This is a genomic window from Sphingomonas bisphenolicum (assembly GCF_024349785.1).
GTDB lineage: Bacteria > Pseudomonadota > Alphaproteobacteria > Sphingomonadales > Sphingomonadaceae > Sphingobium > Sphingobium bisphenolicum.
In genome coordinates, this window is the sequence record NZ_AP018817.1 from 3,515,978 (window position 1) to 3,572,296 (window position 56,319).

Annotated in this window: 56 protein-coding genes, 1 pseudogene and 1 riboswitch (2 of these 58 only partly in view); of the genes and pseudogenes, 17 read left to right on the forward strand and 40 right to left on the reverse strand. The window is 66.5% G+C overall.

Going from position 1 to position 56,319, the window contains the following annotated elements:
• Together SBA_RS17490 and SBA_RS17495 are read left to right on the forward strand one after the other, a co-directional pair.
• On the forward strand, window positions 1–886 hold the 3' end of the coding sequence (locus SBA_RS17490) for a patatin-like protein (RefSeq protein ID WP_261936782.1). It extends 1,448 nt beyond the left edge of the window; the window shows 886 of its 2,334 coding nt (coding positions 1,449–2,334); the start codon falls outside the window, past its left edge; the stop codon is at window positions 884–886.
• Window positions 887–915: 29 nt separating this feature from the next.
• Entirely contained in the window at window positions 916–1,395 is a 480-nt protein-coding gene (locus SBA_RS17495; RefSeq protein ID WP_261936783.1) for a hypothetical protein, read from the forward strand.
• 4 nt (window positions 1,396–1,399) lie between these two features.
• Here the strand turns inward: SBA_RS17495 and SBA_RS17500 are convergent, their stop codons facing one another.
• Window positions 1,400–1,690, reverse strand: coding sequence for a 4a-hydroxytetrahydrobiopterin dehydratase (locus tag SBA_RS17500; protein ID WP_224548439.1), 291 nt, complete (start codon window positions 1,688–1,690; stop codon window positions 1,400–1,402).
• A 57-nt stretch (window positions 1,691–1,747) separates the two neighbouring features.
• Here SBA_RS17500 and SBA_RS17505 point away from each other — a divergent pair, with 57 nt between their 5' ends.
• The 6 genes from SBA_RS17505 (at window position 1,748) to SBA_RS17530 (ending at window position 5,797) form a co-directional block, all read left to right on the forward strand.
• On the forward strand, window positions 1,748–2,155 hold the full coding sequence (locus tag SBA_RS17505; protein ID WP_066604047.1) for a metallopeptidase family protein: 408 nt from the start codon (window positions 1,748–1,750) through the stop codon (window positions 2,153–2,155).
• Window positions 2,152–2,751, forward strand: coding sequence for a heme ABC exporter ATP-binding protein CcmA (gene ccmA, locus SBA_RS17510; RefSeq protein WP_261935333.1), 600 nt, complete (start codon window positions 2,152–2,154; stop codon window positions 2,749–2,751). The genes SBA_RS17505 and ccmA overlap by 4 nt, the downstream gene beginning before the upstream one ends.
• Window positions 2,748–3,395 (forward strand): heme exporter protein CcmB, encoded by a 648-nt coding sequence (locus SBA_RS17515; protein ID WP_261935334.1) that lies wholly within the window; start codon window positions 2,748–2,750, stop codon window positions 3,393–3,395. Before ccmA ends, SBA_RS17515 begins: the two co-directional genes overlap by 4 nt.
• 148 nt (window positions 3,396–3,543) lie before the next feature.
• Window positions 3,544–3,747, forward strand: coding sequence for a hypothetical protein (locus SBA_RS17520; protein WP_261935335.1), 204 nt, complete (start codon window positions 3,544–3,546; stop codon window positions 3,745–3,747).
• Window positions 3,748–3,874: 127 nt separating this feature from the next.
• Window positions 3,875–4,768: a DMT family transporter gene (locus tag SBA_RS17525; RefSeq protein ID WP_261935336.1), complete on the forward strand. Its 894-nt coding sequence runs from the start codon at window positions 3,875–3,877 to the stop codon at window positions 4,766–4,768.
• 81 nt (window positions 4,769–4,849) lie between these two features.
• Window positions 4,850–5,797, forward strand: coding sequence for a cupin-like domain-containing protein (locus tag SBA_RS17530; protein ID WP_224548430.1), 948 nt, complete (start codon window positions 4,850–4,852; stop codon window positions 5,795–5,797).
• A 25-nt stretch (window positions 5,798–5,822) separates the two neighbouring features.
• Here the strand turns inward: SBA_RS17530 and SBA_RS17535 are convergent, their stop codons facing one another.
• The gene (locus SBA_RS17535) at window positions 5,823–6,101 is read right to left on the reverse strand and encodes a chorismate mutase (protein ID WP_224548429.1); all 279 of its coding nucleotides are present in this window, start codon (window positions 6,099–6,101) and stop codon (window positions 5,823–5,825) included.
• Window positions 6,102–6,205: 104 nt separating this feature from the next.
• Between SBA_RS17535 and SBA_RS17540 the strand changes: the two genes are divergently transcribed.
• Window positions 6,206–7,234 (forward strand): polyprenyl synthetase family protein, encoded by a 1,029-nt coding sequence (locus SBA_RS17540; RefSeq protein WP_261935337.1) that lies wholly within the window; start codon window positions 6,206–6,208, stop codon window positions 7,232–7,234.
• Between the two features lie 134 nt (window positions 7,235–7,368).
• Complete coding sequence (locus SBA_RS17545) at window positions 7,369–8,148, forward strand: TSUP family transporter (RefSeq protein ID WP_224548427.1); 780 nt, start codon at window positions 7,369–7,371, stop codon at window positions 8,146–8,148.
• A 47-nt stretch (window positions 8,149–8,195) separates the two neighbouring features.
• Here the strand turns inward: SBA_RS17545 and SBA_RS17550 are convergent, their stop codons facing one another.
• Window positions 8,196–9,806, reverse strand: a complete 1,611-nt coding sequence (locus tag SBA_RS17550) for an ATP-binding protein (RefSeq protein WP_261935338.1) — start codon at window positions 9,804–9,806, stop codon at window positions 8,196–8,198.
• A 161-nt stretch (window positions 9,807–9,967) separates the two neighbouring features.
• On the opposite strand from SBA_RS17550, the gene hrpB reads away from it, so the two are divergent.
• From hrpB to SBA_RS17575, 5 genes are all read left to right on the forward strand, one after another.
• On the forward strand, window positions 9,968–12,433 hold the full coding sequence (hrpB, locus tag SBA_RS17555) for an ATP-dependent helicase HrpB (protein ID WP_261935339.1): 2,466 nt from the start codon (window positions 9,968–9,970) through the stop codon (window positions 12,431–12,433).
• Window positions 12,434–12,488: 55 nt separating this feature from the next.
• Complete coding sequence (locus tag SBA_RS17560) at window positions 12,489–12,767, forward strand: ETC complex I subunit (protein WP_261935340.1); 279 nt, start codon at window positions 12,489–12,491, stop codon at window positions 12,765–12,767.
• Between the two features lie 215 nt (window positions 12,768–12,982).
• Window positions 12,983–13,228, forward strand: coding sequence for an acyl carrier protein (locus tag SBA_RS17565; protein WP_261935341.1), 246 nt, complete (start codon window positions 12,983–12,985; stop codon window positions 13,226–13,228).
• A 134-nt stretch (window positions 13,229–13,362) separates the two neighbouring features.
• Complete coding sequence (gene spt, locus SBA_RS17570; protein ID WP_261935342.1) at window positions 13,363–14,625, forward strand: serine palmitoyltransferase; 1,263 nt, start codon at window positions 13,363–13,365, stop codon at window positions 14,623–14,625.
• Window positions 14,626–14,749: 124 nt separating this feature from the next.
• Window positions 14,750–16,783, forward strand: coding sequence for an ATP-binding protein (locus SBA_RS17575; RefSeq protein ID WP_261935343.1), 2,034 nt, complete (start codon window positions 14,750–14,752; stop codon window positions 16,781–16,783).
• On the opposite strand, the gene SBA_RS17580 is transcribed toward SBA_RS17575, so the two are convergent.
• The 28 genes from SBA_RS17580 to SBA_RS17715 all read right to left on the reverse strand — a co-directional run bounded on the left by SBA_RS17580 (window position 16,740) and on the right by SBA_RS17715 (window position 48,329).
• Window positions 16,740–17,618 (reverse strand): hypothetical protein, encoded by an 879-nt coding sequence (locus SBA_RS17580; protein WP_261935344.1) that lies wholly within the window; start codon window positions 17,616–17,618, stop codon window positions 16,740–16,742. The two genes, SBA_RS17575 and SBA_RS17580, sit on opposite strands and share 44 nt — an antisense overlap.
• 30 nt (window positions 17,619–17,648) lie before the next feature.
• Window positions 17,649–18,296, reverse strand: coding sequence for a class I SAM-dependent methyltransferase (locus SBA_RS17585; RefSeq protein WP_261935345.1), 648 nt, complete (start codon window positions 18,294–18,296; stop codon window positions 17,649–17,651).
• Window positions 18,293–19,867 (reverse strand): aminomethyl-transferring glycine dehydrogenase subunit GcvPB, encoded by a 1,575-nt coding sequence (gcvPB, locus tag SBA_RS17590; protein WP_261935346.1) that lies wholly within the window; start codon window positions 19,865–19,867, stop codon window positions 18,293–18,295. Before gcvPB ends, SBA_RS17585 begins: the two co-directional genes overlap by 4 nt.
• Window positions 19,864–21,222, reverse strand: coding sequence for an aminomethyl-transferring glycine dehydrogenase subunit GcvPA (gcvPA, locus tag SBA_RS17595; RefSeq protein ID WP_261935347.1), 1,359 nt, complete (start codon window positions 21,220–21,222; stop codon window positions 19,864–19,866). Before gcvPA ends, gcvPB begins: the two co-directional genes overlap by 4 nt.
• 207 nt (window positions 21,223–21,429) lie before the next feature.
• Complete coding sequence (gene gcvH / locus SBA_RS17600; protein ID WP_224548416.1) at window positions 21,430–21,801, reverse strand: glycine cleavage system protein GcvH; 372 nt, start codon at window positions 21,799–21,801, stop codon at window positions 21,430–21,432.
• Between the two features lie 26 nt (window positions 21,802–21,827).
• Complete coding sequence (gene gcvT, locus SBA_RS17605) at window positions 21,828–22,979, reverse strand: glycine cleavage system aminomethyltransferase GcvT (RefSeq protein ID WP_261935348.1); 1,152 nt, start codon at window positions 22,977–22,979, stop codon at window positions 21,828–21,830.
• A 178-nt stretch (window positions 22,980–23,157) separates the two neighbouring features.
• Window positions 23,158–23,257: riboswitch (glycine riboswitch) on the reverse strand.
• Between the two features lie 53 nt (window positions 23,258–23,310).
• Window positions 23,311–24,471 carry a deoxyguanosinetriphosphate triphosphohydrolase gene (locus tag SBA_RS17610; protein WP_261935349.1) on the reverse strand — a complete coding sequence of 387 codons (1,161 nt, stop codon included), beginning with the start codon at window positions 24,469–24,471 and terminating at the stop codon, window positions 23,311–23,313.
• A gap of 54 nt (window positions 24,472–24,525) precedes the next feature.
• The gene (locus SBA_RS17615; RefSeq protein ID WP_261935350.1) at window positions 24,526–26,520 is read right to left on the reverse strand and encodes a tetratricopeptide repeat protein; all 1,995 of its coding nucleotides are present in this window, start codon (window positions 26,518–26,520) and stop codon (window positions 24,526–24,528) included.
• 137 nt (window positions 26,521–26,657) lie between these two features.
• Complete coding sequence (gene ftsZ, locus SBA_RS17620) at window positions 26,658–28,103, reverse strand: cell division protein FtsZ (RefSeq protein ID WP_224548412.1); 1,446 nt, start codon at window positions 28,101–28,103, stop codon at window positions 26,658–26,660.
• 107 nt (window positions 28,104–28,210) lie between these two features.
• Window positions 28,211–29,494: a cell division protein FtsA gene (gene ftsA / locus SBA_RS17625; protein WP_224548410.1), complete on the reverse strand. Its 1,284-nt coding sequence runs from the start codon at window positions 29,492–29,494 to the stop codon at window positions 28,211–28,213.
• Window positions 29,495–29,499: 5 nt separating this feature from the next.
• On the reverse strand, window positions 29,500–30,456 hold the full coding sequence (locus SBA_RS17630; protein ID WP_224548408.1) for a cell division protein FtsQ/DivIB: 957 nt from the start codon (window positions 30,454–30,456) through the stop codon (window positions 29,500–29,502).
• Entirely contained in the window at window positions 30,449–31,414 is a 966-nt protein-coding gene (locus SBA_RS17635) for a D-alanine--D-alanine ligase (protein ID WP_261935351.1), read from the reverse strand. The genes SBA_RS17630 and SBA_RS17635 overlap by 8 nt, the downstream gene beginning before the upstream one ends.
• The gene (gene murB, locus SBA_RS17640) at window positions 31,411–32,325 is read right to left on the reverse strand and encodes a UDP-N-acetylmuramate dehydrogenase (protein ID WP_390902353.1); all 915 of its coding nucleotides are present in this window, start codon (window positions 32,323–32,325) and stop codon (window positions 31,411–31,413) included. The genes SBA_RS17635 and murB overlap by 4 nt, the downstream gene beginning before the upstream one ends.
• Complete coding sequence (locus tag SBA_RS17645) at window positions 32,307–32,504, reverse strand: hypothetical protein (RefSeq protein WP_261935353.1); 198 nt, start codon at window positions 32,502–32,504, stop codon at window positions 32,307–32,309. The genes murB and SBA_RS17645 overlap by 19 nt, the downstream gene beginning before the upstream one ends.
• Complete coding sequence (gene murC, locus SBA_RS17650; protein ID WP_261935354.1) at window positions 32,504–33,931, reverse strand: UDP-N-acetylmuramate--L-alanine ligase; 1,428 nt, start codon at window positions 33,929–33,931, stop codon at window positions 32,504–32,506. Before murC ends, SBA_RS17645 begins: the two co-directional genes overlap by 1 nt.
• A 64-nt stretch (window positions 33,932–33,995) precedes the next feature.
• A complete protein-coding gene (murG, locus tag SBA_RS17655; protein WP_261935355.1) occupies window positions 33,996–35,177 on the reverse strand; it encodes an undecaprenyldiphospho-muramoylpentapeptide beta-N-acetylglucosaminyltransferase in 1,182 nt (393 codons plus the stop codon).
• Window positions 35,174–36,376, reverse strand: coding sequence for an FtsW/RodA/SpoVE family cell cycle protein (locus tag SBA_RS17660; RefSeq protein ID WP_224548396.1), 1,203 nt, complete (start codon window positions 36,374–36,376; stop codon window positions 35,174–35,176). The genes murG and SBA_RS17660 overlap by 4 nt, the downstream gene beginning before the upstream one ends.
• Window positions 36,377–36,425: 49 nt before the next feature.
• The gene (gene murD, locus SBA_RS17665) at window positions 36,426–37,751 is read right to left on the reverse strand and encodes a UDP-N-acetylmuramoyl-L-alanine--D-glutamate ligase (RefSeq protein WP_261935356.1); all 1,326 of its coding nucleotides are present in this window, start codon (window positions 37,749–37,751) and stop codon (window positions 36,426–36,428) included.
• 4 nt (window positions 37,752–37,755) lie between these two features.
• Window positions 37,756–38,829: a phospho-N-acetylmuramoyl-pentapeptide-transferase gene (gene mraY / locus SBA_RS17670; RefSeq protein ID WP_224548392.1), complete on the reverse strand. Its 1,074-nt coding sequence runs from the start codon at window positions 38,827–38,829 to the stop codon at window positions 37,756–37,758.
• Entirely contained in the window at window positions 38,829–40,220 is a 1,392-nt protein-coding gene (locus SBA_RS17675) for a UDP-N-acetylmuramoyl-tripeptide--D-alanyl-D-alanine ligase (protein ID WP_261935357.1), read from the reverse strand. Before SBA_RS17675 ends, mraY begins: the two co-directional genes overlap by 1 nt.
• A gap of 43 nt (window positions 40,221–40,263) precedes the next feature.
• Complete coding sequence (locus SBA_RS17680; RefSeq protein ID WP_261936785.1) at window positions 40,264–41,718, reverse strand: UDP-N-acetylmuramoyl-L-alanyl-D-glutamate--2,6-diaminopimelate ligase; 1,455 nt, start codon at window positions 41,716–41,718, stop codon at window positions 40,264–40,266.
• Complete coding sequence (locus SBA_RS17685; RefSeq protein WP_224548388.1) at window positions 41,718–43,421, reverse strand: peptidoglycan D,D-transpeptidase FtsI family protein; 1,704 nt, start codon at window positions 43,419–43,421, stop codon at window positions 41,718–41,720. Before SBA_RS17685 ends, SBA_RS17680 begins: the two co-directional genes overlap by 1 nt.
• Window positions 43,421–44,071, reverse strand: coding sequence for a colicin transporter (locus SBA_RS17690; protein ID WP_261935358.1), 651 nt, complete (start codon window positions 44,069–44,071; stop codon window positions 43,421–43,423). The genes SBA_RS17685 and SBA_RS17690 overlap by 1 nt, the downstream gene beginning before the upstream one ends.
• Window positions 44,068–45,015, reverse strand: coding sequence for a 16S rRNA (cytosine(1402)-N(4))-methyltransferase RsmH (rsmH, locus tag SBA_RS17695; protein ID WP_224548386.1), 948 nt, complete (start codon window positions 45,013–45,015; stop codon window positions 44,068–44,070). The genes SBA_RS17690 and rsmH overlap by 4 nt, the downstream gene beginning before the upstream one ends.
• Window positions 45,012–45,509 (reverse strand): division/cell wall cluster transcriptional repressor MraZ, encoded by a 498-nt coding sequence (locus SBA_RS17700; RefSeq protein WP_224548385.1) that lies wholly within the window; start codon window positions 45,507–45,509, stop codon window positions 45,012–45,014. The genes rsmH and SBA_RS17700 overlap by 4 nt, the downstream gene beginning before the upstream one ends.
• Before the next feature lie 185 nt (window positions 45,510–45,694).
• Complete coding sequence (locus SBA_RS17705) at window positions 45,695–46,951, reverse strand: GldG family protein (protein WP_261935359.1); 1,257 nt, start codon at window positions 46,949–46,951, stop codon at window positions 45,695–45,697.
• Window positions 46,952–46,980: 29 nt separating this feature from the next.
• A complete protein-coding gene (locus tag SBA_RS17710) occupies window positions 46,981–47,292 on the reverse strand; it encodes a hypothetical protein (RefSeq protein ID WP_315975815.1) in 312 nt (103 codons plus the stop codon).
• Between the two features lie 41 nt (window positions 47,293–47,333).
• Window positions 47,334–48,329: a cysteine synthase A gene (locus tag SBA_RS17715; RefSeq protein WP_224548382.1), complete on the reverse strand. Its 996-nt coding sequence runs from the start codon at window positions 48,327–48,329 to the stop codon at window positions 47,334–47,336.
• 218 nt (window positions 48,330–48,547) lie between these two features.
• On the opposite strand from SBA_RS17715, the gene SBA_RS17720 reads away from it, so the two are divergent.
• Complete coding sequence (locus SBA_RS17720) at window positions 48,548–49,519, forward strand: cell wall hydrolase (RefSeq protein ID WP_261935360.1); 972 nt, start codon at window positions 48,548–48,550, stop codon at window positions 49,517–49,519.
• Window positions 49,520–49,883: 364 nt separating this feature from the next.
• On the forward strand, window positions 49,884–50,012 hold the full coding sequence (locus SBA_RS17725; RefSeq protein ID WP_056683165.1) for an entericidin A/B family lipoprotein: 129 nt from the start codon (window positions 49,884–49,886) through the stop codon (window positions 50,010–50,012).
• A gap of 252 nt (window positions 50,013–50,264) precedes the next feature.
• On the opposite strand, the gene tatC is transcribed toward SBA_RS17725, so the two are convergent.
• The 9 genes and pseudogenes from tatC to SBA_RS17770 form a co-directional block, all read right to left on the reverse strand.
• Window positions 50,265–51,044 (reverse strand): twin-arginine translocase subunit TatC, encoded by a 780-nt coding sequence (gene tatC / locus SBA_RS17730; protein WP_224548380.1) that lies wholly within the window; start codon window positions 51,042–51,044, stop codon window positions 50,265–50,267.
• Window positions 51,041–51,487 carry a Sec-independent protein translocase protein TatB gene (tatB, locus tag SBA_RS17735; protein ID WP_261935361.1) on the reverse strand — a complete coding sequence of 149 codons (447 nt, stop codon included), beginning with the start codon at window positions 51,485–51,487 and terminating at the stop codon, window positions 51,041–51,043. Before tatB ends, tatC begins: the two co-directional genes overlap by 4 nt.
• A gap of 27 nt (window positions 51,488–51,514) precedes the next feature.
• Window positions 51,515–51,766 (reverse strand): twin-arginine translocase TatA/TatE family subunit, encoded by a 252-nt coding sequence (locus SBA_RS17740; RefSeq protein ID WP_261935362.1) that lies wholly within the window; start codon window positions 51,764–51,766, stop codon window positions 51,515–51,517.
• Window positions 51,767–51,794: 28 nt separating this feature from the next.
• Window positions 51,795–52,388, reverse strand: a complete 594-nt coding sequence (scpB, locus tag SBA_RS17745; protein ID WP_224548376.1) for an SMC-Scp complex subunit ScpB — start codon at window positions 52,386–52,388, stop codon at window positions 51,795–51,797.
• Window positions 52,385–53,161, reverse strand: coding sequence for a segregation and condensation protein A (locus SBA_RS17750; RefSeq protein WP_261935363.1), 777 nt, complete (start codon window positions 53,159–53,161; stop codon window positions 52,385–52,387). The genes scpB and SBA_RS17750 overlap by 4 nt, the downstream gene beginning before the upstream one ends.
• 2 nt (window positions 53,162–53,163) lie before the next feature.
• A pseudogene (gene nagZ / locus SBA_RS17755) lies at window positions 53,164–54,176 on the reverse strand (beta-N-acetylhexosaminidase).
• A gap of 88 nt (window positions 54,177–54,264) precedes the next feature.
• Window positions 54,265–55,326, reverse strand: a complete 1,062-nt coding sequence (locus SBA_RS17760) for a Rieske 2Fe-2S domain-containing protein (RefSeq protein WP_261935364.1) — start codon at window positions 55,324–55,326, stop codon at window positions 54,265–54,267.
• 78 nt (window positions 55,327–55,404) lie between these two features.
• The gene (locus tag SBA_RS17765; RefSeq protein WP_261935365.1) at window positions 55,405–55,965 is read right to left on the reverse strand and encodes a TetR family transcriptional regulator; all 561 of its coding nucleotides are present in this window, start codon (window positions 55,963–55,965) and stop codon (window positions 55,405–55,407) included.
• 70 nt (window positions 55,966–56,035) lie between these two features.
• Window positions 56,036–56,319 carry the 3' portion of an SPOR domain-containing protein gene (locus SBA_RS17770; protein ID WP_261935366.1) on the reverse strand. The gene runs 439 nt beyond the window's last position, so only the last 284 of its 723 coding nucleotides appear in the window; its start codon lies off the right edge, out of view — the gene reads right to left on this strand; the stop codon is at window positions 56,036–56,038.

Below are 56,319 nucleotides of genomic sequence, written 5' to 3' on the forward strand. Positions count from 1 at the left end.
GCTGCTGTTCCGCCTGAGCGGCGAAGACAGCGCCATGATGCGCGAAAGCTATCGCCAGGCGATCTGGGCCGATATCCGCAAGGATGGCGCCGACCAGTTGAGCGCGGAGAGCGGTTCGGCCTCCGCCCCGGTCGCCTTCTTCCGCGCCCACGACCTGGCCTTTCGCATCCGCCGCCTGCGCTATCTGGCGCGGCGGTTGGCCGACACGCTGGAACTGGACGCGCAGGCCGACGATCCTGCGGTGCAGGGGATGCACGACGCCATCTATGGCGCGCTGACGCTCTATGCCGAATGCGAGGATAGCGACTTCCATGGCGCCGACGTCGCCGCGGCGGCCAAGGCGGTGTCGACCGATGCCGCCGCCGCGCTGGCGGCGGTGGCACAGGCGCGGGGGTTGAAGGCGCGGGACGAGGCGGCCGACCAGATGCTGGCGGACGCCTTCGCGGCGCTGCCCAAGACGGGGCGCCGGACGATGCTGCTCGCCTATCTGGGCTTTCCCTTCACCGATATCGCCACCCTACCGTTGCTCCAGGGTGACACTCTGGATGAATATGATCCGGTGAAAGTCGACCGGATTTCGCCGGAAGATTGTGGCGCGATACGCGGCGGTGGCGCGGCCGCCACACTCAAGGGCATTGAATTCAACAACTTCGGCGCGTTCTTTAGCAGGGTCTATCGCGAGAATGACTATCTGTGGGGCCGATTGCACGGCGCCGAGCGGCTTCTGGACATCGTGATTTCGGCAATGCCCGCAGCAAGCCGTCTTTCGCCCGACGCTCTGGCCGACTATAGGCGGGCCGCGTTTCTGGCGATCCTGGACGAAGAAGAGTCGCGGCTGCCCCATGTAGCCGATTTGATCGCCAGCTTGCGGGAGGAGATCGGGTGAGCGGGCGTTTGGGTCTGGTTCCTGTGGTGCTGATGCTGGCCCTGGCGGCCGGCTGTCGCGGCTCGTCCGCCGACAGTGCACAGGCCGACAATGGCGCTGCGCCGCCAGTCGCCACCGTCGCCACGATCGAGCCGGATCCCGCCCCGCTGCTGCCCGCGGCCGAACCGGTGGCGAAGCCGGTGAAGGCATCGCCGCTCGTGACGGTCCGCGCTCAGCCTGCGCCGCGCAACACGCTGGACCTGCCGCCGTCCGACGATGGCGGGTCGGCGCTGCCCTTCCCGCAGGAAGTCACGGCCTTCATGGTGGACCGCGACGGGTGCGACCATTTCCGCGGCGAAGAACCCTATGACGCCGAACGACGCGCCTATATCGCCGAAAATATCGCCGAATTGTGCAGCGGCACCGACGCGAAGCTGGCGATGCTGCGGCGGCGCTATGCAGGCGATCGATCTGTGACGGCGGCCTTGCGGGGCTATGAGGACCGGATCGAGGGCGTCTCCAACTATTGAATGCTCAATCCGCCAGCGCGTCGATCGCATGGGCGAGGTCGATGTCGCGTTGTGACAGGCCGCCCGCGTCATGGGTGGTGAGAAGAATGTCCACCCGGTTATAGACGTTCGACCATTCGGGATGATGATCCGCCTTTTCGGCCAGGATCGCGACCCGCGTCATGAAGCCGAAGGCGCCGACGAAATCGATGAAGGTGAAGCGGCGCGATATCCCTTCCGGCTCCGCCACGCTGGTCCATTGCGGCAGGTCAGCCAGCGCGACGGCGCGATCCTCTTCGCTCAGTTTGCCAATCATGTCCCTATCCTCATGAAATGCCTTGGGGCCTGAAATGCCTTAGGTTATGTGGCAGGCATGTCGCACCCCGGTCAACCGCTCCGCTTCGCCCCGACCCCCCAGGAGATCGAGACGCTCGCGCTGGAGGCGCTCAGCCGCCTGCCCGACCCGTTCAACGCGCATCTGTCCGATGTCGTGCTGTTCGTGGAGGAGTTCGCGCCAGCCGACATTTTGAAGGAGATGGAGATTGACGACCCTTTCGGCCTGACCGGTCTGTATAGCGGCCGTCCGGTGGGCCAGGAGGCGCAGACCGGGGACGTGCCCCCGACCGTCCATCTGTTCCGCCGCCCGCTGCTCGACGAATGGGTCGAAACCGGCGTGCCGCTCGACGCGCTCATCACCCATGTCGTGGTGCATGAGATCGGCCATCATTTCGGCCTGTCCGACATCGATATGCATGTGCTGGAGGATATGGTCGCCTCATGAGCGGGGCGGCGCTGCGCCTGCACGGGCTGGCCTGCCTGCGCGGGGGGCGGATGCTGTTCCGGGACGTGAACCTGGCGCTGGCGCCGGGCGGCGGGGCGCTGCTGACCGGCCCCAATGGCGTGGGCAAGTCCAGCCTGTTGCGAGTCATTGCCGGGCTGCTGCCGGCCTTTGCCGGCACGGTGGAGCGAACCGGCGGGATCGCGCTGACCGACGAGCGTCTGGCGCTGGACGCCGACCTGCCGCTGCGCCCAGCGCTCGATTTCTGGGCTAGGCTGGATCGGGCCGACGGCCACGCGGTGGCGGCGGCGCTGGACGCGATGGCGCTGACGGCGCTGGCCGAGGTGCCGGTGCGGATGCTGTCGACCGGGCAACGCAAGCGCGCGATGCTGGCGAGGGTGATCGCCAGCGGGGCCGCGATCTGGCTGCTCGACGAGCCGGGCAACGGGCTGGACACGGCGTCCACGGCGTTGCTGGGCGCGGCGGTGGCGACGCATCTGGCGGCAGGCGGGATCGTAGTCGCAGCCTCCCACCAGCCGCTGCCGATCGACGCGCCGGTGCTGATCGCGCTGGGCGACTATCAGGCGGAGCCGGCATGAGGCTGCTCTGGCTGCTCGCCGCGCGGGATTTGCGCCAGGCCTGGGCGTCGGCGGGGCTGTGGCTGCCGGTCGCGTTCCTGTTGCTGGTCGCCAGCCTCTACCCCTTTGCGGTCGGGCCGGATGCCGCGCTGCTGGGGCGCACCGGCGGCGGGATGCTGTGGATCGCAGCCCTGCTCGCCAGCCTGTTGCCGGTCGACCGGCTGGTCGCGCCGGACCGGGACAGCGGCGTGCTGGACCAGATCGCGCTGCGCGGCATCGGCGAGGAAATGGTGGTGATCGCCCGGCTGGCGGCGCATTGGCTGGGCTTCGGCCCGCCGCTGATGATCGCCACCCTGCCCGCCGCGGCGCTGCTGAAGCTGGACGGGGCGACGATCATGCAACTGGAGATCGGGCTGTTGATCGGCACGCCCGCGCTGGCGGCGCTGGGGCTGCTGGTGGCGACGCTGACCGCCGGGCTGCGATCGAGCGGCGCGCTCGCGGGATTGCTGGCGCTGCCGCTGGCGGTGCCGCTGCTGATCTTCGGCGCAGGGACGCTGGGCGACGACAGCGGCGCGGCGTTGAAGTTCCTGGGCGCGGCGTCGCTGCTTCTGGTCGCGATCACGCCCTTCGCCGGCGGGGCGGCGATCAGGGCCGGGCGGGAATAGGCATTTCGCGACGCGGCCTCCGTTCATTGACGAACGGCGGCGAATCTGGCAGTTTCCCTTACGGCAGCCGAGAAAACATCGGCGCCAGGAGAGGATGCCCATGAACCGAATTCAAACGAATTCCGGAAATCTTTTTCATGCGCTTTTGATGCGATGCCTGGCGGACCAGCATCAGCCCACCGACGAGGAGATCGACCTTGTCGCCGGCAAGATCTGGCATGAGAGCCGCGGATCGGCGACCGGCCAGCCCTGGCTGGATGTGGCGCGGGGCAGCGATGCGCACCGGCAGATGGTCGATGCGGCCATGATGGCGCTCACCCCTTGCGCGCGGGAGCCGGTCCCGCTGCGATAGCCGCGGCGACCTCCCTGCCGAGCGGCCCAATGCCCTCTCCTTTTGACCGGGACGCGGACACGCGCCGCCGTCCCCTCCTCCCTTCCGCCCGCTCGACATCCCCCTGCCCTTGCGCCAAAGGCGGCGGATGTTCGGTATCGTCGCATCCATTCTGTTCGTCCTGATCTGGTCCACCGGCTTCATCGTCGCGCGGGCGGTGGTGCCGCATGGGGCGCCAGAACTGATCCTGGCGGTGCGGCTGACCGCGACGACGCTGCTGCTGGGCGGGTGCGCGCTCTATGCGCGGCAGGCGTGGCCGCGGGGGCGACGGCTGGGATTGCACCTGGCGGCAGGGGCGATGCTGCATGGCCTGTACCTGACCGTAAGCTGGTGGGCCGTGAGCCGGGGGATGCCGGCCGGGATCATGTCGCTGCTGGGCGCGACCCAGCCGCTGATGGTCGCGGTGGCGAGCGTCGCACTTTTGGGCGAACGCTTGCCGGGGCGGAGTTGGGCGGGCCTCGCCATCGCGATCGGCGGGGTGGTGTGCGTGTTGTTGCCGGCACTGGAGCGCAGCGGCGCCGGCGCGATCGGTCTGGTGCCGGTGGTGGCGGGTGTGATCGCGGTCATCGCCATGACCGGCGGAACGCTGATCCAGCGCGGCGCGATCGCCGGTGATCCGATCCTGATGTCGGGCGCGGCACAGAATCTGGGCGGCGCGCTGGTGGCGATCGCCGCAACGCTGATCGTTGGGGAATGGCGCTGGGACAATGACCCGCTATTGTGGATCGGCCTTGGCTGGTCGGTGCTGGGGCTGTCGGCAGCGGGGCTGTCGCTGCTCGTGTGGCTGGTGCGGCATCAGGGGCCGACGCGCATGTCTATGCTGTTGCTGCTGGTGCCGCCGCTGGCCGCCATCGAGGCATGGCTGCTGTTCGGCGAGCGGCTGGGGCCGGTGCAGCTTGTCGGGTTCGCGCTGGCGCTGGGCGGCGTGCTGCTCGGGCGGTCGCAGGGAAAGAAGATGACTGGGGTGGTGGAGCCGGCTTGATCTGCACGGGCTTGGACTAGCCCGTCACCGAACCGTCATCTTCTGCAACATCGCTGTCATGATCGCGCGATAAGGGACGACATGAGCAAGCGCCCGCCTTCCCTCCCCGCCCAGGCCAATGACATGCGAATGCAGATGGCGCTGCGGCAGATCGATTTCGGCGCTGCGCCGCGCGCGGCAGCGGTGCCCGCGCCCAAGCCGCAGACGGCCGAAGATGCGCTAGCGCTCAAGCGGCGCGACTGGCTGCTGGCGGTGCAGGAGCGGCAGCGGGCGTTGTCGCCCTATGCTTCGGGTCTGCTGACCGCGGAAAATCTGTCGGGCGAGGATTTCCTGCACAGCTTCTACGCGCCGGGTCGGCCGGTGCTGATCAAGGGTGCGATGGCCGGATGGCCGGCGCTGGAGCGCTGGACGCCCGACTATCTGGCCGAGACGGTCGGCGACGCCGAGATCGAATATCAGGGCGGGCGATCACGTGCGCAGGATTATGAGCTGAAGAAGGATAGGCACCGCAAGCGCGCGCCCTTCCGCCAGTTCATCGCTCTGGCGCGGGCGGGTGGCAACGACGCCTATCTGACCGCGTCGAACAGCGCCGCCAATGCGCCGGCGCTGGCGCCGCTGGCGGCGGACCTGGGGCATCTCGACGCCTATCTGACGCGCGCGCCGGGGATGCTGTGGATCGGCGGCGAAGGCACGTTCACGCCGCTGCACTTCGACCTGACCAACAATCTGCTGGCACAGGTGACGGGGACCAAGCGCGTGATCCTGATCCCGCCGTCGCAAACGCAGCGGCTGGCGCACAAGTCGCATGTCTTCAGCGAGGTGCGCGACGTCACCGACCCTGCCCGGCTGGCGCTCCATCCGCAGGCGCGCGACGTGCTACGCTATGAGGTGCTGCTGACGCCGGGCGACCTGCTATTCGTGCCCATAGGCTGGTGGCATCAGGTGCGGTCGGAAAGCTTCGCGACCATGCTGACTTATACCGGCTTCCATTGGGAGAATGCCGGGCATGAGAGCTATCCGGCGGGGTGATGTCCATCGGCATTGCGAAGGGATTTCAGCCCTCGCGCAATTGCTCGTGGTGGCGGATCACCTCGTCGATGATGAAGCGCAGGAATTTTTCGGTGAAATCGGGGTCGAGCTTCGCGTCGAGCGCCAACTGGCGCAGGCGGGTGATCTGGCGCTCTTCCCGGCCGGGGTCGGCGGGGGGCAGGTCGTGAGTCGCCTTATATTCGCCCACGGCCTGCGTGACCTTGAACCGTTCGGCCAGCATGAACACCAGCGCCGCGTCGATATTGTCGATGCTTTCGCGATAGCGGTTCAAAGTCTCGTCCACTTGGGCCTCCGGTTCCAGATGGCGCGCTTTTTGCCGCATCCGGCGCGTCGCGCAAGCTATTCCCGCTTGCCTTTCACATTTTGCGCCGCCACATGAGCGCGGTCATGACAGCACCCGCCCCCGGTAACGTCCACCCGATCGGCCGCGCCACAGCCGCGCCTTCGCTCGCCCCCATCATGGCGCTCGTCGCCGACGGCATGAACCAGGTCAATGCCGTGATCCTGGACCGGATGCAGTCGCGCATCCCGCTGATCCCGGAACTGGCCGGCCACCTGATCGCGGGCGGCGGCAAGCGATTGCGGCCGATGCTGACCTTGGCCTGCGCCGATCTGGTCGGCTACGCCGGGTCGCGCCATTACAAATTGTCCGCCGCCGTGGAGTTCATCCACACCGCCACGCTGCTGCACGACGATGTGGTCGATGGATCGGGGCTGCGTCGCGGGCGCAAGACCGCCAACATCATCTGGGGCAACAGCGCCAGCGTGCTGGTGGGCGACTTCCTCTTCTCCCGCTCGTTCGAGCTGATGGTCGAGGCGGAGTCGCTCAAGGTCTTGAAGATTCTGGCCAATGCGTCGGCGGTGATCGCGGAGGGCGAGGTCAACCAATTGACCGCGCAGCGCAAGATCGACACCAGCGAAGAACAATATCTCGACATCATCGGCGCCAAGACCGCCGCTTTGTTCGCCGCCGCCTGCCGCATTTCTGCCGTGGTCGCCGACCGTGACGAGGCGGAGGAGCAGGCGCTGGACGTCTATGGCCGCAATCTGGGCATCGCCTTCCAGTTGATCGACGATGCGATCGATTATGAATCGGACGGCGCGACCATGGGCAAGGATGCGGGCGACGATTTCCGCGACGGCAAGGTGACCCTGCCGGTCATCCTGGCCTATGCGCGTGGGGATGAGGCGGATCGCGCTTTCTGGAAGGCGGCGATCGCGGGCCACAAGATCAGCGACGAAGACCTGGCCCATGCAACCGGCCTGCTCCGCCAGACCGGGGCGATCGCCGACACGCTGGCGCGCGCGCGCCATTATGGCCAGCGCGCGATCGACGCGCTGGGGCGGTTCGATGCCGGCAAGGCCAAGGCGGCCCTTACCGAAGCGGTCGAGTTCGCTATAGCGCGGGCCTATTGAGGAGACGGGCGGCGTCGCTCGTTTCCTAGCCCGTTCGGGCTGAGCCTGTCGCAGCCCATTTCTTTCATCCCAAAGAAGAGAAGCCCTTCGACAGGCTCAGGGCAAACGGGAACGATAACAAGGCCCGTCACTGCATGATCCTCTCCCCCGAAACCATCGCCTTCCTCATGGCCGCAGCAACGATGGCAGGCTGTATCGACGCGATGGCGGGCGGCGGCGGGCTCATCACCCTGCCCGCGCTGATGGCCGCCGGGATACCGCCGGTGCAGGCGGTGGCGACCAACAAGCTGCAAAGCTGTTTCGGCACGTTCGGCGCCTGTATCGCCTATGCCCGGCGCGGGCATATGGACCTCAAAACCTACAAGGCGCCGATCGCCGCCGCCTTTATCGGGTCGGTGGGCGGCGCATGGCTGTTGCAGCGGGTCGATCCGTCGATCCTGGCCGGGCTGATGCCTGCGCTGCTGATCGCGATGGCCGCCTATTTCACCTTCTCGCCCAAGCTGGGCGACGCCGATCGCCATGCGCGGGTCGGCATGGCGGGCCTGACGGGCCTTGTCGGCGTAGTCGGCTTCTATGACGGCTTTTTCGGGCCGGGCGCGGGCGCCTTCTACACCACCATATTGCTGGCGCTGGGCGGCCTGTCGATCCTGCGCGCCACGGCCCAGACCAAGGCGGCGAATTTCGCGAGCAATGTCGCCGGGCTGCTGACGATGCTGGCGGGCGGGCATGTGCTGTGGGTCGCGGGACTGGCCATGGCGGTCGGCAGCATCACCGGCGGCCAGATCGGGTCGCATCTGGCGATGCGCTTCGGGTCGCGGCTGATCAAGCCGCTGCTGATCGTCATGTCGCTGGCGCTGACCGCCAAGATGCTACTGGACCCGAAAAACCCGATCCATATCTATCTGTTCGGGTAACAGCCCTTGCGTCACCCGCTTCTCGACAGGCTCGAAGCGAACGGAAATTATTCTGCCTGCAAGAGCGTCGCCACACGACGGTGCAGTTCGTCCACGGCGAAGGGCTTGGTCAGCACTTCCATGCCATGTTCGATATGGCCGTGGTTCAGCACGGCGTTTTCGGCATAGCCGGTGACGAACAATATTCGCAAGTCGGGGCGCAGCATGCGGGCGGCGTCGGCGACCTGGCGGCCATTGAGGCCACCGGGCAGGCCGACATCGGTGATGAGCAGGTCGATCCGACCACGGGATTCCAGAATGCGCAGGCCCGACGGACCATCCGCCGCCTCCAGGCAATGATAGCCCAGGTCGCCGAGCGCATCGACGATCAGCATCCGCACCGACGGTTCGTCGTCGATCACCAGCACCGTCTCGCCCGCTTCCGCCTCGACCGCCGGTTCGGCGATGTCGGGCGCATCCACATCCTCCTCGCCGCGATGGCGGGGCAGGTAGATGCACACCATCGTGCCGTCGCCCGGTTCGGAATAGATGCGGACATGGCCGTTGCTCTGGCGCGCGAAGCCATAGACCATGGATAGGCCGAGGCCCGTGCCCTGCCCGATCGGCTTTGTGGTGAAGAACGGATCGAACACCCGATCCAAAATCGCCTTGTCGATGCCGGTCCCGGTATCGCTGGTGCAGACGGTGACATATTGGCCGGGCGTCAGGCCATGCTCGCGCGCGGTGCGATCGTCCAGCCAGCGATTGCCCGTCTCGATCGTGATCTTGCCGCCAACCGGCATCGCGTCGCGGGCGTTGATGCAGAGGTTGAGCAGCGCATTTTCAAGCTGGTTCGCGTCGACCAGGGCGGGCCACAGGCCGGAGGCGGCGATCGTCTGCACCTCGATCTGCGGACCGACGGTGCGCCGGACCAGTTCGGAAAAATCGCCGAGCAGCCGGTTGATGACGGTCGGTTTGGGGGTGAGCGTCTGGCGGCGGGAGAAGGCGAGCAGGCGATGTGTGAGCGCCGCGGCGCGGCGGGTCGCGCCCTGCCCGGCGGTCAGATATTTGTCGATATCCCCCGTGCGGCCCTGCGCCAGCCGGACGCCGATCATTTCGAACGCGCCGGAAATGCCGGCCAGAAGATTGTTGAAATCATGGGCGAGGCCGCCGGTCAGTTGCCCGACCGCCTCCATCTTTTGCGCCTGGCGCAGCGCGCTTTCCGCCTCTTCCCGCTCGGCCAGCGCCTGTTCGATCCGCAATTCCAGCGTTTCGTTGAGGTCGTGCAGCGCCTTTTGCGCCTTCACCTGTGCGCTGATGTCCTTGAACAGGACCGCGACCTGCCGGTTTTCGAACGGGCCGACCCGGAAGGAAGAGACGTCGAGATAATGGCCGGTCTTTTCCAGTTCGCGCTGAAAGCGGATCGGCTTGCCCGTCCGCAGGACGCCGCCATAAAGTTCGACCCAGCCATCGGCCTCGTCCGGCACCATTTCGCGCAGCTTCTGGCCCACCACATTGGGGATGCCGGCATTGCGTTCATAGGCGGGATTCGCCTCGACATGGATATAGTCGCTCAACGGACCATGGGGACCATCGAAAAATTCGATGATGCAGAAGCCGTCCTCCATCGTTTCGAACAGGATGCGATAGCGTTCCGCATCCCCGATCAGGCTGTCCATTGCGCTTGTCGTCCCTTCGTCTGCGCCGCGTCCATGTTCGCGGCAGACGAATATGGATCAATTCCTTTGGCCGCGGAACGTGCAGCAAGGCAACTGTTTCCATGGGCGCTTGCTTTTTGCGCGGCTTGCGATTTGCCGCAATCGGGGCGAGAGGAGGCGCGATGAGCGACCTGCCGATCCACGCTGTCCTGCCCGACCTGCTCGCCGCCTTGCGGACGGGCAGCAATGCGGTGCTGGTGGCGCCGCCGGGCGCGGGCAAGACGACGGCGGTCGCGCCGGCGCTGCTGGGCGAGCCATGGTGCACGGGCCAGGTGCTGCTGCTCTCGCCGCGCCGACTGGCCGCGCGGGCGGCGGCGGAGCGCATCGCCGAGATGATGGGCGAGCAGCCAGGCGGCACGGTCGGCTATGCGACGCGGATGGACAGCAAAGTGTCGGCGCGGACGCGCCTGCTGGTGCTGACCGAGGGTATCTTCGTGCGGCGGATACAGGACGACCCGGAACTGGCGGGCGTGTCGGCGGTGTTGTTCGACGAAGTGCATGAGCGCAGCCTGGACAGCGATTTTGGACTGGCATTGGCGCTGGATGCACAAAGCGCGTTGCGGCCCGACCTGCGGGTCGTGCCGATGTCCGCGACGCTGGACGGCGCGCGCTTTGCGAGCCTGCTTGCCAATGCCGAACGATCCGCGCCGGTGATCGAGAGCGAGGGCCGCATCCAGCCACTGGACCTGCGTCATATCGGACGCGCGGCGGAAAAGAAGATCGAGGATGAAATGGCGGCGGCGATCCGCCGGGCATTGGCAGAGGAGGCCGAGGGCGACCTGCTCGCCTTCCTGCCCGGCGTGCGCGAGATCGAGCGGACGGCGGAGCGGATAGAGGGCATCGCCGAGGTGCATATGCTGCATGGGTCGCTCGATCCCGGCGCGCAGCGGGCAGCGATAAGGCGCTCCCGCTCAGGCGCGCGAAAGGTCATTCTTGCAACCAGCATTGCGGAAACCAGCCTGACGATCGACGGTGTGCGGATCGTGGTGGACTCTGGCCTCGCGCGGCGGCCGCGATACGACCGGGCGGCCGGGGTGACGCGGCTGGTAACGGAACGGGCCAGTCAGGCGTCGGCGACCCAACGCGCCGGTCGCGCGGCGCGGCAGCGGCCCGGCGTCGCCTATCGCCTGTGGGAAGCGGCGGCGAGCGCGGGGATGCCGCCCTTCGACCCGCCCGAGATATTGGAAAGCGACCTGTCCAGCCTGCTGCTCGATTGCGCGCTGTGGGGGGTCAGCGATCCGGGAGCCTTGCGATGGCTCGACCCGCCGCCCGCCGCAGCGGTGGAAGAAGCCCGCAGGCGGCTGACCGTGCTGGAGGCGCTGGACGAGGACGGACGCACCACGCCGCATGGCAAGGCGCTGGCGACGCTGCCGCTGTCCCCGCGCATCGCCCATATGCTGGTGCGCGCGGGCGAGATGGGGCTGGCGGATGTCGCGGCCGAAGTCGCCGTGCTGCTAGGCGAGCGCGGCGTGGGCGGGCAGGACACCGACCTGACCCTGCGGCGACAGCGCTGGCGGCGCGAAAGCGGCAAGCGGGCCGACGCAGCGCGGGGCTTGGCGCGGCGGTGGGCGCGGCTGGTGCAGCGCGCGCCGGGCAATGGCGACGGCGACCATGCGGTCGGCCTGTGCCTCGCCCTCGCCTTCCCCGATCGCGTCGCCAAGCGCCGCTCCGCCGACGGCGCGGACTGGGCGAGCGTGGGCGGGCGCGGATTTCGGCTTGATCCCCTGTCGCCGCTGGCGCGCGAGGCGTGGCTGGCGGTGGGCGAGGTGCAGGGCAGCGCGGCGGGCGCGCGCATCCTGTCCGCCGCGCCGATCGGCGAGAGCGAGGTGATCGCCCTGTTCGGCGCGCGGATAGCCGAGCATCGCACGGTCAGGTTCCGCCCGGCCAATGGCGGGATCGAGGCGTTGCGCGAGCGACGGCTGGGCGCGGTGCGGCTGTCGTCGGGTTCCGACGACCGGCCCGACCCGGATGCCGTGGTCGCGGCGCTGGTCGATGGCGTGCGGCAGGGCGGGATCGACCTCCTCCCCTGGTCGGAAGCGGCGCAATCGCTGCGGATGCGGGCTGGCTTTGCCGGGGTAGAGGCAATGTCCGATACCGCTTTGATCGCGACACTGGACGATTGGTTGCCGGCGCTCCTGACGGGCAAGCGGAGATTGTCAGACATCGATCGCTCGCAGCTATCTGGCGTGCTGGAGGGGCTGATCGGCTGGGACGGCAAGAGCCAGCTCGACCGGCTCGCCCCGCCCGATTTCCGCTCGCCCGCCGGCAGTAGCCATGCGATCGACTATGCCGCCGAGGGCGGGCCGCGGGTGGAGTTGCGGGTGCAGGCGCTGTTCGGGCTGGCCGAGCATCCGACGGTGGGCAGCCAGCGCATTCCGCTGGTCCTGTCGCTCACATCGCCTGCCGGACGGCCGATCCAGACGACGCGCGACCTGCCCGGCTTCTGGGCGGGCAACTGGCGCGACGTCGCCAAGGAAATGCGCGGCCGCTATCCACGTCATCCCTGGCCCGACGACCCGGCCGGAGCCAGCGCCACATTGCGCACCAAAAATGCCGACGCCAGAGGACATGCCTCCCGGAAGTCTTGACTTGGGCGCGGCCGCTGGTGCAACGCAGCATGACGTATTACCGGAGTCTTTCGCGATGAGCGCGCGCATTTACCAGATCCAGAAGAACGCCCTCCAGTCCGGCAAGGCGCTGACCCATAAATGGGTGCTGGAATATGCGCCCGCCGAAGCCAAGCAGGCCGATCCGCTGACCGGCTGGGCCGGTTCGGGCGACACCAAGCAGCAATTGAAGCTGAGCTTCCCCTCGCAGGAGGCCGCGATCGCCTATGCAGACAAGCAGGGCGTCGCCTATACCGTCATCGCAACGCCGCCCAAGACGCTGAAATTGCAGGCCTACGCCGACAATTTCCGGTAGGCGCCCGCTTTCGCTGCTTCATATTCGGGCGCGATGCTGCCCGATTGACGCCTTATTCGCTTGCCAAAGAGCGGATCAGAGCCTCATCCGATTGCATCGGATAATGCTCTGATTATTTTTGCTTACCGCATTTTGCGAGTCGTCGGCTGTTCCAGCCGACTTCAAAATGCTTTGGGCGGCAAATGCCGCGCTTTGACGGAAAGATTTTCACGATAATGACGGATCGCAACGCAATTTTCGACAGCATCGCGACACAGATCGCGCCCTTCAACAAGAAGGGCGTCGACCTGACCGAAGCCACCACCTTTGCCGGCGACCTGGAATGGGACAGCCTGACGGTGATGGATTTCGTCGCGGCGATCGAGGATGAGTTCGACATCATCATCACCATGAACATGCAGGCCGAGATCGAAACCGTCGGCCAGTTGGTGGACGCGGTCGCCAAGTTGAAGACCGCCTGACTTTGAAACGCCGTTCGTCCTGAGTGGCCGCAACGCGGCGTATCGAAGGACCGGAACCGGGCGCGAGGTGCTTCGATATGGGCCTTCGACACGCTCAGTCCCTACTCAGCACGAACGGGTTGAGGGATTCTGATATGACCGACGCTGCCGCCACCGCGAACGATGCGCATACCCCGGCCGAAACGCCCGCTCCGCGCGACCTGTTTTCCAAATTCGACGCCCTGATCGCCGAGCGCGAGGCGCTGCTGGCGACGGGCGTGCGCGATCCCTTCGCCATCGTGATGGACGAGGTGAAGTCGCCGACCCAGGCCGTCATCAAGGGCAAGGACACGATCCTGCTCGGCACCTATAATTATATGGGCATGACGTTCGACCCGGACGTGGTCGCGGCCGGCAAGAAGGCGCTGGACGAATTCGGCGCCGGCACCACCGGCAGCCGCGTGCTGAACGGCACCTATCAGGGCCATGCCGAAGTCGAGACGGCGCTGCGCGAATTTTATGGCACCAGCGGCGCGATGGTCTTTTCGACCGGATACCAGGCCAATCTGGGCGTGATTTCGACGCTGGCGGGCAAGGGCGACTATGTCATCCTGGACGCCGACAGCCATGCGTCCATCTATGACGGTTGTTTCCTGGGCGACGCGGAGATCGTCCGCTTTCGCCACAACAGCGTCGAGGATCTGGGCAAACGCCTGGCCCGCCTGCCCGCCGACGCACTGAAGCTGGTGGTGCTGGAAGGCGTCTATTCGATGCTGGGCGACGTCGCCCCCCTGCCCGAGATGGTGGCGGCCGTGCGCCAGCATCCCAACTGCATGATCCTGGTGGACGAAGCCCATGGCATGGGCTTTTTTGGCAAACATGGCCGGGGCGTCTATGAGGAACAGGGCGTCGAGGCCGATGTCGATTTCGTCGTCGGCACCTTCTCCAAATCGGTCGGCACGGTCGGCGGCTTCTGCGTCTCCAACCATCCCAAGTTCGAGATTTTGCGCCTCGTCTGCCGCCCCTATGTCTTCACCGCCTCGCTGCCGCCCAGCGTCGTGGCGACCGCGGCGACGAGCATACGCAAGCTGATGCATGCGAGCGACAAGCGCGCCCATCTGTGGAAGAACAGCCAGCGGCTGCACAAGGGGCTGACCGACCTCGGCTTCACCCTGGGCACCAAGACGCCGCAGTCGGCGATCATCGCCGTGATCCTGACCGACCAGACCCAGGCGGTCGCGATGTGGCAGACGCTGCTGGAACTGGGCCTCTACGTCAACATGGCACGCCCGCCCGCGACCCCGGCCGGCACCTTCCTGCTGCGTTGCTCGCTGTGCGCCGAACATAGCGACGAACAGGTCGAACAGATCATCGGCATGTTCAAAGCCGCAGGCAAAGCGACCGGAGCGATCGGCTGATCGCCGGCAGTCGCGGCGCCAAAGCGCCCGATCGAGGCGTTTGCACGACGGAATGACGTCATTTTACGGAACTTTTTACCCGCGATATTTCGCGGTTAATGTTGTTCGTCTAGTGTAACGGTCCATGGCCGACAGCGACCATCAGTTTGAACGGGATCCGGAAGGGTGGGCCAGAAGCTGGCGCGCGCTGACGCGGCGCGTCCTGCCGCTGCTACTGGCCGCCTTGCTGATCGGATCGCTGGGCGCGCTGCTCTACAGCGCCAGCAACGCGTCGCAGGACCATGCGCAGGCGCTTGCCGAACAGCAGAGCAGCTTCGAGGTAATCGCGCTGGCGCGCGGTTTCGAGGCGCGCATGGCCCGCGCCGAAGTGACGCTGGCGCGCTATGTCATCAGCCTCGATCCCGACACAGGACGGCTGTTTCAGGATCAGTGGCGCGGCGCCGCCAGCCAGTTGAAGGCGCTGACCTACGCCACGCGCCGGTCGGGCTGGCAGCATGGCAATGTCGAAGCGCTGCATTATGCCTTCATCCAACGCGGCAAGACGCTGAGCGAGATCGGCCTGCGCACCACCTACGACCAGAAAATGGCGGCGCTGGGCCGCTTTCACCAGGCCGGAAAGAGCCAGGATCTGCGCCGTATCACCGCCCTGCTCGACCTGGTCATCAAGGCGGAGAATGACCGGCTGCGCGAACGCAGCCTGGCGGTGACTCTGGCGGGCGACCGCAGCGAATGGGTGGGCAAGACGTCGCGGCTGGTCGGGCTGGCGATGCTGGTGTGCATATTGTTCGGCGTCTGGTTCGCCAACACGGCCTTTCGCGAACGACGGACGGCGCGGCGGCTGGCGGAGGCGGAAACAGAGCGGGCCGACCGGCTGGAGGCGGCGGTCGCAGCGCGCACGGCCGAGCTGTCCGACGCTTATGACCAGTTGAAGCGGGAATCGGCGGAGCGGGCCGCGGCCGAACATGATCTGCGCCAGATGCAGAAGATGGACGCGGTGGGCCAGTTGACCGGCGGCATCGCCCATGATTTCAACAATATGCTGGCGGTCGTGGTCGGCGGACTGGAACTGGCCAAGCGCAAGTTCCGGCTGAAGCCCGAAGAGGCCAGCCGGCATCTGGACAATGCGATGGAGGGCGCCAATCGCGCGTCCGCGCTGACGCGCCGGTTGCTGGCCTTCGCCCGATCCGAACCCTTGCTGCCCAGCGCGGTCGATCCCGATGCGCTGTTGTCGGGCATGGCCGACCTGATCGACCGCACCATCGGTGACCAGATCACCGTCCGCTTCGCCCAGGGGGCGAGCGACTGGCGCATTTTCGTCGACCAGCATCAGATGGAAAATGCGATCCTGAACCTGTGCGTCAACGCGCGCGATGCCATGGATGGACGCGGGCAACTGACGCTGGCGACCGGCCAGACGGCGCTGGCGGCGGGCGAGATCGGCGAATGCGCGGCGGGCGACTATGTCACCGTGACCGTTATCGACGATGGATGCGGCATGACGCCCGATGTGCTGGCGCGCGTGTTCGAACCCTTCTTCACCACCAAGCCGGTGGGCAAGGGCACGGGCCTGGGCCTCAGCCAGATTTTCGGCTTCGTCCGCCAATGCCGCGGCGAGGTGCGCATCGAATCGGCGCCGGGCGAGGGTAGCAGCGTGCATCTCTACCTGCCGCGGTCCGTCGTGGAGGGCGAAGTCGCCAATGCCGAGGTCAGCTTCGCGCGCGCGCCGGTCGAACAGCCGCCGACCCGCATCCTGGTGGTGGAGGACGATCCGCGCGTACTGAACCAGACGATGGCGGCGCTTAGCGAGCTGGGCCACCTGCCGATCGCCTGCGACCATCCGGCCAAAGCGGCGAAATTGCTGGCCAATAATGGCGACGTCGGCCTGATCATCAGCGACGTGCTGATGCCCGACATGACCGGGCCGGAAATGGTGAAGGCGCTGCCGGCCCGTTTCCGCCACCTGCCCGTGCTGTTCGTCACGGGCTATGCCGGCGACGCCAATGACAGCGCCGATTTCGAGGGGCATCTGGTGCTGCGCAAGCCCTACACGCTGATGGCGCTGGGGCAGGCATTGGCGACGACGCTCGGCGGGCAAGCGCTTTACGGGCAATCCCTCAGCGAATCGCACCACCCCGGAACAGCCGCGGCAGCAGAGTGAGCGCGCCCAGCAGCGGCCAGCGCCGTTGCCAGGGTTTGATCGCGATCTGCGTACCGGCATGGCGATTGATCTTCCACGCCAGATAATCGATGCCGCCGGCATAGGTGAAGCTGGCCTTGGCCAGGCGGATCACGGACAGCCGTTTGCCGCGGCGCTGGAGACCGCGCCAGCGCGCGGGCGCGTCCGCCGGCGAGGACGGCAGGCCATCGGCCAGCGCGGCCTCCCCTACGCGGCGATAGCGTTCCGGATCGGCATCGACGATCGAGAGCGAGCGGCCCTTTTTCTCGGCACGCAGCTCCGCATTATAGGTGAGGGTGAAGCCGGTCCGCCACAAGACGAGCGCATCGCCCTGCCCCTCCGCCATCGGCCGCGCCAGCGCGAGCAGGGTCGGCGCAGCCTGCGCAACCGCGGCCACGGCCCGCTGGCGAGCGAGATCGTCGGCGGCCCAGAGCAGGCGCGAAGGCTGGGCGAAGCGCGCCCAGACCGAGACATTGTCGGCCTCCATGCCGTTCAACCGGGCGAAGTCGGCTTCGGACAGGACCGCATATTTGGCGATCAGGCCCTGATGCTCGAAGGGAAAGACATTGGGCGGGATCAGGCGATTGGCACGCGCCAGCCAGCTTTGGCCATAGGCGGCGGGATAGTCCGACACGATCAGGTAGAAATCGAGCATCAGCCCTTCGAGATTTTGCTCGCGCAGGCAGGAGCCGTAGAAAAGAACAGCGCGGGCGGCCTGCGGATATTTCGCCGCGAGCGCCCCCGCCATCGCCGCCGCGCGGGGATCGGCCGGGGCGCTCAGTTCCGCGGTGACGAGGGGAAGAAGCTGGCTGGGCATTGGACCGTTCAAAAAGGCTTTGACCCGTGTCTAGAGCCATCCCTTACGAAAGAGCAATGACAGGTTGTTCGCGGGCATGTCGACAAGGCGATCAAGGCCCAGGCCCTGCGCGTCCGCCGCCGCGACCACGTCCTCCACCGATCGCAGCCCCCAGCGCGGATCGCGGGCCTTGAGCGAGGCATCGAAGGCAAGGTTGCTGGGTGCGGTGTCGACGCCCGCGCGCGCATAGGGACCGTAGAGATAGAGGAAGCCGCCGGGCGACAGCGCCTCCCCTGCCCCCTTGAGCAATCCCAGCGTCGCTTGCCACGGGGCGATGTGGATCATGTTGATGCAGAGGATCGCATCGGCCTGGGCGTTCGGCCATTCGCCCGTCGCGTCCAGCCGGATCGGTGGACGGAGATTGGACAGGTCCGCTTCGGCGCGCCATGCGGCGATCGAGGCGAGCGCGGCGGGATCGGGATCGCTCGGCTGCCAGTCGAGCGAGGGGAAGGCGACAGCGAAGTGGACAGCATGTTCGCCGCTCCCGCTCGCCACCTCCAGCACCAGACCGGAGGACGGGAGCTGGTCGCGCAAGACCGCGACGATGGCGTCGCGGTTGCGCTCGGTCGCGGGCGCGTAGCGTTTATCCGCGACGGCGGGGCCGGAACCGGGTTCCCACGGCTCCGGCCTGTCGATCATTCGGCAGCGACCGCCAGCGCAGGGTCGGTCCAGGTGAGGACCGGCTTGCGCGCCGCGAGGGTTTCGTCGAGCCGCCGGCGCGGCGCGTGATAGGGCGCACCCTTGAGCGCTTCGTCCCCCGCCTTGGCGCGTTCGGCGAGGCTGCGCAGCGCCAGGATGAACTGGTCCAGCGCCGCCTTGCTTTCGGTTTCGGTCGGTTCGACCAGCATCGCGCCATGGACGACCAGCGGGAAATACATGGTCATCGGGTGGAAGCCTTCGTCGATCAGCCCCTTGGCGATGTCGAGCGTGGTGAAGCCCTCGGCCAGCCCCTTGTCGCTGAACAGCGCCTCATGCATGCAGGGGCCGCTGTCGCCGAAGGGGGCGTCCAGCACATCGTCCAGACTGCGCAATATATAGTTGGCGTTGAGGACGGCGTCCTCCGCCACCTGGCGCAGGCCGTCCGCGCCGTGGGACAGGATATAGGCCAGCGCGCGGGTGAACATGCCCATCTGCCCATGGAAGGCCGACATGCGGCCGAAGCTCTGCGGCATTTCCTCACCGACATTCTCCTCCTCGATCAGGTGGATCGAGCCGTCCGCCATGCGCGCGGTATAGGGGAGCGGGCCGAAGGGCGAGAGCGCTTCGGACAGGACGACCGGGCCGGACCCGGGGCCGCCGCCGCCATGGGGGGTGGAGAAGGTCTTGTGCAGGTTGATATGCATGGCGTCGACGCCCAGATCGCCGGGGCGGACCCGGCCGACGATGGCGTTGAAGTTCGCGCCGTCGCAATAGACGAAGGCTCCGGCGGCGTGGACCGCGTCGGAAATAGTCTTCATGTCGCGTTCGAACAGGCCGCAGGTGTTGGGATTGGTGATCATCACCGCTGCGACGTCGGGGCCGAGGCGGGCCTTGAGCGCTTCCAGGTCCACGCGGCCTTCGGGGGTCGCGGGGATGTCCTCCACCTTGTATCCGCAGAAGGCGGCGGTGGCGGGGTTGGTGCCGTGCGCGCTTTCGGGGACCAGCACGACCTGACGCGCATCACCGCGCGCTTCCAGCGCGGCGCGAATGCAGAGCAGGCCGCACAGTTCGCCATGGGCGCCCGCCTTGGGCGTCATGGCCACGCCGTGCATGCCGGTCAGCTTGATGAGCCATACTGCCAGTTCGTTGATGAGGCCCAGCGCGCCCTGCACGGTGGATTGGGGCGCGAGCGGGTGGAGGTCGGCGAAACCGGGCATCCGCGCGACCTTTTCATTGAGCCGCGGGTTGTGCTTCATGGTGCAGGAACCGAGCGGGAACAGGCCAAGGTCGATAGCGTAGTTCTGGCGCGACAGACGGGTGTAATGGCGCACCGTTTCCTGTTCCGACAGGCCCGGCAGGCCGATGGCGTCGGTGCGGGCGAGTTTGCCGAGGCGGCTGGCGACACTGGGTGCTGGCGCGAAATCGACGCCGGTCGTAGCGGTCGAGCCGATCTCGAAGATCAGCGCCTCTTCCAGCATCAGGGCGCGATTGCCGGTGGCGGTTGCGGGGGCCATATGGGCTTCCTTGACGGGTTCGGGCGCGGTGGGGCGACCTTCCTTGAGCATCGTCATGCCAGTTCCTCCTCCAGCGCTGCGGCAAGGCTTTCGATATCCTCCGCCGTGACGGTCTCCGTGACGGCGACGACAAGGCCGTTGCCGATCGCAGGCGTCTGCGGGAAGAGGCGGCCGAGCGAGACCCCGGCCAGCACGCCCTTGTCGGCCAGAGTGCGCACGACGTCGCGGGCGTCCTTCGACAGGATCAGGGTAAATTCGTTGAAGAAGCTGTCGTTGAGCAGCGTGACGCCCGGCACCTGGCTCAGGCGATCGGCGGCCTGCGCGGCCAGGCCATGATTCAGCGTTGCCAGTTCACGCAGGCCGCGTTCGCCCAGCAGGGTCATGTGGATGCTGAAGGCCAGCGCACAGAGACCCGAATTGGTGCAGATGTTCGACGTCGCCTTCTCGCGCCGGATATGCTGTTCGCGGGTGGAGAGGGTCAGCACGAAACCGCGCTTGCCCGCCGCGTCCACCGTCTCGCCACACAGGCGGCCGGGCATCTGGCGGACATATTTCTGCTTGCAGGCGAAGAGGCCGAGATAGGGGCCGCCGAACTGGAGGCCGACGCCGATCGACTGGCCTTCGCCCACGACGATGTCCGCGCCCATATGGCCCGGCGCCTTGATCGCCCCCAGGGCGACGGGTTCGGTGACCACCGCGACCAGCAGCGCACCGGCTGCATGGGCGGCCTCGGCAAGCGGGGCCAGGTCGGCGATGCGGCCGAGAATGTCCGGATATTGGACCACGACGCAGCTCGTATCCTTGTCGATACTCGCGATCAGCGCGTCGATGTCGGTCGCGGCGTCCAATGCCGGGGCTTCATGCGCCAATGCGTCGCCGGTGAATTTCGCCATCGTCCTGGCGACCGAGACATAATGAGGGTGCAGGCCGGACGACAGGATCGCCTTGCCGCGCTTGGTGATCCGGCGGGCCATGCCGATCGCTTCCCAGCAGGCGGTCGAGCCGTCATACATGGAAGCGTTGGCGACGTCGCAGCCCAGCAGGCGCGCGACCTGCGTCTGGAATTCGAACAGCACCTGCAACGTGCCCTGCGCGATTTCCGGCTGATAGGGCGTGTAGGCGGTCAGAAACTCGCCGCGCTGGATCAGATGATCGACGCTGGCGGGGACATGATGCCTGTACGCGCCAGCGCCCAGGAAGAAGGGCGCCTCCCCCGCCGACAGATTTTTCCGCGCCAGCGCCGCCATATGACGCTCGACCGCCAGTTCGCTGGCATGATCCGGAAGGCCGGCGATGGTGCCGGTCAGGCGGGCTTCAGCGGGCACGTCCACGAAGAGGTCGTCGATCGACGCCGCGCCGATGACGGACAGCATCTCCTGCCGGTCGGTGTCGGTAAGGGGTAGGTAGCGCATTCTGCTTCTCCCCCCTCCTTTTTAGGGAGGGGTAAGGGGTGGGTCCGCCGCGCCAGCGGCGGCTCTTTAGGATAGGATTGAGGCTCCCTACGGTCGCCACCCACCCCGTTTTGCAGGTGAACAGCGCCCCGCGCTGTTCAGGTCAAGCCGGGGGCTTGACCGACCTGAAACGCCCCTCCCTTGAAAGGGAGGGGCTTATGTTGTGGGTTAGAGGCTCGCCACGAACTTCTTGTACGCCGCTTCGGTCATCAGGCCTTCCAGTTCGCTGGTGTCGGCGATGCGCAGCTTGAAGAACCAGCCATCCTCTTCGGCGTCGCTGTTCACCAGCGCGGGTTCATCCTCCAGCGCGCTGTTGGATTCGACCACTTCGCCCGAGATCGGCGCATAGACGTCCGATGCGGCCTTGACCGATTCCACGACGGCGGCGTCGTCGCCCTTGTCGAAATTGGTGCCTTCGGCGGGCAGTTCGACGAATACGATGTCGCCCAACTGTTCCTGCGCATAGTCGGTGATGCCGACGGTGGCGATTTCGCCCTCGACATCGATCCATTCATGTTCGTCGGTGAAATAACGGCTCATGGATATACTCCCGTCGGTAAAGTGGATCAGGCCTTGCGGCGATAGTGATGCGGAACGAACGGCATCGGCGCAACCACCGCGGCGATGCGCTTGCCCCGTACTTCGATTTCCAGCGCCTCGCCGATCACGGCATGGGGCAGGCTGACCCAGCCCATGGCGATCGGTGCGCCCACGGACGGCGCGAAGCCGCCGGAGGTAACTTCGCCCACCAGCACGTCGCCAGCATAGATTTGCGCGCCTTCGCGGGCCGGCAGGCGGCCTTCGATGGTCAGGCCCACCCGCCTGGAGCCCGGCCCGTCGGCCAGTTCCTTCGTCACGCGGGCATGACCGATGAAACCGCCTTCTTCGCGGCGGCGCTTCGGAATGGCAAAGCCCAGGTCCGCGCCGATCGTGCTGACCGCAGGCGACAGGTCATGGCCGTAGAGCGGCAGGCCGGCTTCCAGCCGCAGCGAATCGCGCGCGCCCAGGCCGATCGGCTTCACCTGCGGCAGCGCGCACAGCGCATCAGCGAGCAGGATGACGTCGTCGGCGGGGACGCTGATCTCGAACCCGTCCTCGCCGGTATAGCCCGACCGGCTGATCCACAGCGGGATGCCGCGCCAGGTGAAGGGTCCGGACTGCATGAACAACAGGTCGGCGGTTTGCGGGATGAGCGTGGCGAGCGCCTCGCCCGCTTCCGGCCCCTGGAGCGCCAGCAGCGCCTGATCGGCCATGTGGTTCATCACCACGGCGTCGGGCAGATGTTCGATCATCCAGCCGATATCGTCATATTTTGTCGCGCCGTTGACGACCATGTAGATGGCCGCGCCGTCGAAAGCGCCATCCCCCAGGCGCGACACCATGAGATCGTCGAGGATGCCGCCCTCCTGATCGAGCAGCATCGAATAGCGCTGGCGAAAGGGCTTCAGCCCCTTGATATCGCTGGGCAACAGATATTCCAGCGCGTCATCGACGTTTTCGCCGGAAAAACTGAGCTGGCCCATATGGCTGACGTCGAACAGGCCGGCATGTTCGCGGGTCCAGGCATGTTCCGCCATGATGCCTTCATATTGGATCGGCATATGATAGCCGGCGAAGCCGACCATGCGCGCGCCACGGGCACGGTGCCAGGCATCGAGCGGCAGGGCCTCCAGCGGCAGTTCCTCTGCGATTGTGGCGATATCGTCATTGCCGGACATGAAGCGTCCTTTCCGTGCGGGGTTGATGGCGACCGATGCAAAGGCCCGGAGTCGGACCTGTCCTATCTGCCACCCCCTCTGTCACGGAACCTGAGAGCTTTGACCAGCGGCCTTGCGGCCACATGGCTTACCCCTTCGGTGGGACAGTCATGCGACTGTCCGCTTTCCAGAGTGCCTTGCGCGCGATGCGGTCCTTTGACCTGAGAGATTCCGGGGCGGTTGCTCCTTCGGTGACGGGGTGGCCTCCAAGGCTTCCCATGCTCTCCCGCATCATGCCCGACGAACGAATCCGCCGGAGACGTGTCCGCATTGCGTCAATCGCAGGGGCGCGTCAATCGGCCAGCGCCATCGCCCCATAGATTTCCGCATGGCGCTTTTCGGCGTAACGGTCGGTCATGCCGGCGATGAAGTCGGCGATGTGGCGGCTGCGGGTGGGTTCCTGCCCGACGCAGTCGTCACGCCATTCGGGCGGCATGAGCGCGGGATCGGCCTGATAGGCGCGGAACAGGTCGGTGACGATGACGCGCGCCCGGTCGGCGGCGGCGAGCTGTTCGGGATGATGATAGAGGGTGGCGTACATGAAACGCTTGAGGTCGCGCTCCTGCGCCGCAAGGTCCGGCGAGAAAGCGACCAGGGTGCGGCCGAGCGCGCGGACATCCTCGACCGTCTCCACGCCCGATGCGGCGATGTTGGCGCGGGTCGATTCGATCAGGTCGGTGGCCATCACACCGATCTGCTCGCGCACCAGCTCGCGCAGCAGCCGGTCCTCCGCCACGTCGGGATAGCGGGCGCGCACCCGGTCCCAGCAGCCGCGCACGAACGGCACTTCCATCAACTGGTCAAGCGTCAGCAACCCGGCGCGCAAACCATCGTCGATATCGTGATTGTCATAGGCGATGTCGTCGGAAATCGCCGCCAGTTGCGCCTCCAGCGAGGCATGGCTGGTCAGGTCGAGCGGGAAGAGCGCGTCCAGCTCCCGCATCGCCCAGCCGGGATGGACGATCGGGCCATTATGCTTGGCCAGCCCTTCCAGCATTTCCCAGCTCAGGTTGAGACCGGCAAAGCGCGGATAAGGGCTTTCCAGCAGCATCAGCGTGCGCAGCGTATGGGCGTTGTGGTCGAAGCCGCCATGATCGTCGAGCGCGACCTCCAGCGCATCTTCACCGGCATGACCAAAGGGCGGATGACCGATGTCGTGGGCGAGGCACAGCGCTTCGGTCAGATCCTCGTTCAGCCCCAAGGTGCGCGCGGTGGTGCGGCCGATCTGCGCAACCTCCAGACTGTGGGTCAGGCGGACGCGGAAATGATCGCCGTCGGGCGAGACGAACACCTGCGTCTTGTGCCGCAGGCGACGGAAGGCGATGGAATGGATGATGCGATCGCGGTCGCGCTGGAAGACGTCGCGCGGCCCGCGCATCTCGCCGCCCGCTTCGGGATGGAGGCGGCCCTGGCTGGCGGAGGGATGGCAGGCATAGGAGGCGAGGATCGTCATGCCCGCCCTCTTAGAGCCTTCTCCAGCCGGCCGAAACAGCCGACTGCAAAATGCTCATTCGGCCCCCAGCTTCTCCACGACCTCCCCCGCTTCGCTTTTCCAGGCGAAGGCATCGGCGCCGTCGGCCTTCAGATTGGCCTCCAGTTCCTTGGCGCGGGTGAAGCTGGCGAAGGGACCGACCAGCAGGCGATTGGTCCGCCCCCAGCCGGCGCTCCATCCGTCCTGGCGGGACAGGATCGTATATTTCTTGCGCAGCCCCTTCATGGTGAAGCCCAGCGCCGATTTGCTCTGCCCCACGCCGACCTGCAGCCAGTTGCGCGACGGATTGTCGGCCAGGCGCTTCTTCTCTTCGGCCTCCTTCTTCGCCTTGGCGTCGGCTTCCGCCTTGGCTTTGGCGAGGGCGTCCTTCTTCGCCTTGTCCGTGGCGGCCTTGGCCGCGGCCTGCCGCTCGGCGCGGCGGGCGGCCTGGATCGCGGCGATTTCCGTGAGGTCGACGGCGGCGACGGTCGGCTGGCGCTCGGCTTCGGGGACGTCGATCGCGCGAATGATGTCCGCCAGCGTGCGGGTGGCGACCGGATCGGGTTGCGGGACAGAAGGCGGCGGCACGGCCGTGAGCGGCTGGACGGTTGCGGCGGGCGATGTGGTGGCGGTTGCAGCGGCGGGCGGAGCTGAACCCGCAGGTTCAGGCGGCGGCGATGCCTGCGCCAGCGCGATCGCATTGAGCTGCGATCCCGCGTTGGAGGGCGGCGTGGCGGCCGGCGGCGCACGATCGATCGAATCGAAGCCGGGGGCGGGCGGCCCTTGCACCGCGCCATTGGGCGTAGCGGCGGCGGGCGATGCGGCCGCCTGACGCACGGGCGACGGTTCGGACGGCGTTTGCTCCGCCGACGCGGGTGCCGTGGACGACGGCAAGGGCTGGACCACCGGGGCCGGCAGCGGCGCGCTCGGTTGCTGCGCGGGCGGCGGGGTCGGCGTGGATCGCAGCGCAGACTGGACGGGCGCGGATTGGACCGGCGCGGATTGGGCCGGCTGGGGCTGGAGCGCTCTGGGCGGGATCGTCTGGGGCGGGGTCGTCCGGGCTTGGGCCAGTTGCGGCTGGGCGGGACGACGAGCGGCGGCCAGTCCCTCGGCGCGGGCGATACGGGCGGCCTCGCGCTGCTGGCGGCGCTGTTCGGACCGGCTGAGCGGTTTGGTCTTCGCCGGGCTGGCGGAGGCGACGGCGACCGGCGCGCTGGCGGCCACCGCGATGCCCGGTGCCGGCGGGGTCGGCGTGATCGCGGCGATGCTGGTGCCGATCTGGGCCGGGAAATGGCCGAAATGCACCGCCGCCGCCTTTTGCGCGGCGGTCAGATAAGGCATTTTCTGCATATAAGGAATGATTGCGGCGGCCAGTTGCGCCGGCATGGTCTGCTCCGCCACCTTCTTCGCATCGGCCTGCTTGTTGTTCATCGCCAGGATGAAGGCGCGATAGCGCCAGGCGGCCCGGTCGCTCTTGTAGAACAGGGGTTCGAGGATCTTGTCGGACGCGGCGACCTGCCCCGCTATGCCGAGCGAAGCGGCGTAGCGGCGCACCAGTTCATCATCGCCGGGGGTGCGCAGGAGCGCGGCCTGATAGTCCCGCTGCGCGCCCGCCTGATCGCCGGTCATGTCGCGCGCCAGGCCGCGGTCGGACAGGATCGTCGCATCGGGATAGCCCAGCCGCCCCGCCTGGTCGAACAGGCGCAGCGCCTCGACCGGGTTTTGCAGCTTGAGCATGACCCGTCCCAGCCCGGCCTTGATCCGGCCATTGCCGCTCTCGATCGCGTCGGCGCGGGCGAAGAAGCCGGCCGCCGCGCGCGGGTCATCCAGCGACAGCGCCGCCTCCCCCGCGCCGATCAGCGCGACGACGTCGCGCGGATTGGACGCCAGGCGCGCCAAATTGCTGTTGAGGTCGGCGGCGCCGAGCGGCCGAACCAGTTGCGATTGGTCCTGCTGGGCATGCGCGGGGGCCGCGAGCAGCAGCGCGCCCGGCAGCCAAAGACCGAGAATCCATGGAGAAGTGCGTGTCACATCCGCGCCTTAGCCGATCCCAGGATGAATGGGAAATTAGCCCAACGAAAAAGCGCGCCGGGTCGCCCCAGACGACCGACAGCGCGCTTTTCCTGTCGCGCACGGCCCAAGCCGTGCGTCCTTTTACCGACTGCGCCTTACTGGTTGTTCTGGCGGTTGAGGAAACGGGGGATATCGACGCCCGGCGCGACGTCGTCCGCGGCACCCGGCGCCTTGTCCGTGCCACGGGTCAGGCCCGCCATCCGCTCGAACAGCGTGCCGCCGGTGGCGACGCGCGGTGCGGGTGCGGCCGGCGCGGCCGCTTCGGCGCTGTCTGCGCCCAGGATCAGTTCATCCTCTTCCGGATCTTCGTCGGAAAAGACCGCGGCGGGCTTGGCCGGAGCGAACGGCGCCGGTGCAACCGTCGGCTGCGCGGGCGCAGGCGCGGCCGGCACGTCCAGTTCCAGTGTTTCGGGCTGCGGCGCAGGCGCAGGAGCAGGCGTCGGCGCAGGCGCTGCAACCGGCGCGGGCTGCTGCGCGACCGGCGCAGGCTTGGGTGCCGCCGACTGAGGCACGGCCACGGCGGGTCGGTTGGCGAAGCTGAACGGCTGGGTCAGCGGCGCGGCATGGTTGCCCACTTCATTGTCGATGCCGGTGGCGACCACCGACACGCGGATCTTGCCGTTCAGATTGTCGTTGAAGGCGCTGCCCCAGATGATGTTCGCGTCCGGGTCCACCAGTTCGCGGATATGGTTGGCGGCCTCGTCCACTTCCATCAGCCGCATGTCTTCGCCGCCGACGATCGAGACGATCACGCCCTTGGCGCCGCGCATCGACACGCCGTCGAGCAGCGGGTTGGCGATCGCCTTTTCCGCCGCCTGGAGCGCCCGGCCGTCGCCTTCGGCTTCGCCGGTGCCCATCATCGCCTTGCCCATTTCACCCATCACCGAACGCACGTCGGCGAAGTCGAGGTTGATGAGGCCGGGCATGACCATGAGGTCGGTGATGCCGCGCACGCCCTGCTGCAGCACTTCGTCCGCCATCTGGAACGCTTCCTTGAAGGTCGTGTTCGGGTTGGCGATCAGGAACAGATTCTGGTTCGGGATCACGATCAGCGTGTCGACATGCTTCTGCAGCTCGTCGATGCCCGAATCCGCCGACTTCATGCGGCGATTGCCTTCAAAGGTGAAGGGCTTGGTGACGACGCCGACGGTCAGGATGCCCTTGTCGCGGGCGGCCTTGGCGATGACGGGGGCCGCGCCGGTGCCGGTGCCGCCGCCCATGCCCGCGGCGATGAAGCACATATGCGCGCCTTCCAGCGCCTGCTCGACCGACGCGATCGTTTCTTCAGCGGCGGCCTTGCCGATTTCGGGGCGCGAACCGGCGCCCAGCCCTTCGGTGATTTGCGGGCCGAGCTGGATGCGGCGTTCGGCCGGCGAGGCGTTGAGCGCCTGCGCGTCGGTATTGGCCACGATGAAGTCCACGCCCTCGACATGGGCGGCGATCATGTTCGCGATGGCATTGCCGCCCGCGCCGCCGACACCGATCACCGCGATCCGCGGCTTCAGTTCGTCCACATGCGGTGGGCTGATTTCAATGCTCATAAATAGTGCTCCCTCAGCTTCCTCGTCAGGAAGCAACGCCGTCATTAAATGTTAACACCAGAAAATAGGGGAATTCACCACCTATTTTCGTCTTGGTCCAATTTCGTTCAATAGTTGGTCTTCATTGCGCGCATCATGCGTTGCCACCAGAGCGGCGCTCCCAGACGATGCACCGTTTGCGGCGCGGGCGCCATCGTGCGGAGATCAACCGGGTTGGAAGCGCCGTAAAGCGCGAGTCCCGCCAATGTCGCGAAGGCGGGCCCACTATGCGCTTCGGGCATCGCAGACAAGCCCCTGGGTCGCCCGATCCGCACGGCGCGGCCCAGCGCGCCCTGCGCATAATCGGCAATGCCCTTCATTTCCGCGCCGCCGCCGGTCAGCACCACCTGCCGCCCGGTGGAGTTAAAGCCCATGCCGGCCAGCGCTGCATTCACTTCGGTCATGATCTGGTTCAGCCGTTCGCAAATGACCCCGACCAGCGCGGCGCGGGTGATCTTGCCCCCTTCGGCGTTCGGCCCGGCCGCCTGCCCCGGCACCGCCATTTCGCCATGGGGCGGCGCGATCTCTATCATCTCGCGGAAATCGCGCGGGTTCTGCATCGCCGAGCCGTAGAAGCATTTGATCCGCTCCGCCTGGCTGCGGCGGATGCCGAAGGCGGAGGCGATATCGTCGGTAATGTCCGATGCGCCGAACGGGATCGAATGCAGGCCGACCAGCATTCCCCCCGCATAGAGCGAGACGTTGGTGACCCCGGCCCCGATCTCCACCAGCGCGACGCCCAGGTCGCGCTCCTCTTCCGACAGGCAGGCCAGGCCCGTGGCGATCGGCGCGGCGACGATCGAATTGACGTTGAGATAGGCGCCGCGCACGCACAGGTCGAGATTGGCGAGCGGCGCGCCGTCGGCCAGCACGACATGGATGTCGACGCCCAGCAGGTCCGCGTGCATGCCCAGCGGCTTTTTCACCGGCACCTTGCCGTTGATGGTGAAGCAGGTCGGCTGGGCATGGAGGACGATGCGGCCGTCGGGGTCGATGCCCTGCTGGCCGGTGGTCAGGAGATCGTCGATATCGGGCTGTTCGATGCGATAGCCGCCCATGTCGCGTTCGACCGTGACGACGTCGCTGACCAGGCTGCCGCCCGAGAAGCTGACCCAGACATCCTCGATATTGGTGCCGGCGACACGTTCGGCCTGCTCCACCGTTTCGCGCACGGCCAGTTCGGTGCGCTCCATATCGGCGATAAAGCCGCGCCGCACGCCGCGGCTTTCGCGCTGCCCGGTGCCCAGGATCGCCAGCTCGCCCGTGTCGGTGCGCCCCGCAATCAAAGCGGACACCTTCCACGATCCGATGTCGATCGCGGTGATAAGCTTCTCGACCTTGGGCTGCGCCATGGGCCTTAGCCTTCCTCGCCCGGCGTCGCGGCGGCGACGTCCTTCGTCCCGTCGTCCACCGGCTTTTCCTCCACCTTGCCCTGCGGCAGGCGCAGGACGAAACGGTCGGGATCACGCATGTCGAACTTGACGATGCCGCGACCCAGCAGGCGATTGACGCCGTCCATCCTTGCGAAATTCACCAAGGCGCCCGCTGAATCCTTGTCGCCCTCCGGCAGGGAGAGCGTCTCACCCGACTGAAAGCGCAGATCCCAGCGGCGGTTCCCGACCCAGGTCGCGCCGGCCAGCATCGGCTTGAGCGCCGGGGCGTTTTCCATCAGCCGGTTAAGGCCCGCCGTCTGGCGATTGGCGTTGGGGCCGACGACCAGCGGCAGGTCGGGCATCGCGCTGGCGGACACCGACTGCAACACCACGCCCGACACGTCGATCAGGTGCAACTGGCCATTATGCTGCCACACCGCGACAGGATCACGCTCGACGATGTCGACCACCAGCGTATCGGGCAGGCGGCGGGAAATGCGCGCATCCTTGACCCAGCCGAGCTTGAGCATCTCGCTGCGCACCCTGGGCAGGTCGAGCGAGAGCATGGAGCGATCCACCTGCCCCAGGGCGATATTATAGACCGGCAGTTCATCCATCCGTTCGACGCCGCGCACTTCGACCTTGTCGACCTCGAAGCCGGCGCGCGCCGCGATGTCTGCCGCCTGCTGCCGGGCCATGCCGGGCAGGCCCATGAAGATGGCGATGGCGATGACGATGGCGCCGAAGATGCCGACGATGGCCCAGCTCGCCATGCGTTGCAGCGTGGCTTCGCTGACCGGCAGCATCTCGACCAGCCGGTCGAGGCTGCTCTGGCGCTTCAGGGCGCGGCCGCGACCGCCCCCGGACTTGCCGGCGTTCACCCTGCCCTTCGCGCTGCTCAGCCGCGCGGTGCCGCCGCGCCTGATCCGTGCCTCAGCCATCACCATTTCCTGCCTTGTCTGGCCCTTGGGCGCGGTTCAGCGCCTCCTCGACAATAGTCTCCACCAGCGTGGCATAGTCAATGCCCAGCTTTGCCGCCTGTTCGGGGACGAGGCTGAGCGGGGTCATGCCCGGCTGGGTATTGACCTCCAGCAGGAAAAGCCCTTCGATCCCCTGCGTGTCGTCCCAGCGGAAATCGGCGCGCGATGCGCCCTTGCAGCCCAGCAACTGGTGGGCGCGCAGCGCGATCGCCTTGCAGGCCTCGGTAATCTCCGGCGGCAGGTCGGCGGGGCAGACATGTTCGGTCATGCCGTCGGTATATTTGGCGTCGAAATCGTAGAATCCGCTCTTGGGACGCAATTCGGTGACGAGCAGTGCCTCATCGCCCAGAACCGCCGTGGTGAGTTCGCGGCCGCGAATATAGGGTTCGGCAAGCAGTTCGGGAAAATCCTGCCATGGACCGACGCTGCCGCGGGCGATGGGGTTACCATAATTGCCCTCGGCCGTGACGATGGCGACGCCGACCGAGCTGCCCTCGTTGACGGGTTTGAGCACATAGGGGCGCGGCAGCGGATCGGCGGTGAAGAGGCTTTCGCTTTCCACGATCTGGCCGCCGGGCATGGGGATGCCGTGGGGCACGAGCGCCTGCTTGGTCAATTGCTTGTCGATCGCGATCACCGAGGTGGCAAGGCCGCTATGGGTGTAGGTGAGGCCCATCAGGTCCATCATGCCCTGCACCGTGCCGTCTTCGCCCGGAACGCCGTGCAGCGCGTTGAAGATCACGTCCGCCCTGGCCTCCGCCAGGCGGGCGGCGACGTTGCGGTCCATGTCGATGCGGGTGACGGTATGGCCGCGCGATTCCAGCGCCTTGGCCACACCTTCGCCGGAGGACAAAGAGACGGGGCGTTCCGCCGACCAGCCGCCCATGAGGACGGCGACATGCCAGGGGCCACGGGTCACTTCACGATCCCGACGCGCTGAATTTCCCATTCCAATTCTATTCCACTTTTGTCTTTGACCCGGCGGCGGACTTCTTCGCCCAGCGCTTCGATATCGGCGCTGCTGGCGTCGCCGCTGTTGAGCAGGAAATTGGTGTGCTTCTCGCTCACCTGCGCGCCGCCCATCTGAAGGCCGCGACAGCCCGCTTCGTCCACCAACTGCCAGGCCTTGTGCCCGTCGGGGTTCTTGAAGGTCGATCCGCCCGTCTTGCTGCGCAGCGGCTGGCTTTCCTCGCGCGCGGCGGCGATGCGGTCCATTTCCGCCTGGATCGCGGCCGGCTCGCCCGGTTCGCCGCGGAAGGTCGCCGACACCACGATCGCGCCATCGGTCAGGTTGGAATGGCGGTAGGTATAGGCAAGGTCACGGTTCAGGAGCGTCACCTGTTCGCCCGACCGCAGCACGACCTCGCAGGACAGCAATATGTCGCGCGTCTCGCGGCCATAGGCGCCGCCGTTCATGCGCACGAATCCGCCGACCGTGCCGGGGATGGAACGCAGAAACTCCAGGCCCGCTATGCCCGCGTCGCGCGCGGTCGAGGAGACGAGGATGCCTGACGCGCCGCCGCCGCAGGTCAGCGTGGTTTCATCCAGCACCACGACCTTGGCGAAGGGCTTGCCCAGACGTACGACCACGCCCGGCACGCCGCCGTCGCGGACGATGAGGTTGGAGCCGAGGCCCAGCGCCATCACCGGCACTTCCGGGTCCAGCATGGCGAGGAAATCGGACAGATCGTCCGCATCCTTCGGTTCGAACAGCCATTGCGCTGCGCCGCCCGCCTTGAACCAGACGAGCGGGGCCAGCGGGGCGTCGGCCTTCAACGTGCCGCGCACCGGCGGAAGGGCGATCGTCGCGCTCAACCGCGCATGCCCCACAGGTTCATCCAGTTTTTCATGGCGTTGAGGCCTGCTTCATTCGCCTGGGTCGCGGCCATGCCGGTTTCGACCTGACGCTGGGCCGCCTCCACCATGTCGCGCGCAACTTCCACGCCCTGCATCTGGGCGTCGATCATGCGCTTCTGCATTTCCAGGCCGACAGCGAACAGCTCGAACATCAGACCGCTTCCTTGACCTTGGCGGACACGGCCGCCGACAGCCCCGCCGCCCATTTGGTGATGTCCCCCGCGCCCAGGCAGATGACCATGTCGTCCGGCTGGATATCGGCGGCGACCAGCGACGCGAGGTCGGCGGCATCGGTGACGGTGGAGGCATGGCGATGGCCGCGGCGCTTGAGGCCGGCGACCAAAGCGGCGCTGTCCACGCCCTCTATCGGCTGCTCGCCCGCCGTATAGACCGGGGCGGCATAGACGATGTCGGCATCGTTGAAGGCCTGCTGGAACTCGTCCATCAGGTCGCGCAGGCGGGTGAAGCGGTGCGGCTGCACCACGGCGATGACGCGGCCTTTCGCGCCTTCTCGCGCGGCGGCGAGGACCGCCTTGATCTCGACCGGGTGGTGGCCATAATCGTCGATCACGGTGGCGGTGCCGCCTGCGATGGCGATCTGCCCGACATTGGTGAAGCGACGCTTGACCCCGCCGAACTTGGCGAAGCCGGTCTGGATCGTCGCGTCGTCGATGCCCATGTGCAGCGCGACGCCGATCGCCGCCATGGCGTTCAGCACATTATGGCGGCCGGGCATCGGCATTTCGATACCCTCGATCTTCCGCGTCGATCCGTCGCGCTCGCGCACCTGGATGTCGAAGCGGTTGCCGCCGGGGAAGCTGACGACATTGTCGCCGCGAATGTCGGCCTGCGCGGAAAAACCATAGGTCACGATCCGCCGGTCCTGCACGCGCGGCAGGATCGCCTGCACTTCGGGATGATCCAGGCACAGCAGGGCCGCGCCGTAGAAGGGGACGTTGCCGACGAACTCGACAAAGGCGTCCTTCACCCGGTCGAAGCTGCCATAATGGTCGAGATGTTCGGGATCGATATTGGTGACGACCGCGATCGTGCCGTCCAGGCGCAGGAAGCTGCCGTCGCTTTCGTCGGCCTCGACCACCATCCAGTCGCTGTTGCCGAGGCGCGCGTTGGAGCCATAGCTGTTGATGATGCCGCCGTTGATGACGGTGGGATCGACGCCGCCCGCGTCCAGCAGCGCCGCCACCATCGACGTCGTCGTGGTCTTGCCATGGGTGCCCGCCACCGCGACGGTGGATTTGAGGCGCATCAGTTCGGCCAGCATTTCGGCGCGGCGGATGACGGGGACGCGATTTTCCAGCGCCAGCTCGACCTCCGGATTGCCGCGCTTGATCGCGGTGGAGGTGACGACCACAGCGGCGTCGCCCAGATTTTCCGCCTTATGACCGATCATCACGCGGATGCCCTTGGCCCGCAGCCCCTCGACCACATAGCCTTCGGCCACGTCCGACCCCTGAACGTCATAACCCAGATTATGCATCACTTCGGCGATGCCGGACATGCCGATGCCGCCAATGCCGATGAAATGGATCGTGCCGATGTCCGTGCCGACACCCTTCATGCGATAAACTCCGAAACTATACGGTTATCCCGGCGGAAGCTGGGATGACGAAGGAAAAGGCCGGTCACGCCGGGACACCCTGCAAATTGAGCGTGGTGGGCGTCGGCCCGACCCGCACCGGATCGTTCAAGATCGGCGCAGTGCCGATGCTTTCGAGCAGGTCGGCCATGTCGCGCGCCGCATGGGGGCGGCCGCAGCCGCGCGCGCGCTTCGCCGCGTTCAGCAGCGCGCCGGGTTCCAGCGCCATTTTCTGCATCTGCTTGGCCAGTTCGACCGCGGTGAAGCGGGCCTGCGGTATCGTGCGCGCGCCGCCCGCCTCGGTCATTTCCCTGGCATTGGCGGTCTGGTGATCGTCCATCGCGCTGGGCAGCGGGATCAGGATCGCGGGACGCCCGGCGCAGGTGAGTTCGGCCAGCGTCGAGGCACCCGCGCGCGCGATCACCAGATGCGACCAGCCCAGCTTTTCGGGCACGTCGTTGAAATAGGTGGCGAGGTCGGCGGGAATTTCCATCTCCGCATAGGTCTTGCGCACGCGATCGATATCCTCGGCGCGGCATTGCTGCGTCACCTGCAACCGGCGGCGCAGCGCGACCGGCAGCATCGACAGACCTTCTGGCACGACGCTGGACAGGATCGTCGCGCCCTGGCTGCCGCCGATCACCAGCACGCGGAACACGCTTTCGTCGGTCAGCGCGGGGAAATCCTCTTCGCGCAACTGTTTCACTTCTTCGCGCACCGGATTGCCGATCAGATGGACCTTGCCCGCATAGCCGTCCTTGAGCCGTTCGACATTCGGATAGGCGGTCGCGATGGCGTCGACGCGGCCGGCCAGCAGGCGGTTGACCCGGCCCAGAACCGCATTCTGCTCATGGATGGCGGTCGGAATGCCGTCCGCCAATGCGCCCAGCAGCGCGGGCATGGCGGGATAGCCGCCAAAGCCGACGACGGCGGTGGGGCGGAAGGTTTCGTTCAAACGGCGGGCCATGGCGCGGCCTGCCAGGATCGCCTTCAGGGCGCCCGGCCAGCTCGACGGATTCTTGGTCATGCGTCCCGCGGGCATGACATGGACCTGCGCCCGATTGTCTGGCGCGTGATCGAAAATGCCGGGGATTTTCGCGCCGCGCTCATCGGTGACGAGCGCGACATGATGGCCCCGCGCCATCAGCTCTTCGGCGACGGCGTGCGCTGGAATCATATGGCCCCCCGTCCCGCCGGCGGCGAGGACGAAGTGACGGGAAATGCTCATCGACCACTCCATTTGACGACGGTATGCCGGCCCATGAAGGGATTGCGCCGGGTAAAGGCGAGCAGCAGGCCGACCCCGATGCAGAGCGCCAGCATAGAGGAGCCGCCATAGCTGATAAAGGGCAGCGTCATACCCTTTGACGGAAATATCTGCGCATTGACGCCCATATTGATGATCGCCTGCAACCCGAACTGGGTGGTGAGACCCGCAGCGGCGAGGATGGTGAACACATCTTCCTCGTCCAGCAGGCGCAACAGCACGCGCACTACGATGGCGAGATAGACGCAGGCGATGGCGATGCAGGCGAGCAGGCCGAACTCTTCGCCGATGACCGAGAAGATGTAATCGGTATGCGCTTCGGGCAGGCGGAACTTGTTCTGGCCCCCACCCGGCCCGACACCGGTGAAGCCGCCATGGGAAATGGTGCGGAAGGCAAGATCGGTCTGGTCCGGGCCGGCGTCGAGCTGGACGCCGATGCCCAGAAAGTCGTTCACGCGCTGGCGGCCATTTTCATAGAACATATAGACTGCGATCAACCCGACCAGCGCCACCCCGCCCATCGCGCCGATGAAGCGCATCGACACGCCCGACAGCAGCAGCAACACGCCAAGGCAGGCGGCGAAGATGACGGTCTGGCCAAAGTCGGGCTGGCGCATCAGGATTATGGCGATGAGGCCAGTGACGCAGAAGCTCAAGGGCACGACCGGCAGGCTCATATCCTTGGTCCGCAGCGACAGCAGCCAGGCCAGCGCCACGACGAAGACGGGCTTGAGGAACTCGGACGGCTGGAAGCGGAAGCCGGGCAGGTCGATCCAGCGCTTCGCGCCGTTCACCGTCGATCCCAATATCGGCACGCACAGCAGCATGACGAAGAAGAAGGCGCAGCCGAATATCGCCAGCCGCCGCGCCTGCGGCCGGGGGAGCATCGAGATGACCAGCATGATCGGCAGGCCGATGAAGACCCACATCAATTGACGGTAGAAATAGATGAGCGGATTGACCGCCACCGACGCCGTCGACCGGTCGATCGCCGCGACGGGGGACGCGGCCGCGACCGCGACCAGCCCGATCGCCATCAAGGTGACGATCAGCGACAGCAGGACGCGGTCGATCTCCCAGAACCAGATGGCAAGCGCCGTCCGTTCGCGCGGCACGGTGCGGGTGCGGAACCCCTTCACCAGTTCGCCAGCCTTGAACATCCGTGTCGTCCCTTCCCTGCCCATCGTCTCGCCCCCCGGCTATGCTGGCTTAATCGCCCGTCGATCCCAACGCCGCGACGGCGGCAGCGAAGGCATCGCCGCGCGCTTCGAAATCGCGAAACTGGTCGAAACTGGCGCAGGCGGGCGACAATAGCACCACATCCCCCGGCTGCGCGATGCGCGCGGCGCGGCGGACGGCGGCGCTTAGCATTTCACTGTCGTCCACCGCCATATGCGGCCGCAGCAGATCGGCGAACATATGCCCCGCTTCACCGATGGTATAGGCGTGGGCGACATTGCCGAAATGGGGGACGCATTCGTCCAGATTGTCGGATTTGGCGACGCCGCCCAGGATCCAGTGGATACGGGGCTTGCCGTCCTTTGCCGGCCAGGCGGCGAGCGCGGGCGCGGTGGAGGCGGCGTTGGTCGCCTTGCTGTCGTTGACGTAGAGGACGCCGTTATGCGTGCCGACCGCCTGCATCCGGTGCGGGAGCGAGGCGTAGCTGGCGAGGGCGTTGTCGATGGTATCGGGGTCGATATCCAGGGCCGTTGCGACGGCGATGGCCACCGCCGCGTTCTGGGCGTTGTGCGGGCCTTGCAGGGCGGGCCAGGTCAATTGGGCGACGGGATCGATGTCGCGAGAATGGACAGCCTTCAGAGGCGCTGCCGTGTCTGAAGCAATAATTCGGCTCGCGGAATCTTCAACAGCTATAACCGCGACATGCTCGGTCGACTGCATCGCAAACAGCCGTGCCTTGGACGCGACATAGCCTTCGAACCCATCGTACCGATCAAGATGGTCGGGCGTGATGTTGAGCAATACCGCGACGTCGCAGTCCAGGCTGCGGGTCAGGTCGATCTGGTAGCTGGACAGTTCCAGCACATAGACGCCCACGCCATGCAAATTGGGTTCCAACGGCGGCTGGCTCAGGATCGGCAGGCCGATATTGCCGCCCATCACCGTGGGGAAACCCGCCTGCTCGATGATGTGGTGGATCAGCGCCGTGGTGGTCGACTTGCCGTTGGTGCCGGTGATGCCGACGACCTTGTGCGGCGGCAACGTCGGACGGGCGAGCGCGAACAGTTCGATATCGCCGATGATCGGGACGCCAGCGATCTTCGCGCGCATCGCGATCGGGTGGCGGTTCAATGGCACGCCCGGCGACACGACGATGCCGTCAAAGCCGCTGAGGTCGATCTCCATCGGGTCGCCCAGTTCCGCCTTGCCCTCGACCAGAGCGCGCGCTTCCTCCCGACTGTCCCATGCCACGACACGCGCGCCGCTGGCGACCAGCGTCTCGACCGTCGCCAGGCCCGACCGCGCCAGACCCAGCACGGCGTAACGCTTGCCCGCAAATGCCTCCGAAACGATCATCCCTTCACCTCAGCTTCAGGGTGGCGAGACCGGCGAGCGCCAGCACGAAGGCGATGATCCAGAAACGGATCACCACGGTCGGCTCGGCCCAGCCCAGTTGCTCGAAATGATGGTGGATCGGCGCCATCTTGAACACGCGCTTGCCGGTGCGCTTGTAGAAGAAGACCTGGATGATGACCGACAGCGCCTCCACGACGAAGAGGCCGCCGATAATGCCCAGCACGATCTCATGATGGGCGGTGACCGCGATCACCCCGATCGTTCCGCCCAGCGCCAGCGACCCCGTGTCGCCCATGAACACCGCGGCGGGCGGCGCGTTGAACCAGAGGAAGGCGAGGCCCGACCCGATGATCGCCCCACACAATATGGTCAGGTTCCCCGCGCCCGGCACGTGCGGGATGCCCAGATAGGCGGCGAAGTCGGCCCGACCGACCAGATAGACGATCAGCATGAAGGCAAGGCTGGCGATGATGACCGGCATGGTGGCGAGGCCGTCGAGGCCATCGGTCAGGTTCACCGCATTGCCGAAGGCGACGATGACGAAGGCGGCGAAGCAGAAGTAAAATGGCCCCAGCTCGATCGCCGGGCCATTGTAGAAGGGCACGTAGAGCGCGGTATTGCCATGCTGGTTGACGATCATCCAGGCGGCAAAGCCCGCGATGAGGAATTCGAACAGCAGGCGCATCTTGCCCGACAGTCCCTTGTGGCTGGCCTTGGTCACCTTGTCATAATCGTCGAGGAAGCCGATCGCGCCGAAGCCCAGGGTCACGAACAGGCAGGCCCAGACATAGGTGGAGGACAGGTCCATCCACAGCAGCACCGAAATGACCATCGAGGTCAGGATCATCAGGCCGCCCATGGTGGGCGTGCCGCGCTTGGCGAGGTGGGTCTGGGGGCCGTCGTCGCGGATCGGCTGCCCCTTGCCCTGGCGGACGCGCAGCCAGCCGATGAATTTGGGGCCGATGACCAGGCCGATCAGCAACGCGGTGAAGATCGCCGCGCCCGCACGGAAGGACAGGTAGCGGATGAGGTTGAACACCCCCGCGAAATCGAGCGTTTCGGCCAGCCAGTAGAGCATTAGTTCCTATCTCCGTCACGGGCGCTGTCGGCCATGGCGGCGACCAGGCGGGACAAGCCCACGCCGTTCGAGCCTTTGACCAGTATCGCGTCGCCCGCGCGTATTTCGCTTTGGATGAGGGGAATGGCCGCCGCCGTATCGGCGACATGCGCATAGGGAATGATGCCGTCGAGCAGATCGGCCAGCGGCGCCATTTCCGCGCCGACCAATATCGCATAATCGACCCGGCCCGTACCGAGCGGTTCGGCAAGGCCGGCATGGAGTTCCACGCTGCGGTCGCCCAGCTCGCGCATGCCGCCCAATATGGCGATACGCCGGTCGGCCTTTTCGCGGCCCAGTTGCGTGAGCGTCGCGGTCATGGACAGCGGATTGGCGTTGTAGCTTTCGTCGATCAGCAGCGCTTCGCCGCCCGCGACCGGCAGGATGCGCCGCTCGCCCCGGCCCGGCAGGCCCGGCATTTCGGCGAGCGCCAGGCCCGCTGCGGCCAGATCGCCGCCCACCGCATCGACCGCCGCCAGCACCGCCAGCGCGTTCGACACCCAATGGTCGCCCGGCGCGGCGACAGTGAAGCACAGCTCCGCGTCGGGCAGGGTTGCGGTGACCAGCGTACCGCCGCCCGGCGCCGGCACGGCTTCGCGCGCGCAGACGTCGGCCTGCGGGCTGGTGCCGAAGGTCAGGATGCGCGCCGCGTGGCGTTCCGCCTTGTTGTAGAGCAGCGCGACATGCGGGCTGTCATAGGGGATGATCGCGGTGCCGCCGGGTTGCAGCCCCTCGAAAATCTCCGCCTTGGCCTCGGCGATCTTCGCCTCCGTGCCGAAAAATTCGATATGGGCCGGCGCGATCGCGGTGACGATGGCGACATGGGGGCGGACCTGCCGCGTCAGGGCGGACAGTTCGCCGGCATGGTTCATGCCCATTTCGAACACGCCATGGGCCGACCCGCGCGGCATCCGGGCGAGGCTGAGCGGTACGCCGACATGATTATTGTAGCTTTTGACCGAGCGATGCACCTGCCCCGGCGCGGCGCGATCGAGCGCCTGGAACAACGCTTCCTTGGTGCCGGTCTTGCCGACCGATCCGGTCACGCCGATTACCTTGCCGCCCATACGCTTGCGCGACGCTTTTCCCAGCGCTTCGAGCGCGGCGGCGCTGTCGGGCACCAGGATATGGGGGTGCGCCACCGGCTCGCTGACGATCGCGCCTGCCGCACCCTGCCCGAACGCCTTGTCGATGAACCTGTGGCCGTCGGTCGTCTCGCCCTTCATCGCGACGAACAGGTCGCCCTGCCCGACTTCGCGACTGTCGAAGGCGACGCCCGAAACGGCGAACGGCGCCGACGCGGCGCCGCCTGTGGCCTCAGCGATTTCGGTGGAGGTCCAGAGGTCTGGCATCAGCGCCAACCCCGGTTCGATTCGGATATAGGGGGGTTAAGCATCAACCCGCGCACTCCCGCGCCACGGTGACGTCATCGAAGGGCAGCACGCGGTCGCCGATGATCTGGCCCTGCTCATGCCCCTTGCCCGCCAGCAGGACGATGTCGTCCGCGCCGGCCATGGCGATCGCGGCCGCGATCGCGGCGCGGCGACCGCCCATTTCCTGCGCCTCCGGTGCGCCGGCCAGCACGGCGGCGCGGATGGCGGAGGGTTCTTCGGAGCGTGGATTGTCGTCGGTCACGATGACATGGTCGGACAGTTCCGCCGCGACCTTGCCCATCAACGGGCGCTTGCCCGCATCACGATCGCCGCCCGCGCCGAACAGGGTGATGAGCTTGCCGCGCGTATGCGGGCGCAGCGCCTCGATCGCGGCCTTCAGCCCGTCGGGCGTATGGGCATAATCGACATAGACGGGTGCCCCCGCCTTGCTGATGACGGCGCGTTCAAGGCGTCCGCGCACCGGCTGGACCCGGCCGAGCAGTTCCAGCACCTTGGCCGTGTCTCCGCCGGTCGCGATGATGAGGCCCGCAGCGGTAAGGGCGTTGGCGGCCTGATAAGCACCGATCAGCGGCAGGTTGACCTTATAAATCTTGCCATCCGCTTCGATCTCCAGCGCCTGGCCCAACTGGGTCGGGGTGCGGTTGACCAGGCGCAGCGCCTGTCCCTGCACCCCGACGCTCAGCACACGAAGCCCCCGCTTCGTAGCCCGCGCGATGACCTTGTCCGACCAGCCATCGTCCGCCCAGACGACCGCCGCGCCATCCGCCGAAACGACTTCATCGAACAGCCGCATCTTGGCGTCGAAATAGCGATCCATGTCGCCATGATAGTCGAGATGGTCGCGCGACAGGTTGGTGAAGGCCCCCGCCATTACCGGCAGCCCTTCTGTGCGATACTGGTCCAGCCCATGGCTAGACGCCTCGAACGCGGCATGGGTGATGCCCTCGCGGCGCAGGCCCGACATATTGGCGAGGAAGGTGACGATGTCCGGCGTGGTAAGGCCGGTCGACACCTGATCGACCGCGGTGGTGACGCCCAGCGTGCCGATCGATGCGGACTTATGCCCCATCATCCGCCATAGCTGGCGCGCGAGCTCGACCGTGCTGGTCTTGCCGTTTGTGCCGGTGACGGCGACGGTTACGTCCGGGAACGGCGCGAAATAGCGCGCCGCCATCAGCGCCAGCAGGCGGCGGGGATTGGCGTGGGCGATGTGGATCGCGCCGTCGACCTTCGCCTCCGGCCGGGCGACCACGGCGACGGCGCCCGCCTTTACGGCGTCGGCGATATAATCCTCGCCATTGACGCGCAGCCCCTGGAACGCGCCGAAGACGGTGCCGGGCGCGACCTTGCGATTGTCGATGGCGAAACCGGTCACCGACGAATCGAGGCCGGCACCCGCGCCAGCCTCACCCGATATCGCAGCGTCCAGACCGTCGACCAGCGAGCCAAGGCGCATCATTCTTTCTCCTTGTCGCCGTGCAGCAACGGCATCAGGTCGGAAATATCGACATCGCGGCTCTCGTCCGGCAATACGCCCAGCATCGGACCGGTGCGCTCAACCACCCGCTTCACCACCGGCGCGGCGGTCCAGGCGGCCGTGCGCAGGCCATATTGCCCCGTCGCCTCGTCCATGATCGCGACGACGACATAGCGGGGATTGTCCATCGGGAAGGCAGAAGCGAAAGTCGTCACCAGCGAAGTCTTGTTATAGCGCCCCTCTTGAGGCTTTTCGGCGGAACCCGTCTTGCCGCCCACCCGGAATCCCTTGGCGTCGGCGCTTCGTCCTGTACCCGCCGACACGATCATCCGCAACAGTTGCCGCATCCGCGCGCTGGTGGCGGCGGAAAAGACGCGGCGTCCCTCCGGCACTTCGTCGGGGCTGAGCTTGCGCACGGTCGCGGGGCGCCATATGCCGCCATTGACCAGTGCGGCATAGGCGGCTGCCAGATGCAGTGGCGTGACCGCAATGCCATGGCCATAGGCCGTCGTCATGCTGGTGATCCGGCCCCAGCTTGACGGCCAGATGCCCTTGGCGCGCTCGTTGAACTCGATCGGCGCGCGCTGGTCGAAGTCCAGGCTGCGGAACATCTTCTGGAGCGGCGCCGCGCCCATTTCGTCCGCGATCCGTGCCGTGCCGATATTGGAACTGTGAACCAGGATTTCCGGCACGTTGATCCAGCGGCCCATCGCATGGTCGTCCTTGATGCGAAAGCCCGCGACCGCAAGCGGCGCGGTGGCGTCGTACCGCTTGCTCATCGACGTCACCACGCCCGCGTCCATCGCTGCGGCGATCGACAGCGGCTTGAACGAGGAACCCAGTTCGTAGCGCGCCTGCACCATATGGTTGCAGAGCGGCGATTCGCTGCACGTCTTGCCCGCATAATTTTGCAGCTTGTTGGGATCGAAGACGGGGATCGACGCCATGGCGATGATCTCGCCGGTATTGGCGTCCATGATGATGCCGCCCGCGCCCTTGGCCCGCGTCTGTACCAATTGCGCATAGAGTTCGCTTTCCAGCGCGCCCTGCACCCGGCTGTCGATCGACACGGCGAAGGGCTTGCCGCGTTGCGCGGCGTCGGTCAGCCGGTCGTTGAACGCGGCCTCCACGCCCATGCCGCCCACGCCATCGGCATTGGGCGCGAAGCCCAGCACATGCGCCGCGAGCGTGCGCTGCGGATAGAGCCGCTCCTTCTCCCGCGGAAATTCGATGCCGATCTCGCCCAGCGCGTTCACTGCGGCCACCTGTTCGGGCAGCGCGCGGCGGCGCAGATAGGCCCAGCCGCGCCCACGCAGCTTCTTGTAGAAGGCCGCCTCGGGTTCATCGGGAAAGATTTCGTGCAGCTTGCGCGCCAGTTCGGCCGGCTCACCGATCAGCTTGGACGGGCGGACCGCCACAGAATAGGCGTCCATGGTGCGCGCCAGCGGCACGCCGTTGCGATCGACGATGTCGGCGCGTGCAGGCAGGAAGGCGGACAGACTGCCGTCGCCCGTCGCACCATGCGCAAAAATGCCGACCCAGGCGAGTCGGCCGATCAGGATGGAGGTGATAGCCAGGAACAGGATCAGCAGCAGCATCAGCCGGTTGTGGGCGATGGCGGTCAGGTTGACCCGCTGCCGCCCCGCCCGCTCCCCGCCTGGCTGGACAATGATTGTGGCCATCAGCGCGCCTCCCTGCGCTTCTCGCGCGCCGCCTTGGCGCTGAGATCGCCCAGCGTGCTGTCGTCCAGCAGCTTGGCGTCGAGCATCGCCATCCGCTCCGCCTTGCGCGCGATCGGATTGGGCTTGGTCACATCGGCGTCAACCTTGGCCTGCTGCGCCGGGGTGCGGGGCGCAGGCTTGGGCAGCTTGTCGACGGCATCGGCGGCATGGGCCTCCCGGATCACGGCGATATCGCTGCGAATCTGGGTCGCAGCCGGGCTTTCGGGCGCCTTTTGCGGCGCGGACGGCAGGTCGGCGGGGGTCTGGACCATCGCCACCATCACCGGCGGCGCGACATAGTCGGGACCATTGGGCTGGACGCCGTCCAGATGCGCCAGCGCCCGCTCGCCGCCCAGATATTGCTGCGCGCTGGGCGTCGCATACATGAAATCATGCTGGTTCCAGCTTTCGAGCTGGCGCATCGAGGCGCGCGCGCTGAATTCCGTTTCCAGATAGCGAATGTCGCCCTTCGCCCCCGCAATCTGCGCACGCACCTTCATCAACTCGTTGCGCTCGGTCGCGACCTTGAGCGACACCATATAGGCGCCCAGCGCGCCCAGTGCGACCAGGATCACCCAGATCAGGCTCTGCAACCTCTTGACGGCGATCATGAGCGGGCACTCCGGGGAGACGAGGAAACGGGGGCGGATGTACGGACGGCGGCACGCAGGGTGGCCGATCGGGCGCGGGGGTTGCGCACCAGCTCCGCGTCGCCCGGACGCACCGCCTTGGCCGGCTTGGCGAAGGTCGGCTGCGGCCCGGCGGCACGTTCGGGCAGATGTCTGGACCCCGCCCCCTCGCCGCCGCTGCGCTTGCGCAGGAACTGCTTGACGATTCGATCTTCCAGACTGTGGAAGGTGACGATCGCGAGGCGACCGCCCTCCTCCAGCAGTTCCTCGGCCGCGTCGAGCGCGAGTTCCAGCTCTTCCAGTTCGCGGTTCACATGGATGCGGATCGCCTGGAAGGTGCGGGTGGCCGGGTCTTTCTTGTCATGCGGCTTGTGCCCCAGCGCGCGGCGGACCACGGCCGCAAGCTGGCCGGTGCGCTCCAGCGGGCGCGCATCGACGATCGCATGGGCGACCCGGCGCGACCGCGGCTCGTCGCCATAGCGATAGATGACGTTGGCGATATCCTCTTCCGACGCGCTGTTGAGGAAATCGGCGGCGCTCATGCCGTCCTGACTCATCGTCATGCTGAGCGGGCCGTCCGACTGGAAGGAAAAGCCCCGCTCGGCGCGGTCGAGCTGCATCGACGACACGCCGATGTCGAGCGTGATGCCAGACACCTTGTCGATGCCGCGCTCCGCCAGCAATTCCGCCATGCGCGAAAATTCGCCCGCGATTAGCGTGATGCCATGGGCGTCGGCGACCGCCTGCCCTTCGCGGATCGCATCGGGGTCGCGATCGAAGGCAAAGACCTGCGCGCCGGCACGGGCCATGGCGCTGCTGTAGCCGCCCGCGCCGAAGGTGCCGTCGACATGGATCTCGCCGGGGGCGATGGCGAGGGCGTCCAGCACTTCGTCGATCAGGACGGGGATGTGGGGCGCGTCGCTCATCTGGCCGCCCCTTCCGCACGCGCGTCGATCCAGCGCCGCACCTTGTTGCGGATCAAAGCCGGGCGATCGGGGCTTTCGACCAGCGCTTCGGGCTTCCAGACCTGGAAATAGCGACCCACGCCATAGAAGAAGATCGCGTCGGTGATGCCGGCTTCATCCTTGATATCAGGGTGCAGGAAGAAACGGCCGGCATCGTCGAAATTGACGTCCTCGATCGTGCCGAGGCGGTTTTCGCGTTCCAGATCGGCGTTGAAATCGCGCCCGGCCTCATAGGCCTGACGTTCCAGCTTTTCGACCTCGTCGAACAGAAACTGCTTGTGGGACAGGCCAAAGCCAGTGGCGCAGCCATTGTCCATATGGATCGACAGGCACAGGCGGTTCTGGCCGCCGCTGGCCTGGGTGACCAGCTTGCGCATCTCCAGGGGCAGCACGAAACGGCCCTTGCCGTCCGCGACGCTGAATGCGTTGCCCGAATAGAGAATGACGTCCGACACGCTGGCAACCGACCCCTTTTATTCGGGGCGCAGGCCGCCTGTCGCCGGAATCATGAGAACACCATCCAGCGCACAGGACAACGCAAAGCCTGACGAACCCCAATGCCGATTTACCTATCAAGCATAGGGGGTGACTGCAATGGGAAAGCATGGGTAGTGATGGGAAAAGACGGTGAAATACGGGACTAACTGGAATTGTTATCTTTCGCGCCGCCATCTTCTCCTTTTGTTCCGGGAGCCGGACCCCGCCTTTCGAGGCGGAGCAGAATCGCGCCCAATATCGCCCATATCGTCCCAGCCAGGAGCGCCCAGCGGATCGCGCGGGTGACGTCCTGCGCCTCCCGCATCCAGCGCCGGTCGCCGGGAATGGACGCCCCACCCAGCCACTGAACGACAAGGGCGGGCGTGTCGGCCACCCAATGGCGCGGGTCGAGGGGATAGGCGGGATCGGCGAGCCACAGCCGGTCGTCGAGCGGATCGGCGTCGCCCAGCAGCAGCACCGCGCCCTTGCCGATGCGCTTGCGCTGCATCAGGGCGTCGGCCGACCGCCCGGCGCCCGACAGGGTGATGAGCGGGCCGTCGGGCAGGAAATGCCGGATTTCCGCCTGATCCACTACGCCCGGTGGCGCGAACCCCCAACGGTCGAGCAGCGCGCCCAGCAGGCTGGCGGACGGCGCGCGGCGGCGATCGCCCAGCGGCAGGTCGGACGGCCAGCGCAGCAGCGGATCGGCCAGCACCAGCGCCGTGCCGCCCGCCCCCGCCCATTTGTCGATCGCGACCAGTTGCGCGGGCGTCAGCGCGCGCGGCTGGGCCAGCAGGAGTCGCCGTGCGCCCGATGCCCTGAGCTGAACCGGATCGTCGATCGGGATCACGGTGAAGCGGGTGCGCAGGAGCTTGACGATGGGCGCGTCCTGTGGCCCCGACTCGTTCCAGAAGAGCGGCAAGCCAGTGATGACGGCTAGCCTTGGACGATCCGGTACGGGCTGCAACGGTTGAGCGGGACCGCGCCAGAGGAGCAGCGCCGCCAGCACGAGGAAAATCATGCCCAGGCCCATTCGCTTCGAGCCCAGTCGAGACGTGTTCGCGCCAGGCTTCTCGCCTTCGCTCGAAGCGAACGGGGAGTGGCGCAGCGCCGCCCCGCCAAAAACGGCCAGCAGCGCGACGGCCAGCAGCCCCAGCGCCGCCATGCCATCCGGCGCGCGGCGCGCGACCACCGTGCAGAAGAGCAGCGCCATCCCGACGCCACCCATCCCCACCCAGGTCAGCATCGCCGGGCCGCGCCGCGCCAGCAGCAGGCCCGCGCCCGCCAGCAGCAACGCCATCGGCAGGCCCCAGTCCCAGGGATCGGCCTGCCCGGTCAGCCAGGCGCGCCAAAGGCCGATCAGGACAATCGCCAGCGGCGGCAGCCAAAGCCACAGGAATCGTTTCAGCCCCGCCATCATCGGCGGCGATCCCGGCCCGGCTGCATCGCTCAGCGCTGCTGCTGCGCGGGGTCGCGGTCCATGGGCTTGCGGATATTGGGATCGGGCTGAAGGTCGGGCACGATCGGCGCCTGTTCCGGCGCGGGCTGCACGCCCAGCTCGGCCAGCGGATCGCGCGGCGACACGGCATTGCCGTTCGTGCTGAGCGTCGGCACCACCGGCGGCGGCAGCGCGGCATCGTCCATCCGCGCCTTTTCGATGACGATATTGGCCAGGCCCACCAGCAGCACCACACCCGCCAGACCGGTCAGGCCGATCTGGACGCGCTGTAACCCTTCCTGTCGGCGGGGCGTTTCAGCCATGGTGACGCTCTGGACCTCTTCGCCGCGACCCGTGTCGGCGGTCATGCAGTCTGCGCGAGCCAGGGGAATACCGTCAAGCCCTTAGATTCCAGCCACTGCCGGTTGTAGAGGGTCGACAGATAGCGGAAGCCGGTGTCGCACAGGATGGTCGCAATCCGCTTGCCCGGCCCGAGCTCCCGCGCGAGCGCCACCGCGCCCGCGACGTTGATGCCCGAAGACAGGCCCAGGCACAGCCCTTCCTCGCTCAGCAGGCGGCGCACCCACTCCATGCCGTCCGCGTCGGAAATGCGGAACTGCGTGTCGATCGGCGCACCTTCCAGATTGGCGGTAATCCGCCCCTGGCCGATCCCCTCGGCCACCGACGACCCTTCGGACTTCAATTCGCCCGTCGCATAATAGCTGTAGAGCGCGGCGCCATGCGGATCGCTGAGCGCGATGGTGATCGCCTCATCCTTGGCTTTCAGGCCCAGGCCCACGCCCGCGATCGTGCCGCCGGTGCCGGCCGCGCAGGTGAAGCCGTCGATCCGGCCGTCCATCTGGGTCCAGATTTCCTCGGCCGTGCCGACGATATGCGCCTTGCGGTTGGCGATATTGTCGAACTGGTTGGCCCAGATCGCCCCTTCCGTCTCTTCGGCCAGTCGGCGGGACGTATGGACGAAATGGCCGGGGTTGGAATAGGGGGCGGCCGGCACCGTGACCAGCTCCGCACCGAGCGCGCGCAGCGTGTCCATCTTCTCGCGGCTCTGCGTTTCGGGCATGACGATGATCGTCTTGTAGCCCTTCGCATTGGCGACCAGCGCCAGGCCGATGCCGGTATTGCCCGCCGTCCCCTCGACGATGGTGCCACCGGGCTGGAGCAGCCCCTTTGCCTCGGCATCGTTGACGATGAACAGCGCCGCCCGGTCCTTGACCGAGGCGCCGGGATTGGCGAATTCGCACTTGGCGAAAATGTCGCAGCCCGTCTCTTGCGAAGGGCCGGCGAGGCGCACCATCGGCGTGTTGCCGATCAATGCGAGACTATTGGGTTGAAGCAGCATGACACCCGCATAGCGGAGCGGGCGCGACTTTGCCAAGCAAGGGAATGATGCCGACGCGAAAGCGGCCATTTCATCGCCCCGTCAATCTTTGCCCGGTTAATCTTTTCACCCTCCGGCGTCCCATCGCGGCACAGGCCAAATGCATAGAGGAAAGGAAAAGAAAATTGGGCTAAGGGCGGGTTGGGCGACATGGGGTCGCGCGACGACTAGGGCTTGGCATGGGTTTTCTTGCGCAGTTGCAGGGGTGGAAGGGCCATGGCGCGATCGCCCTGATCGCGCTGCTGCTGCTCGTCGCGCCGCGCCTGATCACCGCCGCGCCGCTCGACATGCTGGATGGCGAACAGAGCCGGTCGCTGGCCGATCCGGCCGAGGATTCGGGCGCGAACTTCCCCGGCTCCGCCTTTTTCTACGCCGAAGGCGCGTTCGATCCGGTGCCCGGCGTCGCCACGGTGCAGAGCGAACATGTGCTGGGCCTGGACGAAGCCAAGGCCGCGCCCGCCATGGTCTTTCGCGGCCTCACCGGCCTCGACAGCTATCGCGCGCTCAACTGCCTGACCTCCGCCATCTATTATGAAGCCGCCAACGAACCCGATGACGGCCAGCGCGCGGTGGCGCAGGTGGTGCTGAACCGCGTGCGCAGCCCGCTCTGGCCCAATACGGTCTGCGGCGTCGTCTATCAGGGGTCGGAACGCACCGACTATAAATGCCAGTTCACCTTCAGTTGCGACGGCGCGATGGCCCGGATGCCGGCCGCCGCCGCCTGGGTCCGGGCGCGGCGCGTGGCGGGAGACGCACTGGCGGGCAAGGTCTATGCCCCCGTTGGCCTCGCCACCCATTATCACACGCTGGCGGTACGCCCCCTATGGTCCTCCAGCCTGCAGGCCGTGGCGGTGATCGGCGCGCATATCTTCTATCGCAATCCCGGCTTCAACGGCACGGCCGCCGCCTTTTCGGACCCTTATCTTGGGCGCGAGACGATTTCGGGACCGGCGCGCACCAGTTGGCCCGCGCGCCCGGTGCAGCCGGTCGAGATGCTGGCGACACCCTATACGCCGCCCGCCCCGACCCCGGCGCCGGCCGCGCCGCGCACCGGCTGGACGCCCGCACCGTCGCTCCAGCCCGCCGATGACGGCCTGCCGGAATCCACCATCCGGCCGGAATATCGCAACAGCGGCCGCCCACTCATTTGACGTATGTTTTTGCCCGAAACGCCACTTTCTTGCGGTTAACGATCCGGTGATCATCGAAGTGACTGGAAAAAAAGCATATTAAAAAATGCTTTTTTCGGCGCCGAACGGGAACCGATTTGCGCGATGGCGGGTTCTACATTCCGGATAGCAAATCTTTTGCCCCCCGCTCTTGCTATCCAAAAAATATGAGCCCGGATCGCTTCCCCCCCCCGACGCGTTCCGGGCTCAGAATTTTTCCGGGGCTTTCCCCTTTGAAATCATTATTCTTTTCGCCTGCGGAACGTATCCGTGCAGCGCGGGTTCTTGCTTCGTCACTGCGATGGCGTCGCCATCCGGTCACAGATTTTGACGAGGAGATTTTCCGATGACGAAGAAGATTCTGGCCGCCGTGCTGCTCACCGGATCGCTCATGGTTGCCGCGTGCAACACGGTCGAAGGCGCAGGCCGCGACGTGCAGAGCGCTGGCAAGGCCGTGGAAAAATCCGCGAACTAAGGGTCGCGCAGACTTTCGGTTTACTACCCCGCTCCCTAGCATGGCCCGCCCGTCAAACGGCGGGCCTTTTTTTGGGGTGGAGATGAGGTGGAATAATGGGTTTGGGCCACCTCTTAAGCATCGTCACCCTGAACTTGTTTCAGGGTCCATTTGTCCAAATGGGACAAGGCTTTTGGCGCACCATGGATGCTGAAACACGTTCAGCATGACGAAGTGAAATGTCGGCAATCCGCCAGACAACCCAGCACCGGCTCAGGCCGAGGCCTCCTCCGCCGCTTCCACTTTCGCCGCCCTGCGATCGGTAAACCAGATCGCGACGATGGTGATTTCATAAAGCAGCAGCAGCGGGATCGCGAGCATCAGCTGCGACACCACATCGGGCGGCGTCAACACGGCGGCCAGGATGAACGCCGCAACGATCATGTAGCGGCGCAACCCGATCAGTTGCGCCCGGGTGACGAAACCGGCGCGATTGAGCAGCATCAGCAGCACCGGCATCAGGAAACTGATCCCAAAGGCCAGGATGAACTGCATGACGAGGCCGAGATAGGCGTCCGCGCTGGGCAGCGCTTCGACCGATAGGCCGCTGCTGTTGCCTTGAAACTCCAGGAAAAAGTGGAAGGCGGTCGGCATCACCACGAAATAGGCGAGGCTCGCGCCCATCGCGAACAGGAAGGGCGTCGCCAGGATGAAGGGCAGCAGCGCCTTCTTTTCCTTGGCATAGAGACCCGGCGCGACGAAAGCCCAGAGCTGGTTGGCGATGATCGGGAAGGACAGGCAGAAGGCGCCGAAGAACGCGATCTTCACCTGCACGAAAAAGGCTTCGTACAACTTGGTGTAGACCAGCTTGCCACCGCCGTCGCCGAACGCTTCCTTGAGCGGATGGACCAGGATCGCAAACAGCTGTTCGGAAAAATAGAAGCAGATCGCCCCGGTCGCCACCAGCGCATAGACGCATTTGAGCAAACGGCCGCGCAGCTCGATCAGATGGTCGAGCAAGGGCGCCTTGCTGTCGTCGATATCCCCGATCATGCCGCTGCGTCACCCTTGTGCGGCGGGGTACCAAGCTCCGCCGACGCCTCCGCTACATAGGGCGGACCGTCCGCCGCCGCGGGCGTCACGGGGGCCGATTCGGCGACGAAAAGCGGCTTTTCGGCCGGCGTTTCCGCCACATAGGGAGGCTTGTCGCCAGCATCCGCTTCGTCCGGCGCCGGCAGCGCTTCGGGCGGGGCGACTTCGGGCGGATGCTCGTCCATGATCCGCTTGTTCTGCGCCGCCCACTTCTTTTCCAGCTCTTCCAGCTCCACTTCGCGCACCATGGCGTCGATGCCGGTGCGGAAATGGCGGGCCATGCCCTGCGCCTTGCCGACGATCTGCCCCACCTTGTACAAGGCGCGCGGCAGATCCTTCGGCCCGATCACGATCACGGCGATGATCACGATCACCAGAAATTCGGACGAATCGATACCAAACATGCGGGACTACCGGCCTGCGCTAGAGGATCAGGCCTTGGTCTTTTCTTCGGACGCCGTCGTCGCACCCGGCGCGTCCTGCTCGGGCACGCGATGGCCTTCCAGGCGCGTCGCGGGCTTGGCAGGCGTCACATCGTCGTCGCTGTCGTCGGCCATGCCCTTCTTGAAGCTCTTGATGCCCTTGGCCACGTCGCCCATCAGGCCGGATATGCGACCGCCGCCGAACAGCAGCATGACCACCAGGAGCACGATCACCCAGTGCATCAGCGAAAAGGAACCCATCTTTCAATACTCCTAGCAGAAGGCCTATCTAGGCGTCTTCCTCGTCATTTTCCACAACGGATTGGCCGCCCAGACCCTCCAGCGCCAAATCGACCGGGTCGAGCAGGCCGGCAGCGCGCAGATCGTCCATTCCCGGAAGGTCGCGCCGGCTGCTAAGCCCGAAATGTGACAGAAAATCTACGGTCGTCGCATAGATGAGCGGCCGCCCCGGCACTTCGCGCCGTCCGGCGGGGCGCACCCAGCCCGCTTCCATCAGCACGTCGAGCGTGCCCTTGGCCACCTGCACCCCGCGGATCGCCTCGATTTCCGCGCGGCTCACCGGCTCGTGATAGGCGATGATCGCCAGCGTCTCCATCGCCGCGCGCGACAATTTGCGCGGCTCGTCCTTTTCGCGACGCAGGATATGGGCGAGGTCGCTCGCGGTCTGGAAATGCCATCGGCCGCCCCGCTCGACCAGATTGACGCCCCGTCCGGCATAATGGTCGGCCAGCGCGCCAAGCGCCGCGTCGAGGTCGCCGCCCTCCCCCACATGCAGCTTGATCTCGGCCGGCGTCAGCGGCGTTTCCGCCACGAACAGCGCGGCCTCCACCGCGCGCAGGAAGTCGTCGGGTTCCGCGGTCATGCCAAAGCATCCTGATTCGGCGTGGCGGCACGCAAATAGAGCGGCGCGAAAATGCCGTCCTGCTGCATCTCCAGCCGCCCCTGCCGCGCCAGTTCCAGCGCCGCGACGAAACTGCTGGCAAGCGCCGACTTCGCCTTGGGCGTATCCAGATCGGGCGGCAGGAAGGATTCGAGCCGGGTCCAGTCGAGCGCCGAGCCCACCAGCGCGCCCACTCGCTGGATCGCCTCGTCCAATGTCATCACCGGCCGCACCGCGATGATGTGGACCGCCGGTTGGGTGCGGGCGCGAATCTGGCCATAGGACTGGATCAGGTCGTAGAGGCTGGCCCGCCACAGCGCCTTCTTGACCAGCCGCAGCCCTTCGGGCTTGCGCCGGGCGAAGACATCGCGGCCGACCCGGTCGCGCGCCATCAGCCGGGCAGCCGCATCGCGCATGGCGTGGAGCCGCTGGAGCCGCAGTTGCAGCCGCAGCGCCAGGTCTTCGGGGCTGGGATCGGCCTGTTCCTGCCGCGGCAGCAGCAGCGAGGATTTGAGATAGGCGAGCCAGGCCGCCATCACCAGATAATCCGCCGCCAGTTCCAGCCGCAATTCCCGCGCGCCGTCGATGAAATCGAGATATTGTTCGGTCAGCGCGAGGATGGAAATCTCGCGCAGATCGACCTTCTGCGTCCGCGCCAGGCTGAGCAGCAGGTCGAGCGGCCCTTCCCAGGCGTCGAAGCTGACGGTCAGCGTTTCCGGGCTGGGGATGGCAGGCGCGATGAAGAGATCGTCCACTGTCAGGCCGCCACAAGTCCCAGCAGTGAATCCCGCGTCGCCAGCAAATCCGCGATCGGAGGCTGGTCCGCCCCCGCGCGACCGACGCCATCGCCCGGTCGAGCCGCGCGCGCGCCTTGTCCGTAATCTCCGGCAACAGCGCCGCGATCCCGACCATATCGTCCATCCGGCCCCAGCAGTTGAGCGCCAGATCGCATCCCGCCGCGACCACGCCAGCGGCAAGGTCGGGTATGCTGCCCTTCAGCGCCTTCATGTCCAGATCGTCGGACATGAGCAGCCCGTTGAAGCCGATCCGCTGCCGGATGATCTCGCCGATGATCGTCGGCGACAGGCTGGCGGGGCGCTGCGCATCCCATTCGGTATAGACGACATGGGCGGTCATCCCGATCGGCGCCTGGTTGAGCGTGCGGAACGGCGCCAGGTCGGTTTCCAGCGCGTTGAGATTGGCGGTCACCACCGGCAGGTCGAGATGGCTGTCGACCATCGCCCGGCCATGGCCCGGCATATGCTTGACGATGCCGACCACGCCGCCTTCAGCCAGCCCCTCCAGCGTGGCGCGGCCCAGCGCCGCGACGCGCATCGGGTCGGCGCCCAGCGTGCGGTCGCCCATGATGTCGCTCGCGCCCTCCTGCCGCACGTCCAGCAGCGGCAGCGCATCGACGGTGATGCCGGCTTCCGCCAGAGTCAGCGCGATGGCGCGGGCATTGGCGCGCGCCGCCGCGATCGCACTGGACGGGGCAAGATCGTAGAGCCGGTCGAACTGCGCGCCCGCCGGGAAGCTGGGCCACACCGGCGCCTGCATCCGCGCCACCCGGCCACCTTCCTGATCGATCATGATCAGCAGGTCGTCGCGCCCATGCAGCCCGCGCAGCTCGTCGGTCAGCGCGCGCAACTGCGCCCGATCGGCGATATTGCGCTTGAACAGGATGTAACCGGCGGGCTGCGCCTCCGCAAAGAAGGCGCGCTCGTCGCCGGTCAGGGTTTCGCCGGACAGACCGAAGATGACGGGTTTCATGGGCGGCAGACTAGCGCCCCTAACGCGCGCTGTCGAAGCAGAATCGCCATGGCCGCCATAATCGACGGCAGCCGTGGCGTGGCCTTTGTCAGGCCGGTAGTGGCTCGGCAGCCACGGCGCGTTCGGCGTCCATCATCGCCTGTAGCATCCGCCGACCCTCCACTGCGTTGCGATCGGTCTTGATCAGCAGCTCGTCGGGATTTTCGCCGATCACCGCCAGCATCTTCTCAATCTCCTCGGTGGCGAACTTGTCCTCCTCCAGCACCGGGCGCAGATAGTCGAACATGAAATCCATCCCCGCGTCATCCTCGGAGGCCATGGCGAAGAAATAGATGCAACTTCCGTGCGTCGCAGGCGTCACAGCGTGAAAGACCCGGCTGGTTACGATAGTTTCGCCCGGATGCTCGGCATGATCCTGGGGATAGGCCATATCGCCGATGCCGGCATGGAAGCCGGGCAGGTAGAAGTCCATTCCCGTCACCCGGTCGATCTTGCCGGCATAGCGCCCCGCGGCCGCCATCACCGCCGGCGCATCCGCATTACGCATCGTGCGGCGGCAACTCAGGAAACCCGGTCTCTTGGTAAGCACTTCGGGGGCCGACGCGTTTTCGGCCGTGCCGATGCTGCTGGCATGGAGATAAGCCAGGTGCGATAGGTCCAGCAGATTGTCGTTGAGCAATTGATAGCGCCCCAGCACCTCCTGCACATAGAAAGGCCGCGCGACCATGCCGGGCGCGGTGACGCCGATCTCGTCCAGATCGGGCAGCAGCGATATATCCGCCTTGTCCGCATCCCCCATCCAGATCCACGCCCACAGCCCATGTTCAACCAGGGGATAGCTGGGTATGCGATAGGCGCGCGGCACGACATTCTGGCTGGGGATATCGACGCACTGGCCATCGGCCCCGAAGGCGATGCCATGATAGCCGCAGACGATCGTGTCGCCGGTCAGGCAGCTTTTGCCGAGCGGAAAATGCCGGTGCGGGCATCGCCCGCCTACCGCGACCGCTTCGCCATCTTCCTTGCGATAGAGGACGACCGGCTGGTTGAGAATCGTGCGCGCGATCAGTTCGCGCCCCAATTCGTTGCGGAAGGCCGCGACATACCAGCCGTTGCGAACCGCGAAGCTGCCTTCCCGAAATGGATACATATGCGCCTCTCCCTGTATCACGGGCCGCGCGATTTTGGCGCTGGCCCCGATCAAACTAACGATGTTAGACTAACACTGTTAGTTTTCAGGGTCAATGGTGTGATCGAACCCGCGCAGCAAGGCGTCCAGCCCCTGCGCAAAGGCCGTATCGATCGATATATGGGCTTGTAAATAGGCCGTATTCGGGCCTTGGGCAAAGCTGGTCCAGCCGGTGACGAACGCCTGAACCGACGCCTGCATCGACAAAGCCTGTGGCGCGCTCAAACCCAGTGCGGTTAAGGGCGCGAGGACGGCGTGCTCCATCCGCACCAGAACCGCCTCGTCCTGCGCCGTCATCAGGATCAACCGTCCGGCGTCGCGCATGTCCTTCTGCGCCCGCCACAGCCCCCGACCGAACGCACGCAACCAGTCATGCCAATGCTCGCCCGGCGGAATGCGCGCCAGACAATCGACGAACACGCTCTCCGCCAGCAATGCCAGCAGCGCATTCTTGTCCGCGACATGCCAATAGAGAGAGGGTGCCTTCACATCGAGCCGCGCGGCCAGTTTGCGCAGGCTCAGTTGATCCAGTCCCTGTTCGTTGAGAAGGTCCAGAGCAGCAGCGGCGATGCTATCGCGGGTCAGTTTCTTGTCGGCCATGACAGCTTGTCGATCAGGCGGACGTCCTTGTCCACCCGATCGCCATCCCACCTGCCCGGCCGACACGCCTTTAATTGACGACCAGGCAGCTTTCGCCAGCGACCTTGAGCTTGCCGCAGATCATGCTCGCCTGGCTCCCGGCGCTCGCGCGCAGGCGATAGACGGTGCCGCCGCCGACCTGCGCCGGCTCCACCGTCATGGCGAGCGGGGCGAGATAGGCAAAGCGCTTGGACAGCTTGGTCCAGGCATCCTTGGCGCCTGACGCGCTGCCATAGGCGCCGAGCTGGATCATCGCGCCACCGGCAGCCGCCTTGGGCGCTTGCGCCGGGCGGACGCCGGTTTCGTCGGTCACGC

Coding starts and splice junctions, on each gene's coding strand:
- SBA_RS17660 (WP_224548396.1), bottom strand. CDS start 36,376: ATGTTCAAGGCTGGCGAACTGGTGAAGGGGTTCCGCACCCGCACCGTG.
- SBA_RS17720 (WP_261935360.1), top strand. CDS start 48,548: ATGGGTTTTCTTGCGCAGTTGCAGGGGTGGAAGGGCCATGGCGCGATC.
- SBA_RS17685 (WP_224548388.1), bottom strand. CDS start 43,421: ATGGCCACAATCATTGTCCAGCCAGGCGGGGAGCGGGCGGGGCGGCAG.
- tatB (WP_261935361.1), bottom strand. CDS start 51,487: ATGTTTGGTATCGATTCGTCCGAATTTCTGGTGATCGTGATCATCGCC.
- murC (WP_261935354.1), bottom strand. CDS start 33,931: ATGAAGGGTGTCGGCACGGACATCGGCACGATCCATTTCATCGGCATT.
- SBA_RS17565 (WP_261935341.1), top strand. CDS start 12,983: ATGACGGATCGCAACGCAATTTTCGACAGCATCGCGACACAGATCGCG.
- SBA_RS17705 (WP_261935359.1), bottom strand. CDS start 46,951: ATGATGGCGGGGCTGAAACGATTCCTGTGGCTTTGGCTGCCGCCGCTG.
- SBA_RS17680 (WP_261936785.1), bottom strand. CDS start 41,718: ATGCGCCTTGGCTCGCTGGTCGACGGTCTGGACGCTGCGATATCGGGT.
- gcvPB (WP_261935346.1), bottom strand. CDS start 19,867: ATGACGATGCTCAAGGAAGGTCGCCCCACCGCGCCCGAACCCGTCAAG.
- ftsZ (WP_224548412.1), bottom strand. CDS start 28,103: ATGAGCATTGAAATCAGCCCACCGCATGTGGACGAACTGAAGCCGCGG.
- gcvPA (WP_261935347.1), bottom strand. CDS start 21,222: ATGCGCTACCTACCCCTTACCGACACCGACCGGCAGGAGATGCTGTCC.
- SBA_RS17515 (WP_261935334.1), top strand. CDS start 2,748: ATGAGGCTGCTCTGGCTGCTCGCCGCGCGGGATTTGCGCCAGGCCTGG.
- SBA_RS17610 (WP_261935349.1), bottom strand. CDS start 24,471: ATGACGATCCTCGCCTCCTATGCCTGCCATCCCTCCGCCAGCCAGGGC.
- spt (WP_261935342.1), top strand. CDS start 13,363: ATGACCGACGCTGCCGCCACCGCGAACGATGCGCATACCCCGGCCGAA.
- SBA_RS17580 (WP_261935344.1), bottom strand. CDS start 17,618: ATGCCCAGCCAGCTTCTTCCCCTCGTCACCGCGGAACTGAGCGCCCCG.
- SBA_RS17645 (WP_261935353.1), bottom strand. CDS start 32,504: ATGTTCGAGCTGTTCGCTGTCGGCCTGGAAATGCAGAAGCGCATGATC.
- SBA_RS17585 (WP_261935345.1), bottom strand. CDS start 18,296: ATGATCGACAGGCCGGAGCCGTGGGAACCCGGTTCCGGCCCCGCCGTC.
- SBA_RS17740 (WP_261935362.1), bottom strand. CDS start 51,766: ATGGGTTCCTTTTCGCTGATGCACTGGGTGATCGTGCTCCTGGTGGTC.
- hrpB (WP_261935339.1), top strand. CDS start 9,968: ATGAGCGACCTGCCGATCCACGCTGTCCTGCCCGACCTGCTCGCCGCC.
- SBA_RS17550 (WP_261935338.1), bottom strand. CDS start 9,806: ATGGACAGCCTGATCGGGGATGCGGAACGCTATCGCATCCTGTTCGAA.
- SBA_RS17630 (WP_224548408.1), bottom strand. CDS start 30,456: ATGGCTGAGGCACGGATCAGGCGCGGCGGCACCGCGCGGCTGAGCAGC.
- SBA_RS17530 (WP_224548430.1), top strand. CDS start 4,850: ATGAGCAAGCGCCCGCCTTCCCTCCCCGCCCAGGCCAATGACATGCGA.
- rsmH (WP_224548386.1), bottom strand. CDS start 45,015: ATGAGCGACGCGCCCCACATCCCCGTCCTGATCGACGAAGTGCTGGAC.
- murD (WP_261935356.1), bottom strand. CDS start 37,751: ATGATCGTTTCGGAGGCATTTGCGGGCAAGCGTTACGCCGTGCTGGGT.
- SBA_RS17500 (WP_224548439.1), bottom strand. CDS start 1,690: ATGATTGGCAAACTGAGCGAAGAGGATCGCGCCGTCGCGCTGGCTGAC.
- ccmA (WP_261935333.1), top strand. CDS start 2,152: ATGAGCGGGGCGGCGCTGCGCCTGCACGGGCTGGCCTGCCTGCGCGGG.
- SBA_RS17525 (WP_261935336.1), top strand. CDS start 3,875: ATGTTCGGTATCGTCGCATCCATTCTGTTCGTCCTGATCTGGTCCACC.
- murG (WP_261935355.1), bottom strand. CDS start 35,177: ATGAGCATTTCCCGTCACTTCGTCCTCGCCGCCGGCGGGACGGGGGGC.
- SBA_RS17765 (WP_261935365.1), bottom strand. CDS start 55,965: ATGGCCGACAAGAAACTGACCCGCGATAGCATCGCCGCTGCTGCTCTG.
- SBA_RS17560 (WP_261935340.1), top strand. CDS start 12,489: ATGAGCGCGCGCATTTACCAGATCCAGAAGAACGCCCTCCAGTCCGGC.
- mraY (WP_224548392.1), bottom strand. CDS start 38,829: ATGCTCTACTGGCTGGCCGAAACGCTCGATTTCGCGGGGGTGTTCAAC.
- SBA_RS17760 (WP_261935364.1), bottom strand. CDS start 55,326: ATGTATCCATTTCGGGAAGGCAGCTTCGCGGTTCGCAACGGCTGGTAT.
- ftsA (WP_224548410.1), bottom strand. CDS start 29,494: ATGGCGCAGCCCAAGGTCGAGAAGCTTATCACCGCGATCGACATCGGA.
- SBA_RS17505 (WP_066604047.1), top strand. CDS start 1,748: ATGTCGCACCCCGGTCAACCGCTCCGCTTCGCCCCGACCCCCCAGGAG.
- SBA_RS17520 (WP_261935335.1), top strand. CDS start 3,544: ATGCGATGCCTGGCGGACCAGCATCAGCCCACCGACGAGGAGATCGAC.
- SBA_RS17715 (WP_224548382.1), bottom strand. CDS start 48,329: ATGCTGCTTCAACCCAATAGTCTCGCATTGATCGGCAACACGCCGATG.
- SBA_RS17675 (WP_261935357.1), bottom strand. CDS start 40,220: ATGCCAGACCTCTGGACCTCCACCGAAATCGCTGAGGCCACAGGCGGC.
- SBA_RS17725 (WP_056683165.1), top strand. CDS start 49,884: ATGACGAAGAAGATTCTGGCCGCCGTGCTGCTCACCGGATCGCTCATG.
- SBA_RS17575 (WP_261935343.1), top strand. CDS start 14,750: ATGGCCGACAGCGACCATCAGTTTGAACGGGATCCGGAAGGGTGGGCC.
- SBA_RS17710 (WP_315975815.1), bottom strand. CDS start 47,292: ATGGCTGAAACGCCCCGCCGACAGGAAGGGTTACAGCGCGTCCAGATC.
- gcvT (WP_261935348.1), bottom strand. CDS start 22,979: ATGTCCGGCAATGACGATATCGCCACAATCGCAGAGGAACTGCCGCTG.
- gcvH (WP_224548416.1), bottom strand. CDS start 21,801: ATGAGCCGTTATTTCACCGACGAACATGAATGGATCGATGTCGAGGGC.
- tatC (WP_224548380.1), bottom strand. CDS start 51,044: ATGATCGGGGATATCGACGACAGCAAGGCGCCCTTGCTCGACCATCTG.
- SBA_RS17545 (WP_224548427.1), top strand. CDS start 7,369: ATGATCCTCTCCCCCGAAACCATCGCCTTCCTCATGGCCGCAGCAACG.
- SBA_RS17540 (WP_261935337.1), top strand. CDS start 6,206: ATGACAGCACCCGCCCCCGGTAACGTCCACCCGATCGGCCGCGCCACA.
- SBA_RS17690 (WP_261935358.1), bottom strand. CDS start 44,071: ATGATCGCCGTCAAGAGGTTGCAGAGCCTGATCTGGGTGATCCTGGTC.
- scpB (WP_224548376.1), bottom strand. CDS start 52,388: ATGACCGCGGAACCCGACGACTTCCTGCGCGCGGTGGAGGCCGCGCTG.